Source organism: uncultured Polaribacter sp. (assembly GCF_947497125.1).
GTDB lineage: Bacteria > Bacteroidota > Bacteroidia > Flavobacteriales > Flavobacteriaceae > Polaribacter.
The window spans coordinates 1-49,928 of record NZ_CANMFI010000008.1; the positions used below are offsets into that span (position 1 = coordinate 1).

At 31.2% G+C, this 49,928-nt stretch carries 41 protein-coding genes and 1 tRNA gene; 6 read left to right on the top strand and 36 right to left on the bottom strand.

The window, feature by feature from the left end:
* Positions 1 to 325: 325 nt before the first annotated feature.
* The 35 genes from Q0678_RS11255 to Q0678_RS11425 form a co-directional block, all read right to left on the bottom strand.
* Positions 326 to 2,212 (bottom strand): SDR family NAD(P)-dependent oxidoreductase, encoded by a 1,887-nt coding sequence (locus Q0678_RS11255; RefSeq protein WP_299057922.1) that lies wholly within the window; start codon positions 2,210 to 2,212, stop codon positions 326 to 328.
* Between the two features lie 111 nt (positions 2,213 to 2,323).
* Positions 2,324 to 3,442, bottom strand: a complete 1,119-nt coding sequence (locus Q0678_RS11260; protein WP_299057924.1) for a DegT/DnrJ/EryC1/StrS family aminotransferase — start codon at positions 3,440 to 3,442, stop codon at positions 2,324 to 2,326.
* Positions 3,439 to 3,945 carry a sugar transferase gene (locus tag Q0678_RS11265; RefSeq protein ID WP_367181520.1) on the bottom strand — a complete coding sequence of 169 codons (507 nt, stop codon included), beginning with the start codon at positions 3,943 to 3,945 and terminating at the stop codon, positions 3,439 to 3,441. Before Q0678_RS11265 ends, Q0678_RS11260 begins: the two co-directional genes overlap by 4 nt.
* An 11-nt stretch (positions 3,946 to 3,956) precedes the next feature.
* Entirely contained in the window at positions 3,957 to 5,324 is a 1,368-nt protein-coding gene (locus Q0678_RS11270; RefSeq protein WP_299057926.1) for a sialidase family protein, read from the bottom strand.
* 110 nt (positions 5,325 to 5,434) lie between these two features.
* Entirely contained in the window at positions 5,435 to 6,058 is a 624-nt protein-coding gene (locus Q0678_RS11275) for a sugar transferase (RefSeq protein WP_299057929.1), read from the bottom strand.
* Between the two features lie 4 nt (positions 6,059 to 6,062).
* Positions 6,063 to 6,410: a DapH/DapD/GlmU-related protein gene (locus Q0678_RS11280; RefSeq protein ID WP_299057931.1), complete on the bottom strand. Its 348-nt coding sequence runs from the start codon at positions 6,408 to 6,410 to the stop codon at positions 6,063 to 6,065.
* A 68-nt stretch (positions 6,411 to 6,478) separates the two neighbouring features.
* The gene (locus tag Q0678_RS11285; protein ID WP_299057934.1) at positions 6,479 to 8,398 is read right to left on the bottom strand and encodes an NAD-dependent epimerase/dehydratase family protein; all 1,920 of its coding nucleotides are present in this window, start codon (positions 8,396 to 8,398) and stop codon (positions 6,479 to 6,481) included.
* Positions 8,399 to 8,402: 4 nt separating this feature from the next.
* Positions 8,403 to 9,785 (bottom strand): hypothetical protein, encoded by a 1,383-nt coding sequence (locus tag Q0678_RS11290; protein ID WP_299057936.1) that lies wholly within the window; start codon positions 9,783 to 9,785, stop codon positions 8,403 to 8,405.
* 1,122 nt (positions 9,786 to 10,907) lie between these two features.
* Complete coding sequence (locus Q0678_RS11295) at positions 10,908 to 12,350, bottom strand: oligosaccharide flippase family protein (protein WP_299057938.1); 1,443 nt, start codon at positions 12,348 to 12,350, stop codon at positions 10,908 to 10,910.
* Between the two features lie 124 nt (positions 12,351 to 12,474).
* Positions 12,475 to 13,005, bottom strand: a complete 531-nt coding sequence (locus tag Q0678_RS11300; protein ID WP_299057940.1) for a GNAT family protein — start codon at positions 13,003 to 13,005, stop codon at positions 12,475 to 12,477.
* Positions 13,002 to 14,069, bottom strand: a complete 1,068-nt coding sequence (locus Q0678_RS11305; protein WP_299057942.1) for an N-acetylneuraminate synthase family protein — start codon at positions 14,067 to 14,069, stop codon at positions 13,002 to 13,004. Before Q0678_RS11305 ends, Q0678_RS11300 begins: the two co-directional genes overlap by 4 nt.
* Positions 14,056 to 14,943: an SDR family oxidoreductase gene (locus Q0678_RS11310; RefSeq protein ID WP_299057944.1), complete on the bottom strand. Its 888-nt coding sequence runs from the start codon at positions 14,941 to 14,943 to the stop codon at positions 14,056 to 14,058. Before Q0678_RS11310 ends, Q0678_RS11305 begins: the two co-directional genes overlap by 14 nt.
* Positions 14,943 to 16,250, bottom strand: coding sequence for an aminotransferase class III-fold pyridoxal phosphate-dependent enzyme (locus Q0678_RS11315; RefSeq protein ID WP_299057946.1), 1,308 nt, complete (start codon positions 16,248 to 16,250; stop codon positions 14,943 to 14,945). Before Q0678_RS11315 ends, Q0678_RS11310 begins: the two co-directional genes overlap by 1 nt.
* 2 nt (positions 16,251 to 16,252) lie before the next feature.
* A complete protein-coding gene (locus Q0678_RS11320) occupies positions 16,253 to 16,996 on the bottom strand; it encodes a glycosyltransferase family protein (RefSeq protein WP_299057948.1) in 744 nt (247 codons plus the stop codon).
* Between the two features lies 1 nt (position 16,997).
* The gene (locus tag Q0678_RS11325) at positions 16,998 to 17,864 is read right to left on the bottom strand and encodes an aldo/keto reductase (RefSeq protein ID WP_299057950.1); all 867 of its coding nucleotides are present in this window, start codon (positions 17,862 to 17,864) and stop codon (positions 16,998 to 17,000) included.
* A 6-nt stretch (positions 17,865 to 17,870) separates the two neighbouring features.
* On the bottom strand, positions 17,871 to 18,899 hold the full coding sequence (pseB, locus tag Q0678_RS11330) for a UDP-N-acetylglucosamine 4,6-dehydratase (inverting) (RefSeq protein ID WP_299057952.1): 1,029 nt from the start codon (positions 18,897 to 18,899) through the stop codon (positions 17,871 to 17,873).
* A 105-nt stretch (positions 18,900 to 19,004) separates the two neighbouring features.
* Positions 19,005 to 20,117 (bottom strand): Wzz/FepE/Etk N-terminal domain-containing protein, encoded by a 1,113-nt coding sequence (locus Q0678_RS11335; protein WP_299057954.1) that lies wholly within the window; start codon positions 20,115 to 20,117, stop codon positions 19,005 to 19,007.
* Between the two features lie 37 nt (positions 20,118 to 20,154).
* Positions 20,155 to 22,569 carry an SLBB domain-containing protein gene (locus Q0678_RS11340; RefSeq protein ID WP_299057956.1) on the bottom strand — a complete coding sequence of 805 codons (2,415 nt, stop codon included), beginning with the start codon at positions 22,567 to 22,569 and terminating at the stop codon, positions 20,155 to 20,157.
* Between the two features lie 120 nt (positions 22,570 to 22,689).
* Entirely contained in the window at positions 22,690 to 24,012 is a 1,323-nt protein-coding gene (locus Q0678_RS11345) for a UDP-glucose/GDP-mannose dehydrogenase family protein (RefSeq protein ID WP_299057958.1), read from the bottom strand.
* Positions 24,013 to 24,068: 56 nt separating this feature from the next.
* Positions 24,069 to 25,157 (bottom strand): GDP-mannose 4,6-dehydratase, encoded by a 1,089-nt coding sequence (gene gmd, locus Q0678_RS11350; RefSeq protein ID WP_299057960.1) that lies wholly within the window; start codon positions 25,155 to 25,157, stop codon positions 24,069 to 24,071.
* Positions 25,158 to 25,425: 268 nt separating this feature from the next.
* Positions 25,426 to 26,388 (bottom strand): GDP-L-fucose synthase, encoded by a 963-nt coding sequence (locus tag Q0678_RS11355; RefSeq protein WP_299057962.1) that lies wholly within the window; start codon positions 26,386 to 26,388, stop codon positions 25,426 to 25,428.
* Between the two features lie 60 nt (positions 26,389 to 26,448).
* A complete protein-coding gene (locus Q0678_RS11360) occupies positions 26,449 to 26,877 on the bottom strand; it encodes an adenylyltransferase/cytidyltransferase family protein (protein WP_299057964.1) in 429 nt (142 codons plus the stop codon).
* Between the two features lie 23 nt (positions 26,878 to 26,900).
* A complete protein-coding gene (locus Q0678_RS11365; RefSeq protein WP_299057967.1) occupies positions 26,901 to 27,842 on the bottom strand; it encodes a Gfo/Idh/MocA family oxidoreductase in 942 nt (313 codons plus the stop codon).
* Between the two features lie 3 nt (positions 27,843 to 27,845).
* The gene (locus Q0678_RS11370) at positions 27,846 to 29,129 is read right to left on the bottom strand and encodes a nucleotide sugar dehydrogenase (protein WP_299057969.1); all 1,284 of its coding nucleotides are present in this window, start codon (positions 29,127 to 29,129) and stop codon (positions 27,846 to 27,848) included.
* A 66-nt stretch (positions 29,130 to 29,195) separates the two neighbouring features.
* The gene (locus Q0678_RS11375; protein WP_299057971.1) at positions 29,196 to 30,179 is read right to left on the bottom strand and encodes an SDR family oxidoreductase; all 984 of its coding nucleotides are present in this window, start codon (positions 30,177 to 30,179) and stop codon (positions 29,196 to 29,198) included.
* 209 nt (positions 30,180 to 30,388) lie between these two features.
* Entirely contained in the window at positions 30,389 to 30,643 is a 255-nt protein-coding gene (locus tag Q0678_RS11380) for a GIY-YIG nuclease family protein (protein ID WP_299057973.1), read from the bottom strand.
* 139 nt (positions 30,644 to 30,782) lie between these two features.
* Positions 30,783 to 31,040, bottom strand: coding sequence for a GIY-YIG nuclease family protein (locus Q0678_RS11385; RefSeq protein WP_299057975.1), 258 nt, complete (start codon positions 31,038 to 31,040; stop codon positions 30,783 to 30,785).
* 52 nt (positions 31,041 to 31,092) lie between these two features.
* Positions 31,093 to 31,170, bottom strand: a tRNA-Val gene (locus tag Q0678_RS11390).
* Between the two features lie 59 nt (positions 31,171 to 31,229).
* Positions 31,230 to 32,438 (bottom strand): folylpolyglutamate synthase/dihydrofolate synthase family protein, encoded by a 1,209-nt coding sequence (locus tag Q0678_RS11395; protein ID WP_299057977.1) that lies wholly within the window; start codon positions 32,436 to 32,438, stop codon positions 31,230 to 31,232.
* A gap of 59 nt (positions 32,439 to 32,497) precedes the next feature.
* Positions 32,498 to 33,346, bottom strand: coding sequence for an energy transducer TonB (locus Q0678_RS11400; protein WP_299057979.1), 849 nt, complete (start codon positions 33,344 to 33,346; stop codon positions 32,498 to 32,500).
* A gap of 25 nt (positions 33,347 to 33,371) precedes the next feature.
* Entirely contained in the window at positions 33,372 to 33,764 is a 393-nt protein-coding gene (locus Q0678_RS11405; RefSeq protein ID WP_299057982.1) for a biopolymer transporter ExbD, read from the bottom strand.
* Positions 33,765 to 33,797: 33 nt separating this feature from the next.
* Positions 33,798 to 34,487: a MotA/TolQ/ExbB proton channel family protein gene (locus Q0678_RS11410; protein WP_299057983.1), complete on the bottom strand. Its 690-nt coding sequence runs from the start codon at positions 34,485 to 34,487 to the stop codon at positions 33,798 to 33,800.
* Between the two features lie 141 nt (positions 34,488 to 34,628).
* A complete protein-coding gene (gene nhaD / locus Q0678_RS11415) occupies positions 34,629 to 36,032 on the bottom strand; it encodes a sodium:proton antiporter NhaD (protein WP_299057984.1) in 1,404 nt (467 codons plus the stop codon).
* A 16-nt stretch (positions 36,033 to 36,048) separates the two neighbouring features.
* Positions 36,049 to 37,275, bottom strand: coding sequence for a Glu/Leu/Phe/Val dehydrogenase dimerization domain-containing protein (locus tag Q0678_RS11420; RefSeq protein ID WP_299057986.1), 1,227 nt, complete (start codon positions 37,273 to 37,275; stop codon positions 36,049 to 36,051).
* A gap of 172 nt (positions 37,276 to 37,447) precedes the next feature.
* Positions 37,448 to 38,509, bottom strand: a complete 1,062-nt coding sequence (locus tag Q0678_RS11425; protein ID WP_299057988.1) for an anhydro-N-acetylmuramic acid kinase — start codon at positions 38,507 to 38,509, stop codon at positions 37,448 to 37,450.
* 91 nt (positions 38,510 to 38,600) lie between these two features.
* Between Q0678_RS11425 and Q0678_RS11430 the strand changes: the two genes are divergently transcribed.
* Positions 38,601 to 39,743, top strand: coding sequence for an acyl-CoA dehydrogenase (locus Q0678_RS11430; protein ID WP_299057990.1), 1,143 nt, complete (start codon positions 38,601 to 38,603; stop codon positions 39,741 to 39,743).
* A 151-nt stretch (positions 39,744 to 39,894) separates the two neighbouring features.
* Here Q0678_RS11430 and Q0678_RS11435 read toward each other — a convergent pair whose 3' ends face one another.
* Positions 39,895 to 40,686 (bottom strand): tRNA pseudouridine(38-40) synthase TruA, encoded by a 792-nt coding sequence (locus Q0678_RS11435; RefSeq protein WP_299057992.1) that lies wholly within the window; start codon positions 40,684 to 40,686, stop codon positions 39,895 to 39,897.
* 282 nt (positions 40,687 to 40,968) lie between these two features.
* Here Q0678_RS11435 and Q0678_RS11440 point away from each other — a divergent pair, with 282 nt between their 5' ends.
* The 5 genes from Q0678_RS11440 to Q0678_RS11460 all read left to right on the top strand — a co-directional run bounded on the left by Q0678_RS11440 (position 40,969) and on the right by Q0678_RS11460 (position 49,784).
* On the top strand, positions 40,969 to 41,952 hold the full coding sequence (locus Q0678_RS11440; RefSeq protein WP_299057994.1) for an outer membrane beta-barrel protein: 984 nt from the start codon (positions 40,969 to 40,971) through the stop codon (positions 41,950 to 41,952).
* Positions 41,953 to 42,020: 68 nt separating this feature from the next.
* A complete protein-coding gene (locus Q0678_RS11445) occupies positions 42,021 to 42,371 on the top strand; it encodes a P-II family nitrogen regulator (RefSeq protein ID WP_299057996.1) in 351 nt (116 codons plus the stop codon).
* 7 nt (positions 42,372 to 42,378) lie between these two features.
* Positions 42,379 to 43,590: an ammonium transporter gene (locus Q0678_RS11450; RefSeq protein ID WP_299057998.1), complete on the top strand. Its 1,212-nt coding sequence runs from the start codon at positions 42,379 to 42,381 to the stop codon at positions 43,588 to 43,590.
* A 214-nt stretch (positions 43,591 to 43,804) separates the two neighbouring features.
* Positions 43,805 to 48,316, top strand: a complete 4,512-nt coding sequence (gene gltB / locus Q0678_RS11455) for a glutamate synthase large subunit (protein WP_299058000.1) — start codon at positions 43,805 to 43,807, stop codon at positions 48,314 to 48,316.
* Positions 48,317 to 48,320: 4 nt separating this feature from the next.
* Positions 48,321 to 49,784 (top strand): glutamate synthase subunit beta, encoded by a 1,464-nt coding sequence (locus tag Q0678_RS11460; protein ID WP_299058002.1) that lies wholly within the window; start codon positions 48,321 to 48,323, stop codon positions 49,782 to 49,784.
* Positions 49,785 to 49,928: the final 144 nt, after the last annotated feature.

Below are 49,928 nucleotides of genomic sequence, written 5' to 3' on the forward strand. Positions count from 1 at the left end.
GGTGACATTTTAATATCAATATAGCACTGTCAGGTTGAGCACAGTCGAATCCTAATTATGAACCTCGTAATTTAAAATTAGGATTTTAGTAGAAATTAATTATGAAGTATAAACTAAAATTGAAAAAATAGCTAGCATATGTGATTTCTCCTTAAAAGTCGAAATGACATTCGTTTTCTGAAGGTAGATACAATCAGAAATTTAAATTAACTAAATGTCAGTTCGATCGCAGTCGAGAAAGAACTATACTTGTAAAGCTAAAAACATCCTCTAGACTCCGCTCGAGGTGACATTTTTAGCTTTAAAAAAGTGCTCTTAGATTCTTCTAATCTAATTTCTCAAACTCCGAATTCTGAGACTTATATTCTGGCACAAGTAACTTTAGTAGTGATACGCATTCAAAAGGGGTACTATTGGCTGTTTCATCTGAAAGCTTTAAAATAGTTTGAAAAACCAAATCTGTATCTACTGTTGCTGTATTAGCAATCATTATTTTTTGATGGTAAGTTGACTTTGTATTTTCTCCATCTGCCAACAATTCTTCATATAACTTTTCTCCGGGTCGTAAGCCTGTTATTTTAATATCTATATCATCAGGATATTTTAACCCAGATAAAGAAATCATTCTTTTTGCCATGTCAAAAATCTTAATAGATTTGCCCATATCAAAAATATAAACTTCGCCACCAACACCCATTGTTCCTGCTTCTAAAACCAAACTACAGGCTTCGGGTATGGTCATAAAATAACGTGTTATTTCTTTGTGTGTAATGGTTAATGGCCCACCATTATCTATCTGTTTTTTAAATAAAGGCACTACAGAGCCATTAGATCCTAATACATTTCCGAAACGAGTGATGGTAAATTTTGTTGTGTCAGTTGTTTCACTTAAGCTAGTTATGTACATTTCTGCAACTCGCTTTGTAGCTCCCATTACATTCGTCGGATTTACGGCCTTATCTGTAGAAACCATTACAAATCGCTCTGCATTGTATTTTAGAGATAAATCGGCAATGTTTTTAGTTCCTAAAACATTAGCTTTAACAGCCTCGTATGGGCGATCTTCCATTAAAGGAACATGTTTATAAGCCGCCGCATGAAACACTTTTTGAGGTGTATACTTCTTAAAAATAGTTTCCATTTGTTGCTCATTTCTCACATCAGCTACTAAAGTTTCAAAATTATTATTTCCTAACTGAAATAGCTCTTGCTGCAAATCGTATAAAGGAGATTCTGACTGATCAACTAAAACTAGTAATTTTAGATCATAATTCATCAATTGCCTACAAATTTCACTACCAATTGAACCTGCTGCTCCTGTTACCATAACAACATTATCTATTACCTCTTTTCTTACTACAGGATTTTTAATAGAGATCTTTGTTCTGCCTAATAAATCATCAATATTAATTTTTTTAATTTGATTTATTTTTAAATTTCCCTCTATCCATTGAGATAAAGGGGGTACAATCTTTACTTTTACCCCTAATTCTAATAACGAATCTGTAATATCTAAAAGTCTTGTTGGTTGAATGTTTTGGATAGAAATAATCACCTCTTTTATGTGATTGTCTTCAATAAAAGTTTTGTCAATTTTACTCGGATTGTAAATTTTTATTCTATCAATCTTCTTATTTATTTTATTTGTATCATCATCAATAAAACCATAAACGTCGTAATTTAATTTTTTTTCTCTATTTAAAGTTCCATATGTTATAATCCCAGAATCCCCAGCACCATAAATCATTACATTAGTAACAGATTTTAATTCTGTAGAGATAATATCAAAAAAAGACTTGAATATAAAACGACTAATTAATAATGTAAAAATGGAAACTAAATAATGAATTAAAATGATTGATTTAGGAATTGTAAAGTTTTTTTGAAAAAGAAAAAACTGGTTTAAAAGTACTATACAACTTAAAAAAAAAATAAAAATAGAAACTGCAAAAAAGACATTAAAAGCATCTTTTGGCCCCGTGTGTCTGATAACTCCTTTATAAGAACCCACCAAAAGAAAACTAAATAAAGCAACAATAGCAACCACTGGTAGTTGATTAATTAGATTGTAAATTTCGAAATTAAAACTAATATTAAAACGAATGATATAGGCTATAACAAAAGAAAGACAGACTAATATAATGTCTATTAATAAAACAACCCACTTAGAAGCGTACTTATTTAAAGTTTTTAAAAAGAATTTTTTAATCATTGTGTTACTAACATATTTTACAAATTTACAATAATTTATTTTTTTAATCTCAAAAAATTGATAATAGACAACTTTCTTTCTTTAAGTTTAAATAGCTCATGTTTTTTTGAATTAAATTGAATTAATAACTTTTAAAACTCTATTTAGATCTTTTTTTGTTAAATTAGACCCTGAAGGTAAACATAAGCCTATATCAAATAAAGTTTCAGAAACCTTATTCCCATAATAGGGATATTTCTCAAAAATTGGCTGTAAATGCATAGGCTTCCATAATGGGCGAGCTTCAATATTTTCTTTTTCTAATGCTAAACGTACATCTTCTCTATTAAAATTATTCGATTCGCTTACCAATACTGTTGACAGCCATCTATTTGCAAAATAACTGGCTGGTTCGTTTAAAAACGTGAACTTATTTTTATCTAAATTATTAAAATAGAAATCGTAATTGCCTCTGCGTTGTTTTACTCTTTGGTTTAACACTTCCATTTGACCTCTTCCTATACCTGCACAAATATTACTCATGCGGTAATTGTAGCCAATGTAAGAGTGTTCGTAGTGAGCAGCATCGTCTCTAGACTGCGTTGCATAAAATGCAGCCTTTTGCTTTGCTTCAAAGGTATTGCACACTAATGCACCACCACCAGATGTAGTAATTATTTTATTACCATTAAAACTAAATATACCAAAGTCACCAAACGTTCCACAAGCTCGTCCGTTTATGGTTGAGCCCAATGCCTCTGCGGCATCTTCAATTACTTTTATATTGTATTTATTTGCTATGTCAGCAATTTTATCCATTTGAGCTGGCATACCGTAAAGGTGAACCACTATAATCGCTTTTGGCTTTTTACCTAGCTTTATCCTGTCTATAATTGCTTCTTCTAAAGCAAGGGGGCACATATTCCATGTATCGAATTCACTATCTATAAAAACAGGAGTTGCTCCTTGGTATAATATTGGGTTAGCAGAAGCAGAGAAAGTAAAAGATTGGCATAGAACCTCATCACCTGCAATAACATTGCTCATTATAAGCGCCAAATGTATTGCTGATGTTCCTGAACTCAAAGCTGTTACTTTCTTGTTTTCACCGATATATGATTCTATATCAGACTCTAAACCATTTACGTTAGGACCTAAAGGGGCTACCCAATTAGTATCAAAAGCTTCATTTACAAATTTTTGTTCTGTACCTCCCATATGCGGTGAGGATAGCCATATTTTATGTGTCATTTATTAAAAATAGTTTTTATTATTATTTGAATATCTAAAAGTAAGTTTTTTTTATAATAATACTCCAAATTCATTTTCACCTTATCTGGAAAAATAATATAATCATTATATTCCTTTGGTTTTTTTTGTTGAGCTAATATACGCTCTTCGTTTTTGTATTTTAAAGCTGCTAGACTAGTTAAACCTGGTTTTAATTCTAATATTTTTCTATTTTCTCCTTCGAGAGTATCATAATAACCTGGGATATCTGGCCTAGGCCCAACAAATGACATTTCACCTTTTAGAATATTTATTAATTGCGGTAGTTCGTCTAATTTTGTTTTTCTTAAAAACTTACCTAATGGAGTTACAACTCCATTTTGCATAGTCTTGATTTTATAAATGGAAAAAGGTTTACCATATTGACCAATTCGAGTTTGCGTAAAAATAAAACATGATTTAAAGTAATATATTACTAATAGTAAAATAATTAAAATTAAAAAAAACATCAAAATAGGTACCATCAAATGTTTTATTAATTACATTTTACAACTTCAATATTTCTTATAAATATTGATTTTCTTAAATTATTGTTTTCATCTCTACTCCTAAAGTCAGAATAAACAATTAAAAAACTATTTTCTGAAGTAGCTAATAAATTGTTATAACCACAAGAAACTTGACCTTTTAAGTTTTTAAAACGCAGCATTTCTATTAGGTCTGACCAAACAAGGTTGTCTTCTTTTGTATCTAAAAATCGTACTTGTACACCTGGTCTTCCATAAGATAATACTAACATATCATTTTCTAACAATAATAACTGTGGCAAAACACCATTATTTGTTATTGCCTTAGGTTTTAACCAAGTTCTTCCTAAATCACTTGATACAGTCATGTACATAGGTGCTTCTTTATAAGTGGGGGAAGATCTTAATATACAGACAATTTTATTGTTTTTTAAAACTTGAAAAATAGGTTCTGTATAGCCCAAGTAAGTTCTATCAAGCTTAATTTCTTTATCGTATACCTCATTTACATAAAAAGTTATGTCACTAATTTGTTTCCAAGAACCTCCATTATCTTTTGACTCAAAAAAAGCGACACCAGATGAGTTAATTTTTTTATCACCATTATTTTTAAAGTAAGGATACTGGCAAGTAATTAATGTACAGTTATTAACTTTTGCCATTTTACCCCATAGTTGATTTGGAAAAACCCCTTTATAAGAATATTTTAAAGTATTAGGTAGATATTTTACTGGAGAACTTATCAAAACAATTGAATCTTTATATGATTTTACTTGATTAAAATTAGTGAATCTACTTTCTAAGGATTCAACCTTATAAAACTTAAAAAGAGCTTCTTTTTCTCTATTTGCTTGTGAAGTTTCTGTATTAAATGTATTAGAATTATACTCAATGGCAGTAGTGTTAAGCTCTGCTTCTTTGTATTTATTAGAATAGAGTTTTAACCTGCTATTATCTGATAATAAAACCCCTTTATCATATGGTGATTCCTTGTGCCTAAAAAACCATGTTTTACCAGCATTTTTAGAGTATTTCCACTTTTTTTTGGGTTTTGCCAAAATGTCATCTTCATTCATATTCCAAACCACCGCTAATTTCTCATCATCATTTTTAAACAACCTTGGAAATTGAACAAAGCCCCAACCTCTTGTTTTTTTAGCTTGATATACTAATGTTGGTTCATCTAATTCTATATAAAATTTATTTACTTTATTTACCCTGTAATTTATTCTCATAGAGTTATTAAATACTCCAACACCTCTTTTAACGCCAGTAGTATAAACTTTGTTTAAGTGCTGATTCCAAACAATTGTTTTTATTGAATCTTTTTTAGCAGAAAAAACCTGAGAAAAAAGAACGTTTGTATTATGAAGCATAAAAAAGATACTAATTATTAATAACCGTTTATAAAATAACATCATCCTAATTTTATATTGAAGGTATTTGTTCTGTATTTCTTTTACAAAACTAGGGAAATTATAATACTCTAAGACTCATTTTTTTGTTCTTTATGCGTGCCAATAAACGTTTCCATTGTGGCGTCAGTATCTGAACTAATACCAGATTTATTTAACACTTTTTTAATTGTTAAGAATATTATTTTTAAATCTAATAAAAAACTTAAATTATCAACATACCAAACATCTAATTCAAACTTTCTTTTCCAAGAAATTTGATTTCTACCATTTACTTGTGCCCAACCTGTTACACCTGGCCTTACCTCATGTCTTCTTTTTTGCCCTGGCGTATATCTTTCTAAATACTTAACCAATAAAGGTCTTGGCCCAATTAAAGACATGTCTCCTTTTACAACATTTATTAGTTGTGGTATTTCATCTAAAGAGGTAGATCTAACAAATTTTCCGATTTTTGTAATTCTCTTATCATCTGGCAGTAACTCTCCTTTAGCATCACGCTCATCTGTCATTGTTTTTAACTTAATAATATTAAAAATTTCACCATTTTTACCTGGTCTTTTTTGCACAAAAAACACACCGCCTTGTTTTATTTTTAAAATAATAAAAACAACCAGTAATAGCGGTGCTAAAATTGCCAACCCTGTAAAAGATAAAATAAAATCTATTATTCTTTTAAAAAAATGTTTATACATTGATTTAGTTAATTAGTTGTCCTTTGTTATTTAGCTTAATATCTTTTTTAATTACCCTTGCAGGATTACCAACAACAATACAATTACTTTCAATGTTTTTAGTAACAATTGCTCCTGCCCCAACTACAACGTGATTGCCAATTGTAACTCCAGGCATAATAATAGAATCTACCCCTATAACACAATTGTGACCTATGCGTGTGTCTAGTTTTAACCCCCTTAGATGGTCATGAGTCAAAATTAAACTATTTGCCAAAACCCAAGTATTGTTTCCGATATAAATTCCTTTTGGGTTTATACTTTTGTCTAACCTAGCTTTATAAGAAATTATAACATTATTGTCAATATTCATTTTATATCTTTTTCTTAATATAAAGGGATAAACTTTTGACAAAAGATTCCAAAGTAATTTTCTCATTATTAGTTATTATTTTTAATAATAGCTCTAATTATATCTTTTAGCGAATTTTTAGGTTTCCAACCTAGACTCAATATTTTATCTGCATTTATCATCGAGCTAGATTTTACAGAGGTATCATCACCGTAAAGTATAACATTATTATTTTGTGGAAGGTGGTTTTTCACTACTTCACAAAACTCTTTCATACTAACATCTTGCCCACCAACATTAAGTGTTGAGTTATCAAGATTAGTTTCTAAAGTATAAGCAATTGCACTACAGACATCTGTAATATCTATTAAATTTGTATTGTTATTTGGGTTGCCTATTGTTGTTTCTTTACCATTAATATAATTACTAATTATGACTCCAAAAAAACCTAATTGCTCTATATTATTGGTATTCAATATTCTAGAAAAACGCAAGTTAATTACTTTTGTTAAAACACTATGCTGATTTATAGAGGTGAAAAAATCTTCAATAATAAGTTTTTGAAAAGCATAACTTGTTTTACTTACCGTGTTAAATTCTTCCGTTTTAGAAATATTCTCATTTTGATCATACACAGATTGTGATGATATATTAATTATTTTTGGGATTTTTGCTTTGGCAATTTTAGGAATCATTTTATATATATACCTTATTGCATCATACTTTAATTCATCATCATGAAATGCAAGTGCACTTACAAAATTTAATAAAACATCACTTTGTGTGAAACAGGCTGTAAGTTTATTATCTGTATCTGCAACTATTTCAAACTTAGCGTCTTTAAATAGTGTGGTATATTTTTTTATTGAGGTTACTCTTGCAATAAGATAAATCTTTGAGTATTGGTTAAGGTTTAGTGTGTTTATAAAATGTTGCCCCACAGAACTTCCTGCCCCTAAAATAGTTGCTATTTTTTTATCAGTTGTACTTTTTATTTTTGGTATTGATGTACAAGCAACTTGCCTTACACCTACTTTATTAATAGCATACCCTTCTATAGATGCTGGTTTATCTAAAAAATTTCTAACTAAATAGTCTACTTCGTTAAAACCTAATAATGCTCTATTGCCTGTTATACCTGTAAATCGCATATTCATTTCAAAAAAGAATAAACCATTTGGTGTAATTCTACCTTGTATGTTTACAGGCCCTTTTACTTTTTTCTCTTCTAAAAACGGTACAAACTTTAAAATTTCGTCTAAATACTCAAAAGTAGTTGGGTTTATTGGATCTACAAAGACAGGAACTCCATTTTTTAGTGTATTCTTAGAGATAAAAGTAGCTGTATGCTTAGAATCTTTATTCATTAAAATTTGGATAGAAATTTCTGATTTCTGAATAAAATCTCCATTTTTAACCGCTTTTTTTATTGCATCAAAATTTGGATCACTCTCTTGCGGAAATAAATAGGGTTGAATTATATCTTCTTCTTTTAAACCTTTTAAATCTTCTATTGTGTTTACAATACTAATCCCTTGGGAAGCAGAACCACCACTTGGTTTTACTATAGCAGGAAAAATACTAGTATCTATATTTAAATTAAATTCTTTTACAGAAAGTGTTGGTACAATTTTACAACCTCTTGAAGCAAAATAGGTATACCAATCTTGTTTATCTCTACTTATTTCTGTAATAGTTGGCTCAGAAACTAAAACTTTTATACCATTACTTTCAAATTCGGTTAAATTTTTAGCAAACAATGTTAACTCATGATCATGACCTGGTATAACAATATCTATATTATTTATTTTACAAATTTTTATAAGTTCGCCTATATATCCCTCTGCATATAAACTCCTTACTGTGTAAAATTTATCACAAAAACTATTTGCATAAACATTTCTGTTGCCATCACAACCAATAATTTTATAATCTCTTTTTAAGTTTAACGAATCTATAATAGATTGCCCAACACCTGAACCTACGCAGGTAACTAATACTCTTATCATTATTTTATTTTAGAAGATTGTTAAATTTACACACATCAAAAGTATCATATATTCCATTTAAATATTTGCTTTTCACTAAACTATTTGAAATAAAACATGAAAAATCCGCTACTTCAAATAAGTATTGAATAGTTTCAATGTTATTGTCTAAAATGTTTTTGGATTTCAAACCATTAAACATAATTTTAGCAACAGGCTTTGCTAAACTTATTGCTTCATACAACACAGATGAATTTTCACCAATAATGAATTGACATTTTAATATTGAAAATAATGAGTCTTGAATATTATCATCTATTATAATATTTATATAATTTTCAAGTTCCTTTATTTGAGTAGAATCAAGTTTCTCTTGAGGATGTAATCTCAAAATAAAATTATAATTTTTAAATTCTGTTGCTAATTCTATAGTGGATTTTAATATTCTTGATGTGATAGATGGAGAGGAAACTACTAAAACACTTTTAGGAATTAAACCAACATTAATTCTACTTAACAACCAGTCTTTATAAGCCCAACCAATTACAACTTGCTTTTCTTTAGAAATTGAAAATTGATTTCCTACCCAAATAGAGCCAAAGTTTAAGAAATAATCTGGATCAATTTCATATTGATACTCCCCCATATATAAATCAGTTTCAGAATGTGTGATACCATGTTGTAACTCTAAAACTTTAATATTATTTTTCTTTGCAACTGCTATAAAAGGAAGAAATACAACCCTATTAACCAAAATAACTTTGTTTATTCTTAAAAATTTTAATGTTATATATGCAAACAAACATTTATTTAAAAAAACACCCATTCTAAGAGCAATGATAAAACTGAACTTTGATGAAAGATTAAAATACTCTTTTGCCTTTTTATTGAGGTTATTGATTTTATTGAAAAAAAATAAATATAAGAAAGGAGAAATTAAGAGTCCTAAAATATTAGATGTGTAATCTATAAAATCTGAACTTGCATATTCTGCGCCTGAATTGTATCTTGGACTAAATTGATTACCACTTAAATTCCTTTGTAACACAATAGATCTGTTTTTGAGATTGCTTTTCTCTATCAACGGATCAGTATACTTATCCATATACTCTTCATTGTACTTAACTAAACGAGGGAAAGCTAGGATTAAAAAATTATACTTTTTATTACTAATTAAAATACTTAGAAATCTAATAAAAGAAGTAAAGTAGCTAGCTATTAAACTAAAAAAATTAAATTTAGTAGTAGAAGTTCTGTTGATATAATTTATCTCTTGTTTTAATTTACCAACCCTAACAGAGAAACGAACCAATCTCCAAACTGAAATACCTAAAAATTTAAAGTCATACAAATTTAGTGCTTTTTCATTATGGTCAATTTCTAATAAAATTTGATTTTCGGTTTTCATATCATAAACAACTTTTTAATTTATTTATTTTTTGAATATGGGATTTGGAATCAAAAAAAGCAATCATGATAAATAAAACCAAAATATAATCAAATAAAGTTAAAAATAACACACTATCTGTATAACTCCTCAAAAGAACAGATAATAATAATCCACTAAAAACAACATTAATTTTGATGAGTTTAAAAAGGGTTATAAATAATATTGGAATAATTAAAAAAAATGCAAAACCTGAAAAATAATGTAATCTAAGATACGAATTATGAGGATTAAGACCATAATGTATAAACCAAATATTATTCTCATAGTTATACCCTGTAAAAAAAGTTATAGAATTCATGCTTGAAAGGTAAGCATTCTTTAAAATGTCTCTAGATGGAGAATCTATTCCTCCCTTGGTAAATTTTTCAAAAAGTTCAATATTATTGAACGTTAAATAAACTAGATCCCACTTGTAAATTAGTAGAAAAATAATTGGCATTAAAAACATTAATACTGAAATTATTTTTTTGAACTTAGAAAAAAACTTCCATTTAAACCATACAACTATTAATAGAATTAATAGGGTACAAATAATACCCGATCTTCCTATTGCCAAGACTGATAAAATTAAACCTAATAAAGAGGGTAATATTGGAATTTTTTCATTTTGTCTAATTTTAACTACGTACAAAGTAACTAGGTTCATTATTAATATTATAGATAAATAATTCTCACTGACACTATTCAAAATTCCAAATAAACCTTTATTGATAATAAAATAATACGTAGTGTAAAAAGAAAAAATATAAAATGGAATTGATAAAATTTTTGTATTAAATTTATTTGAGTAAATAAAATAAGCTATAATTGGGGATGTTAAATAATAAATAACAAATGGAGTTAATGTATTATTTACTAATTGAACAAAAAAAGTGAAGCAAAATATAACAAATACAATAGCATAAAGTGATTTCGGGACTTTTAGAATGAAAAAACCATTTTTAATCTTTACTCCAAAATAAATAGAAATAAAAAACGTTATTATAAAAATTAATGCACGTATAGGTAAGTTGAAAATATAATATATACTTGATAAAAAAATATAAATTGATAATATTATTGAGTTTTTTCTTACCATAACTAGACATCTAAAACTTTAGAATTTGCAAATATGTTTCTTGCCATCTTAAAAGAGTTAATAAGGCCTTTAGTATTTAAAATGAAAAATAAAATTACTGGTATTAAATAAAAGATGATATAATTATCATACAAAAATGTAATAAACATACTTGATAAAAATGGAATCATCCATTTTAATGGAAAAACATCGAGAAAGGTAGCTTTAAAATTGTTTCTATTGTAAATGATATTTCTTCCATAAAAAGAAACTATAAAAATGTAAATAAAATAAGTTATCATAGTTGCTAACATGACATACTCATATTGAAATTTAAAAAAATTAATAAAAATATAATTTAAAATTAAATTTAAAATTAAAGCGAAAACGGTAATAAAGCTTATCGTTTTCTCTTTTTCTCTAGCAATCATCAAACCCTGATAACCAAATAAATTGGTTGTTATTACTACTGTTAAAGCAGTAAAAACAAATACTTTTCCTGTTGATATAAATTCAGGAAAAAACAATAAACAAAAGGGGTAAAATAAAATAACCACATGCATTGATAAGTGTGAAATTGAAACATAAGAATCTCTTAATGAATCAAGTAACACCACTACGTTTAAATTATCTTTCTGAGAAAATCTATTTAATAATTTGGGAAATATTAAAAACGACATAGATTCAAAAATTAACAAAACAGCTGAAGCTAAAGTAAATGCAAAGGTAAAATATCCAAACTCTTCAATTGTAAAATAATCACTAACAAAAGTTCTAGTAACAATAATAATTAAATAAAAACAGGCATTGTAAATGAATAAATAAAAAGCTTTTGATAAAACTTTCTTAGCTAAATCTCGATTTATAATAGGTTTAAATGAAACTGGGGAGGTGAATAAATAAAACATTATAGAAAGAACAGACGATAGTAAATAAACCCTAATTAATACTATTAACAGTTCCTTGCCTTCAAAAAAAAATATTGATAAAAAAGTTAAAACTGGTAATATTGTTTGATTAAAAGTTATAGCCGATAATTTTCCATATACTCTGAAGATATTAGAAAAAAATAAATTAAAATGGCTTAAAATGGCTATTGCAATAATATAAACTAGATACTGTTCAAATGAATATTTAGTTCCAAAATCTATAGAAAAAAAATAAAGAAAAGAGAAAAAAAATAAAATTAAAGCAGAAAGTATAAATAATAATGTAACACCAATACCAATGACTTGTGAAACATAACTTGAATTATTTTTATTTATAGAAACAATAGCGTTAATTGAATTTGAGATTCCAAAATTCATTCTCAATAAATATTGTAAAACCAACATAACAAAACCCCAAATCCCAAGGTAAAAAACACCTAGAAACCGAGCTATTAATAGAGAATTTAGAAAATGCAAGCCATAAGTTAAATAGCGACTTGATGTATAAATAAAGATTTTGTTTTTAAATAAATTCATAAAATTAAACTATTAACTAACTAGAATTCTGGAAATTTTTACTGACTTAGCATTCATTTTTTTTTAAAATATTTTGAATTTATAAATCATAAAGGGCAGAGTTTTTTTTTAATAATTAATGAGACTACAATTTACCATTCAACAAACTAATAATGTATGAATTCCAATATTTACCATCTTCAAAACAGTTATCTCTTAAAAGGCCATCCTGTATAAAATTAAAATCATTGATAAAAAAATTTAATTTTTGATTATCAAATTCATAAAGTTCCATCCAAATTTTATGAAGATTTAAGTTTTTAAATCCATAATCTATTAATAATTCTGCTGCCTCATTTGCTTTACCGTCGTCACCTATATACATTTCATTTTCTCCAATATAAAAAGAGAAGTCTCCAGATCTATTTATCCAATTAACATACAATAAACCGGCAGCTCCAATGGGTTTTTGAGTATCTAAATCAACAATAGTAAACATAAAGTTAATATGTTTGGTCTTTTGAAGGTGATCAAACCAAGCTTCTTGGTCAGTTAAAGATAGTTCTCTAACCTCTCTAAAATTCTTTCTGAATTCAACAATATTTCTCCAATCTCTTAGAAATGGTAAATCTTGTTTTTCAACAGCTCTTAGGCCAACTTTTTTTCCTTTGATCATAACTTCACTATTTTTTTGGTTAAGTGTTCACCGGCTTCAATATCCATTAATAATTCCTTGCCGATAAGGCTTGTTTTCTCAAAAGGTTCAAAACCTCCCTTAGAAATTGGTCGCAATGAAATTAAATCAGATTCTAAAAGTGTATGCCCTTTTTTTAAATTAGTTTTGACTCTAATACACCTTCTTTGAACTAATTTTGATTGTTCTTCATTTTTTTCAACAATCTTAACACCATCACCTAAAGAAACTAATAATTCATATGATCTATCTACCATATCTCTCCAAGATTTTGGATTCATAGCAAACCCATGGTCAGGGCCTTCTTGATTATTGTTATCAGTAAAATGCTTTTCTATCACTCTTGCTCCTAATGCAATAGCTCCTAGAGTAGTAGCATGACCAGCAGTATGATCTGATAAACCTAAAACAGTATTTGGGTAATCAATAGAAAATTGTTTTAACACATTTAAGTTACAGTAATTATAGTTTTCGATGGACCCAGTGTAATTAGTGTTACACTGCATTAATACTAAATCTTGAGTCTTTTTAAGTGCCATTTTCATAACTCTTGAAACATCTTCATTAGTTGATGCTCCCGTAGCTATCAAAACAGGTTTATTTTTATCAATTATATAATCAATAATATCTAACCAAGTAATATCACCAGAACCAATTTTATAAATATCAACATATGGATCAACTAAATCAACAGATTCAAAATCATAAGCACTTGTGAAATAATCAATTCCTACCTTGTCACATTCATCTTTAAGAATTTTAGTCCAATCCTTAGAGATACTAGCATCCGCATACACTTCAAATACTGATTTTTTCCATTTTGATTGATGTGAAAGTTTCCCTTTCATTTTATCAAAGCCTGTTTTACTTACGATCTTATCTGCTTGAAAATTTTGGAACTTTGCTGCATCAGCTCCCGCCTCTTTAGCTAAATGAATTAATTCAATAGCTTTTTCAAGAGAGCCATTGTGGTTAGCACCTATATCAGCAATAAAATATAACGAATTATCATCTATAATTTTATTACCTAATTTAATTGTATTCATAATGTTCTTTTAATTTTAAAATAGTTTGATCTAAACTTATTAATTCTCTTTGATATTTTTGACTATAATAACTAGAATCTAGAGACTGATCATTTGACCTTTTAGCCCTATCCTTGTATGAGGATATTAGGGTCTTAGAGAGTGTTTTAGTCGGAATATTAAGTTTATCCAACAATTTACATCCAAATTCATATTTAGTACATAATTCACCTGCTACATGGAGAGATTCTGAATTAATATTATCAGTTTTTATTAAAAACTCAATCTCATTTGCTAAATCCCATATTGAAATTGGAGTAAATAAAACATCAGTAAACAATCCTAATTCTTTGCGATCTTTTGCAGTATTAATTATCCATTCTGCAAACCCTACTTTATTGGTATTTAAATTTAAACCAAATATAGTTGTTCTAATAATTGTATAACTTCGGTTGTTTGATGTTTTTAAAAAAAATTCACCTAATTCTTTTGACTTCCCATAAACGTTTTCAGGAAAAACACAGTCTAATTCTTTTGCTAAATGCAGAGATGATGGAAATACAGCATCTGATGAAATATAAATTATCTTAACATCATTATTTGTTGCATTGAGTAACTTTTGAACAGAAATACCATTAATATTAAATGCATCAATAGGATGTTTTTCACAAAAATTCCCATTAGTTAAAGCAGCACTGTGAATAATAATATCAGGATTAGCCCATTGTATTAATTCTAGATAACAATCAGATTTAAGATCAAATTTCATAAACTGGCTATGTTGTTCCTTGAAAAAGGAATTACCCGTTGCATAAACGTTAAATTGATTTTTTAAATCATTAACTAATGATGCCCCTAACATACCTGATGCTCCTGTAATTAGTATGTTTTTCATCAGTTCAACCTTTTAAACCCTGAATGACAAACTGGACCATCTAAAAGAGTGTTTATATTTAATTTCTCCGATTCGCATTTAGAAATAGTTTTATATATTTTATCGAGTTCATCAAAGTAATTACTTAGATGTTCATCTGTATGTTCTGTACAAGCATAAAAAATTGTACTTGCTAAAAAACCTTTTTTCAACATTTCTTGAGTTATAAAAGTCTTGTATTCTAGAGCATTCCTACTATTGAAACTATAAGATGTCATAGCGGGTATACCTGACACTGTAATGTCTAAATTATTTTTTTTTGCGAGTGCTAACCAGCCTTCTTGCATATTTTTACCGGTACAAGTAATTTTATTCCATGATTGCTCTCTTTCCATAACTTTAAGAGTGGCCAATGCTGCTGTAGGTCCAATACGCTCAGTCCAAAAAGTACTACTTATAAATGTTGACTGTGCAGCTTCCATTACTGATTTTCTTCCAACAACAGCTGTTAGTGAATAACCGTTCCCGATTGTTTTACCAAACATTACCATATCTGGTTCAACATTATATTTTTGAAAAATACCACCAAAAGTTTCTCTGAAACCAGATGAACACTCATCAAAAATTAAAACAATATTTTTCTTTGTGGCTAAATCCCGAACTCTTTTTAGAAAACCATCTTTGGGTTCAAAATTCCTTATGACTTCCATTTTTATTACGCCGATATCATTTTTTTCAACTATATCCAAAAGTTCTTCGTAATTATTATAATTAAAAGGAAAAACAGAGTTTTTTAAATTTCTAGGAACACCTTTAGGGCTCAAACCCGCTATTAAATGGCTCGATAAGTCATCACCTCCATTATGATTAGCTGAAAGGTACCAATCATGCCATCCATGATACCCGCAAACTGCAATATTATCTTTTCCCGAAGCTGCCCTGGCAATTCTAACTGCTATGGCATTAGCTTCTCCTCCACTTCTTGCAAATCGAACCATATCTGCCCATGGATTCATCTCAATTAATTTTTCAGCTAAATAAACCTCCTCTGGACAATTTAGTGAACTCATGTTTCCCTTTCGGACAGCATTAAAAACTGCAGAATCAACTTCATTATTTCCATATCCTAAGCTATTTGTGCCAATACCCATTATTGACATATCAATTAGTTCAGTACCATCTAGATCCCAAACTTTACATCCCCTAGCCTCAGAAAAGTATGATGGCCAATTTTCTGGCAAAAACATTTCTGGTCTTTTAGATAAAAGCATGGTTCCTCCTGGAATTATACTTTTTGCTTTTTTATATAAATCTTGACCTTTTCTCATAATTAGTTAATTAAATCATTTTTAATAGATTTTATGTAGCCTTCATTTCTTATTATAGAATTGTTAGTATTACTAATCGATTTATCATTCAAATATAAGTTTGTGTAATTTTCCCATTTTTCATTTAAACCTAACTTGTCAACCAACTTTTTTATTACAACAAAATCGGTAGGTTCATCAACAGTCATTCTAACCTTATTGAATTTCATATTATTTGAATGTATATTTAATACTTTAAAGTTTTTTTTCATATAAGGTGTAACGTGCTCTCTATCGGATAATAAAACTGAATCCTCCCATGCTTTTTTTAGCGAATTAAAACTAAAAACTTCAACGTCTTGTCCATCAGGGTATGATTCAATCAACGTATTTGAGCAGTAATCAACATTTGAATTTACAGTAGCTTCAATAATCATATCAATTAATGAGGAATCAATTAGCGGACAGTCAGATGTTAATCTAACAACAAAATCAGGATTATAAGGCTTTGCTGCTTGGTAGAATCTATCTAAAACATCTTCCTCATTACCACGATAACATGATACATTTAACTTATTAGATTCGAGCTCAATAATATCATCTTTTTTTTTGTTGGTGGTTGCAATAATTATTGAATCTATCTTTTTAGATTGCTTTATTCTATTAATATGAATACTTAGAAGAGTTTCATCCTCAATTTTATTCATAATTTTATCAGGAAATCGCGTAGATCCAGTTCTTGCCTGAGTTATAGCTATAATTTTCATTTTACCAATTAGCAGGGTTTAACAAATTTTCTTCTTTAACGTTAATAGAATCAATATTTTCTATAATATTCTTAAATTTATAATCGCTGATACAACTGAGATTATTTTGCAATTGACTAACTGTGTCAACACCTAATAAAACACCATCAATGTTTGCATTTGAGCAGACATAATTAAGTGCCAAACTATTAATTTCATTTTTATTTACTAATCTTTTTAATTCGAATAAGTATTTTTTTAAAACATCTAGCTTACCATGTATTGTATTTAAATCTTTAAAGAATAAACCTTGTAAAAAAGTAGATCTTGTATGAATTTCAACTCCTTTTTCTTTTGCTTTTAAAAATATCTTTTCTCTTTTAGATTTATTATCTAATAGATTGTAAGGCAGTTGAATTAAATCTATTTCTTTATTTTCAAGAACATCATTAATATTATGATTACTATGAAGTGAAACTCCTATTTTTTTAACAATACCTTTATTTTTTAATTCTAATAATTCTAATTTAAATAAATTAAAGTAGTTCTTAAAATCATCATAGTTGTGAAACATGTAACAATAAAGATTATTAACATTCAATATTTTTAAATGATGATTGATTCTATCTGAAATATTTTTTGGTAAGTCAAGTCTAGCAGAACAGTATTTAGAAATAACGTGAAATTTATTACCAGAAGCTTCGTGATAGTTCCCAATTATTTCATGAGAATTACCATAAGCCTCTGCAGTATCTAAAAAGTTAATATTATTGTTATAAGCATAATCAAAAATAGATTTAACTTCATTAAAATTTGGCTTTCCTTTATTATTATTTATTCCATAATTTAGACCAAATTGGACAGTACCTAAAATAAGTTTACTTTTCAAAATAATCTAAACTTTAAAATTAGAATCTACATGCTCAATTACTAACTCTCTCAGAGTTTCTATAGTTTCCCATTCAGTATTATTTCCTGAGTCATAAGAAAACCCTTCAGGTACATCAACGCCATTAAATGCTTTTTTATACTCCTCTTTAGTATATTTAGAGTAAGGTGAATTTTGAGGTAAAATAGCATAATACCTACCTAAATCAACGGTATTGTATGAATCTGAAGAGGTAATCATTTCTTCGTGTAATTTTTCTCCAGGGCGAACACCAACCACTCTTTGCTCTAACTCAGGTGCTATTGCGCTTGCTACATCTGGTATTTTATATGATGGTATTTTTGGCACAAAAACTTCACCTCCCCATGCTTTTTCAATCGCATAGAAAACCATTTCACATCCATCCTCTAATGAAATATTAAAACGGGTCATTTTATTATCTGTAATTGGTAAAAAAGCTTCTCCATTCTTTTTCTTTTTAAGAAAAAAAGGCATTACTGAACCATTAGAACCCATAACATTTCCATATCGTACTACAGAAAACTTGACATCTCTTTTACCTTTTATATTATTTGCTGCAATAAATAACTTATCCGAAGCTAATTTTGTTGCGCCATACAAGTTTATCGGTGCTGCTGCTTTATCTGTAGACAACGCAACTACATCTTTAACACCAGACTTAAGCGCAGCATTAATAACATTTTCCGCACCATTTATATTCGTTTTAATACATTCCATAGGATTGTATTCTGCTAAGTGAACATGTTTCATCGCCGCAGCATGAATTACAATATCAATATCTTCAAAAGCTGTTTCTAATCGCTTCTCGTCTCTAACATCTCCAATAAAATATCTAATTTGTGGAAACTCACTTTCAGGAAACTCTTGTGCCATTTGAAAATGCTTTTGTTCATCTCTGGATAATATAACTAAACGCTTTACATTTGGACTTCTTTCTAAAATTAATTTTGTAAACATTTTACCAAAAGAACCTGTTCCACCAGTAATTAATATTGATTTATTATTTAAATCCATTTTTCTTATATTTTTTTTTTAATAACAATATATACATTTTCATTTTTGAAAAAATTGCTATCAAGTTAAATTTGCAACTTGATTTTTCATATAAAAAAATCAAGTTTATCTTAATAACCATTGTTTTCTAAATATTTTTAAATATTTTTTCACCAATAAATATCCAATACTAGACACTAACCCTAAAAACACATAAATAATAAGAATAAGAGACCTTTTTGGTGCAGATTTCTTATTTGGCACTGATACAGGTTTTAATACTGTAAACAAGGGAGTATCTTTTTTTACCTGTAATCGCTGTGTTTCTAATTGTTTTGCTAATTCAGAATAGACAGAAAAAGCCAAATCATATTCAGATTGCAACTGTAATAATTTCGATTTACCTAAAGCAGTATTTATACTTGTATTTCTATCTTGAAAACGAGCCAAGGAAATTTTCACCTTATTAAATTCATTTTGCTTTTCGACATAGCGCTCCTTTATATACTGTAATTGCTCTTTTGATTTCTGAGTCTTAAAATAAAGAGCAAAGTCTTGCAATAATTGTTGTGCCTTTAGAGCAAGTTGAGCAGATGCTTTAGCTTCTGGAAAGGTAACCTCAAGAGATACAAAGCCTTCATTAACATTGACATTTAAATTTATTTGAGAAGAGATTAGTTCTATCAATTCATTCTCTCTATCAGAAATGGTAATAATTTCTTGATTATCTTGAGTAATATTCTGTCCAACTGAAGCTGATTTTGAGCGAAATAGCTTAACAACAACTAATGGCAATCCAAGTGTGTATTTTTTTATATTAGCTAACAATCCAGCACTATAAACATTCTCGTAAAACTCTTTATAAGTAACATCGTTTTCAAGATTCTGAATAGTTAGATTAGTCTCTAGAAGGGCTAATTGAAAAGGAATACTCGCTACTATTTGAGGATATAACTCTGGAGAAATCTCTGTATTATTTACACCTCCACCTAGACTTATGCCTGCCAAAGAAGCCAAGCTCCCTAAACCACTGGCTGAGGTCTTCCCTTGCACCAAAGGCACAAAGGTTGTGCTAGCTGTATACTCGTTCTTAGAAAAGATAGCCACAAAAAGCCCCAAGAAGGAAAAAACCAACGTGATTTTTAATATTAACTTACGTGCTTGCCAAAAACCTTTTAAAAGTGCAATGATATCGATCGTATCTTCTGGCTCTATGTATGTGTTTTTATTTTCTTGCATTTTTTTATTAATAAGACAAATGTGTCGGCGAATCTTTTTATTTTACGAGTGTCTGAATTAAAATTCCTAAAGTGGCTAAAGAAGAGGTAATTCCTACTATTTCTGTGGTAGACATACGATCTTTATTTTCACTTTTTTCAGGAACAAAAATAGTTGCTCCAGCATTAATTTTAGGATAGACTTTAAAAAAGAAAAAACTACGAACTGTTTTAATATCTCCGTTTGCATAAGAAACATAAACTTTATTTCTCTTTGCTTTTTGTGCAAAACCACCAGACTTAGCAATGTACTTTCTAAGATTTTGTTTCTTTGTAAAAGGCACTAAAGAAGGTTGTAAAACCATACCTGAAACGCGAACGGTTTGTTGTTTTGTAGGGATTTTTAAGACATCCCCTTCTTCTAAAAATAAATCTACTGCAGACCCTTTATTGTACATGATTTTTTCTAAATTAATTGCTACAGAAAATGATGACTTCTGTTCTAATACCTCTTCGGCTTCAAAATCATCTAAACTTTTCTCAAGTGTTTCTTCTAATTGTTTTACAGAGGTATCATCAACTTCTCTAATTAAAGTAGCTCCATTTAAATAAGCAAAAGGTGTAAAACCACCCGCTCTGAGTATTAAATCTGAAATACGCTCATTTTTTTTACGCAAAACATAACTCCCTTCATAGTTTACTTCTCCTTCGATAGTTACATTTTTTTGAGCCACATAGCCTTTTGCATTTCTAACCTCTACAATATCAAAAGGTTCTAAATAAAAGGGACTGCCGTTATTAATTGCCAAGTTTTTATCCGAAGAGACCGCAAACACATCACTTAAAGTAACAAAACTACCATCCTTTAAACGCCTAGAGACACTTATCTTTTCTGGATCTGCTCCATCAGACAAACCTCCAGATATAGCAATCAAATCTTCTATTTGTAAATTACCTACAAAATCAATAGTACCAGGTTTATTAACCGCTCCGCCAATAGTAAGAGTTCTTTTTTCTCTTAATTCTTCTTTGTTAAAGATTTTTACTGAGTCTTTAGCTTGCATAGCTATGACTTCCTTATCTTGTAAAATAGCATTTACAGAAAAAGGAATATTTTCTTTCTGGGTATCGTCATGTGATCTTACCAACAAACCTCTCTCTAAAAAAGCTTCTGGTGTAATACCTTCCGCTTTTAGAAGCAAATCTTTTAAAGTCATCCCCTCAATTAACTCAAAACTTCCTGGCCTATACACCTCTCCTTCTAGAGAAACTCTATTTTGATAACGATCTAGCACTTCTTGCACCACAAACTCATCGCCTGATTTCATTAAAAACTGAGCAGCTTGGTTTAAAGAAACTTCTTTTACTTCTTTTTGAGAACCGTTGAAACGCTCTATTAACAATAGTTTTGTATAAGCGTTGGATGCAAAACCACCAAAATACTGAATTAAATCGTACAATGACTCTCCTTCTTTTAACTCATACATACCAGGCCTTTTTACTGCCCCTTCAACTGTTACCAAACTCTTATATGGTGTTACTAATAAAACGTCTTGATCTTGTAGTGTTACATTTCCTTTTTGAGTACCAAACAACATGTATTGATAAATATCTAATGTAGCTACCTGTTTATTATTTCTTATTAATTGTACTTCTCTAAAGGTACCCATTTCAGTTGGACCACCAGCAACATACAATGCATTTAAAACAGATGACAATGAATTTAATGCATACGTTCCAGGCGCTTTTACTTCTCCTATAATATTTACTTGTACAGTTCTAATTTTAGAAACCGTAACATTGGTGTAAATTTTAGCATAACTATTTTTTGAAGCGGTAATGCCTGAATGCTTACTTTTTAATTTTGAAAGAATTTTATTGGTCGCATTTTCTAATGTAAATCCATTCACATAAATAAAACCTACACCATTAATCTTGATGCTACCATTGTTGTTTACCGTTGCTACATAAGTAACTTCTGCAGCACCCCACAAGTCAATCATAAGTTCGTCTCCTGGACCAATTTGATAATTTTCTGGAACGGCAATATTTACATTAGGAGCAAAAGAAACTTTAGAATTGGTGAAAAAATCATAGCCAAAAAGCAAGGATTTTTCTTTAAGGATATTTAAAGGTTTTTTTTCCGTAAGACCAAAACTCTCTGTTTCTTTTTCTTTCTGACTTCCTGATTCATTTCTAGAAACCCTTTCTTTTGAATCAAAATTATTTAAAGCCGAAACTCTTCGTTTAAAGGATGCTATTTTAAGAGGAGAAATACCTTGTGCCTCACCTAAAACTGTTAACTGATCTAAGGTATATCCTTTTTCAGTCATTTTAGACCAATAAGCACTTATTTGTGCATCGGACAATGAGTTAACATCTACATTCTTAAGACTCGAAACATCTTGTGAGTACAAAGATACCGAGAAAAAAAAGATCATAATAATCCCAAGGGACAGAAGATTCTTATTCATTTTTACTTTTTTTTACAAAAATACTAATTTTAAGGTCTTAATAAAACTAAATCGAATCTTATTTAAATAAAAGTGATCTTAATCTTATTGAAACAAAGCTAACAAGAGATTTTGATTTTATTATTTCCCTATTTGATGATACTCAAAGCCTTTATCATCTAGATTAAAGGCATTGTATTGATTTCTCCCATCAAAAATAACAGGTTTCTTTAGTTGATTTTTTATCTCTGAAAAATCTGGAGAACGAAACTCTTTCCATTCTGTTAACAATATTAAAGCATCTGAGTTTTTTAAAACCTCATATTTTGCCTCTACATATTCAACGTTTTGAACCTCTTTTAAATAGTGTTCTTTTGCTTCATTTATAGCTTTAGGGTCATATGCATTTATTTTAGCACCTCTTTTGACTAATTCTTTGATCACATAAATTGCAGGAGCCTCTCTCATATCATCTGTGCCTGGTTTAAATGCTAAACCCCATATTCCAAAACAAAACCCGGTTAAATCATCTCCAAAACGACGAACTATTTTTTTAACAATTACTAATTTTTGCGCATCGTTTACTTTTTCAACAGCATTAATTAAACGTGCATTATAACCATGTTCTTCTGCTATTTTAGATAACGCTTTTACATCCTTAGGAAAACAAGATCCTCCATAACCAACTCCTGGATATATAAAACTGTAGCCTATCCTATTATCAGAACCGATTCCTAAACGAACCATATTTGCATCTGCACCCACTTTTTCGCAAATATTAGCAATCTCATTCATAAATGATATTTTAGTTGCAAGCATAGCATTTGCTGCATACTTTGTCATTTCTGCAGAACGAACATCCATTGACACAAAACGGTTATGTGTCCTAAAAAAAGGAGCGTATAATTCTTTAATTTTTTTTGTAACCTTTTCAGAATCTGAACCAATTACAATTCTATCTGGCTTCATGAAATCTTCTATTGCTGTTCCTTCCTTCAAAAATTCCGGATTTGAAACTACATCGAAATTCAAGTTTATTTTTCTTTTATTTAATGCACTCTGAACTCTGAACCTCACCTTATCTGCTGTACCTAATGGTACTGTAGATTTATTTACAATAATTATTTTACTTTCTAAAACACCCCCAATTGAATCTGCAACAGACAAAACATGTTTTAAATCAGCACTTCCGTCTTCGCCCATTGGAGTACCAACCGCTATAAAAACAATTTCAGATTTATAAATAGCCTCAGAAAAACTAGTCGTAAATCTCAAACTTTTATTTTCTAAATTTTTTGAAACTAATTGAGAAAGCCCTGGCTCAAAAATAGGAACCTCACCTTTATTTAATTTGTTTATTTTAGAAGCATCTATATCTACTAAAACAACAGTATTTCCCATTTCTGCAAAACAACCCCCCGTAACCAAGCCGACATAACCACAACCAATAACTGTAATTTTCATATAATTTCTTTCTCTTAAAGTAACATTTATTTAAGAACAATATTTGCTGCCAAAAACTAAACCTGTTCTTTTTTCATTAAATGAACATCGCTATTCACCATATCTTTTACCAATGTTTCTAGGCTATATTCTGCAACCCAACCTAATTTTTCTTTTGCTTTTGTAGGGTCTCCGATCAACAAATCTACTTCTGTTGGACGAAAATAAGAAGGGTCTACAGAAAGGACTTCTTTACCTATTGCTACTTGAAAGTCTTTATGACTACAAGCCTTAACAATAGCCTTCTCATCTATTCCTTCACCTATAAACTCAAGTTCAATTCCAACCTCTTCAAAAGCCAAACGAACAAAATCTCTTACTTTTGTGGTTTTTCCTGTTGCAATAACCCAGTCTTCTGGTTTTTCTGCTTGTAGAATCATCCACATCATGCGAACATAATCTTTAGCATGCCCCCAATCTCGCTGCGCATCTAAATTTCCTAAATATAATTTATCTTGTAATCCTAAGGCTATTTTTGCAACTGCTCTGGTTATTTTTCTGGTTACAAAGGTTTCTCCTCTTCTTGGCGACTCATGATTGAATAAAATCCCATTACATGCAAACATATTATAAGCTTCACGGTAGTTTTTAGTTATCCAAAAGCCATAAATTTTTGCAACACCATAAGGAGAACGAGGATAAAAAGGTGACTTTTCATCGTAAAATCCTTTTTCATTTTTATTTTCCGGCATTCCGCCATACAATTCTGATGTTGATGCTTGATAAATTTTTGTTTTCTTTTCTAATCCTAAAATACGTACCGCTTCTAAAATTCGCAAAGTACCCAAACCGTCTACATTACCAACATATTCTGGTGTATCAAATGAAACAGCAACGTGGCTCATAGCCCCTAAATTATAAATCTCGTCTGGTTGTGTTTCTTGAATAATACGGGTTAAATTCATCGCATCTGTTAAATCACCATAATGCAATTTAATTCTTAAATCTGGATCGTGAGGATCTTGATATAAATGATCTATTCTATCTGTATTAAAAGATGATGATCTTCTTTTAATACCATGCACAAAATAACCTTTTTCTAATAATAATTCGGCTAAATAAGAACCATCTTGACCCGTAATTCCTGTAATTAATGCAACTTTCATTTTTTTATTTTAAAAAACTTAAACAATGTCTTAGTTTTATTTTAGTTTTAGTCTTAGTTTTAGTCTTAGTCTTAGTCTTAGTCTTAGTCTTAGTCTTAGTCTTTATCACAAACCTTTTTAAACTTTGACAATGACGATGACTAGATTCGTTATATCCATTTAATTCTGATAGTCATAATAATTTCCAGTCTTGGTCTTTGTCTTTGTCTTTGTCTTAGTTTTATTTTAGTCTTCGTTTTAGTCTAAGTCTTATACACCTAACTTCTACCTAAATTAACTTCACTTCTTTAATACTATCTATATGCTCTAAAAACCAAGCATACGTTTTTTCTACACCCTCTTCTAGCGCTGTTTTATACTGCCAACCTAATCTTTGCATCTTAGATACATCCATCAATTTTCTTGGTGTTCCATCTGGTTTTGATGCATCCCAAATAATATTACCTTTATGGCCGACTACTTTTTGAATCGTTTGTGCCAATTCTTTTATGGTAACATCTGTACCAGAGCCAACATTGTACAGGTGCTCTGGTAATTTATTTTCTAGTGCAAAAACTACAGCTTCTGCCAAATCATCTACAAACAAAAATTCGCGCATTGGCGAACCACTTCCCCATAAAACTACTGCTGCATGATTGTTTATTTTTGCCTCATGAAACTTACGCAACATTGCAGGTAAAACATGCGACGTTTGCAAATCAAAATTATCAAAATATCCATATAAGTTAGTAGGCATTAAACTTACATAGTCTTTTTTAAATTGGTTTCTAATTGCTTCACAAGCTTTAACACCAGAAATTTTTGCAATCGCATACCATTCATTTGTTGGCTCTAATGAATCAGTTAACAAACAAGTTTCTTTTAATGGTTGTGGTGCATACTTAGGATAGATACAAGAACTTCCTAAAAATATAAATTTTTCAACACCCAGTTTTAATGCACCATCTATTAAATTATTTTGAATCTGCATATTTTCCATCAAAAATTGATACGGAAAATTATTATTCGCTAAAATACCTCCAACTTTTGCTGCAGCATCAATAACTACATCGGGTTTTTCTTGTTTATAAAACTCAAAAACTTGTTGCTGATTTCTTAAATCTAAATCTGCACTTGTTTTTCCTATTAAATTGGTATACCCTTTACTTTCTAAACTTCGCCAAACCGCAGAGCCAACCATACCTCTATGCCCAGCAATGTAAATTTTCAACTTCTTTTTTTGTAAACTCATTATATCAATTGATAAACCATGGTACTATTCATCCCTAAAAGGGAAAAATAAATATTGATGCTACTTATCATTTTTTAAATTCTCTTTCTCTTGTACTTCTCTTCGTAAGCCACTGCTAGAAAAACGGTGTTCTCGTTTATTAAAATACAAATCGATTCCTTTTTCTTCACAATACTTTCTGCCTGTAAACTGCTTACTTGCATACTCATCTCCTATAATACGAACGTCTATTTTAAAAGAACGCAACACATCTTCTAAATCTTGCTCTGTGGCATAAGGAATAATTTCATCTACATACCTACACCCTTTTAACTGAATATACCTTTCTACTACTGATTGAACAGGCCTGTTTTTTTCTGGTCTATCTAGTGTGGGGTCCGTTTGTAAGGCACAGATTAAATAATCGCATTGGCGTTTTGCTTCTTCTAACATTTTTACATGACCTGCATGAAACAAATCAAATGCACTAAAAGTAATTCCTACTTTCATCTCGTTTTTTTTACAAATATAATTTATTTAATGTGGCTTAAAAAAGCGTGTTTTTCACCATTTTTAGAAATAGCTAAATTTCTGATATCATGAACTATTTGAATTGATTTTTCAGAATCTTTCAATCCAAATCCGTTGCCTTTTAAGATTTCTTGATAACTAGTTGTATGCAAGTCGGTAAAACCATCACTAAACTCTAATTCTTGTTGATCTACGGTTATCGATCGAAACGTTTTCTGCTGTTTCTCTTTGATATATATAGGTAAATCATTTTCATCAATAGACAAAAACCAACGAACTCTGGCGTTTTTAAACTCTAAATATCCTGCCGATTTACTTTTTTCTCGTAAATGAACTTTATTTTCTTGCACCTCACCAAAAATCCAAGAAAGCATGTCGTAAAAATGCACACCAATGTTGGTTGCAATTCCGCCAGATTTACTTTCATCTCCTTTCCAAGAAATATCGTACCATTTCCCTCTAGAGGTAATATAAGTTAAATCTACATCGTACTTTTCATTTTTATTCGCCAACGCTACTTTACTTTTTAGAGCAATAATACTAGGGTGTAATCGTAACTGCAGAATGGTATTTATTTTTTGTCCCGATTCTTTTTCAATTCCCATTAAAGCCTCTATGTTCCATGGATTTAATACCAACGGTTTTTCGCAAATTGCATCTGCACCTCTTCGTAAGGCCATTCTAATATGAGAATCATGTAAATAATTAGGGGTACAAATACTCACATAATCAATATGAGTGCCAGCTCTTTTTAGTTTTTCTATATGACGATCGAACCTTTCAAATTCTACAAAGAAATCAGCATTCGGAAAATAACGATCCATAATACCTACACTATCAAATTTGTCTAATGCAGCTATTAATTGGTTATTTGTTTGCTGAATTGCTTTTAAATGTCTGGGCGCAATGTAACCTGCTGCACCAATTAATGCGAAATTTTTCATTATTTATAGGGACTTATCTATCTGTTTAGAATCTAAAAAATTCTTAACATCGTATACTATTGATTTTTCTTTTTTTATCTCTTCAAAATTTAAATCTAGAAACTCTTTATGTGCAACTGCTAATACAATGGCATCATATTGTTTTTTTGGTATCTCGGAAAAAGAAGTGATTTTATAGGTGTTTTTTACTTCTTCTGAATTAGCATGCGGATCAAAAACAACCACATTAGCTCCATATTCTTGTAACTCATAAATTAAATCTACCGTTTTTGTATTTCTAATATCTGGACAATTTTCTTTAAAAGTGATTCCTAAAACTAATATACCTGCGCCTTTTACCTCTTGATCTTTCTGAATCATCAATTTAGCAACCTCTGATGCTATGTATTTACCCATGCTATCATTCACTCTTCTACCTGCTAAAATTATCTCTGGATGATACCCAAACTCTTGAGCCTTTTGAGCCAAGTAATAAGGATCTACACCGATGCAATGCCCTCCAACCAAGCCTGGCTTAAATGGTAAAAAATTCCATTTTGTACCTGCAGCAGCCAAAACATCTTGGGTATTTATATCCATTAAACCAAAAATTTTAGCCAATTCATTAACAAAAGCAATATTAATATCTCTTTGAGAATTCTCGATTACTTTTGCAGCCTCTGCTACCTTAATAGACGGCGCTAAATGGGTGCCAGCAGTAATCACAGAAGCATACAGTTGGCTTACTTTTTCACCAATTTCCGGGGTAGAACCAGAGGTAATTTTTAATATTTTATCTACAGTATGCAACTTATCTCCGGGATTAATTCTCTCAGGAGAATATCCAACGAAAAAATCGGTGTTATATTTTAAACCAGATACCTTTTCTAAAATAGGCACACAATCTTCTTCTGTAGCTCCAGGATAAACGGTAGACTCATATACAACAATATCGTTCTTTTTTAAAACGCTTCCTACCGTTTCACTCGCCTTAATTAAAGGAGTTAAAACTGGTCTATTATTTTTATCCACAGGCGTAGGAACGGTAACAATAAAGTAAGTACACTCTTTTAATTCGTTTAAATTTGATGAAAAAAACAGTCCTAAATCTTCATTATTTGTTGATTTTGCTACTGCTTTTAACAACGATGCTTCAACCTCCATTGTAACATCTTCATACGCTTTTAGTTGATCTACTCTAGTTGTGTTTATATCAAACCCAACCACACTATATTGGGTTGCAAAAAGGCGTGCCAAAGGCAAACCAACATAACCCAAACCAATAATTCCTATTTTTATTTTACTCATTTATTCTTTTCATTATTGCAATTATCTTTTCTAGTTTTTTGTAATCCAAAAAACCACCCTAAAAAATTACTTTAAATGCAACCAATACCATTCTATCGATTTTTTTAACCCTTCTTTTAAAGAAAAAAGAGGCGTATAGCCTAGTAATTTTCTCGCTTTTGAAATATCTGCATGCGAATGCGGAATATCACCAACTCTTTTTGAACCATAAATAATTGACACCTCTTTTATTTTTGTATCAAAATCAGCTAAAATATCCTTAAGATAGTGTGTTAATTTTTTTAAGGTGTTTCTTTCTCCGAAGGCAATATTATATACCTCATTTACACTTTCTTTACCTGATGTTAAGCTTAATAAATTTGCCTGAATCACGTTCTCTATATATGTAAAATCTCTAGAAAAACTTCCATCTCCATTAATAACTGGGGACTCTAAACGCATAAATTGCTCTATAAATTTCGGAATTACTGCTGCATATGCTCCATTGGAATCTTGCTTAGCACCAAAAACATTAAAATACCTTAAACCTATTGTTTCTAAACCGTATGTTTTATAAAAAACATCTGCATATAATTCATTTACATACTTGGTAACCGCATACGGAGATAATGGTTTTCCTATCACCTCTTCTACCTTTGGTAATGTTTCAGAATCTCCATAAGTTGAAGAACTTGCAGCGTACACCATTCTTTGTACCTTATTATCTCTTGCAGCAACTAACATATTTAAAAAGCCAGAAATGTTAACCTCATTTGTGGTTACTGGATCTTTTATAGAGCGAGGCACAGAACCCAATGCTGCCTGATGCAAAATAAAATCTACGTTTTTAGACGCAAACTGACAATCTGCAAGGTTGCGAATATCTCCTTCAATTAAAGTAAAATTTGAGTTTTTGATGAAGTCTTGAATGTTTTCTCTTTTTCCTGTAGAAAAATTATCTAAACAAACGACTGTGTTATTCGTTTTAAGCAATGCTTCACATAGATTAGAACCTATAAAACCTGCACCACCAGTAACTAGTATTTTTTTTCCAGTCAAAACAACCTCCATCTTTCCTTTTTATTAAGCTTTTAAGAAACAAATGTAGCAAAAAAGAATCACTTAATTTTCACACAATAAAGGGAAGTAAACAAAAAATCCTTCACAAGATTGTGAAGGATTTTTACTTTGGTGGGCAATAGCTTGTTCCGATCTTTTTTCGGAAAGGGATTCGAACCCCCGACCTCTCCCGATAAAAAATCGGGATGCTCTAGATTTCACTAATTATCATTTTCCAAAATCAATCTCAAAATCATTTTTCTTGATTTCCATGATTTTATCTGTTTTTCTCGAGCGTAAGCTGCTTCTTTACTCTGAAAAGTTTCTTGATAAACCACAACCCAATCTTTTGAACGTGCTGTAAAACCTCGATGATTTGATAAATGACTTACCAATCGTTTCTGAATATTTTGTGTTGCACCAACATAATATTTATCTAGTTTTTTTGAATATAAAATGTACAGGTAAAAAGTCATAAAAAGCTATAAAACAAAAAATCCTTCACAAGATTGTGAAGGATTTTACTTTGGTGGGCAATAGCCTGTTCCGAACTTTTTTCGGAAAGGGATTCGAACACCCGACTTCTCCCGATAAAAAATCGGGATGCTATAGATTTTACTTATTATCATTTTCTAAAATTAATTTCAAAATCATTTTTCTTGATTTCCATGATTTTATCTGTTTTTCTCGAGCGTAAGCTGCTTCTTTACTCTGAAAAGTTTCTTGATAAACCACAACCCAATCTTTTGCACGTGCTGTAAAACCTTGATGATTTGATAAATGACTTACCAATCGTTTCTGAATATTTTGTGTTGCACCAACATAATATTTATCTAGTTTTTTTGAATATAAAATGTACAGGTAAAAAGTCATAAAAATCTATAAAACAAAAAATCCTTCACATGATTGTGAAGGATTTTTATTTTGGTGGGCAATGAGGGATTCGAACCCCCGACCCCCTCGGTGTAAACGAGGTGCTCTGAACCAACTGAGCTAATTGCCCTAAGCGGATGCAAATATAACATTGATTTTTAATCTACCAAATAAAAAAAGAACTTTTATTTAAATTATTTCAGCCACCACAAAAGTACTTCCACCAACATAAATCATATCTTGTTGATTTGCATTAGCTAAGGCACTTTTTAATGCTTTTTGCACCGATGAATATTTTTTTCCTTGCAAGCCAAATAAAACTGCCTTTTCTTGTAATTCTATCTCAGAAAGCCCTCTTGGTATGTTCGGTTTGCAAAAATAATAAGTAGCCTCTTTTGGAAACATCGGCAAAACATTCTCTAATTTTTTATCTGAAACGACCCCTATAACAATATGTAAATTCTTATAAATTTCTTTTTTTAGCTGATTGACAACAATCTCTAAACCTTCTTTATTATGTGCGGTATCGCAAATTACTTTTGGTGAATCTTGTAAAATTTGCCAACGACCTTTTAAGTTGGTGTTCTGTACAACATTTAACAAGCCTTGTTTAATATTTTCTTCTGAAACCACAAATCCATTTAATTTTTTAACTGCGGCAACAGCTGTTTTAGTGTTTTTTTGCTGATAAACACCTAATAAATCTGTTTGATAATTAACCATATCGGAAGAAGCAAAATGCAACGTCGTATTTCTATGCATCGCCTTTTCTACAAAAACCTGTTTTACCTCATCTTGCTCTTCTCCGATTACAACTGCAACTTTCTCTTTAATAATACCCGCTTTTTCTGAAGCAATTTCTGGTAAAGAATCTCCTAATAAATCGGTATGATCTAATCCTATATTAGTAATTACAGAAACCTCTGGAGTAATAATATTAGTAGAATCTAACCGACCACCTAAACCTACCTCAACAATCGCTATATCTACATTTTCTGACGCAAAATAATCAAACGCCAAACCAACAGTCATCTCAAAAAATGAAAGCTGCTGTTGTTGTAAAAACACTTTATGGGCTGCTATAAATGAAGTTACTTTTTGCTTAGAAATTTCTTTTCCGTTAATACGAATTCTCTCTGTAAAATTTTTTAAGTGTGGCGAGGTGTACAAACCAACCTTATAACCTGCTTCTTGCAATATAGATGCAATCATGTGACTGGTAGAACCTTTACCATTTGTACCACCAACATGAATAGATTTAAACTTTTGTGACGGAAAATCTAATTCTTTTGAAAAAGCCAAAGTATTTGCTAAATCTTTTTTAAAAGCTACTTTACCCTCTCTTTGATACATGGGTAACTGTGCAAACATCCAATCTAATGTTTCTTTGTATGTCATATTCTATATCCTAACTACTTTAAGCTTACTATTTATGAAAGCTACTTACAAAAATACCATTATTTAGACAAAGAAAACTTATAAATTATGGTTCCTATTTGTATTTTTGAAGCACTAGAACTTGCACTCCATTTTGTTTTTAATGCAGCTTCTTTAGCTGGTTTTAACAAACAAGCAGCAGAATTTGTAGTTCCTTTTTCTCCTGCAAACGCACGAATAACATTGCCTTTTCTATCAACCTCTACACTAACTACTACCGTACCTTCTTCTTGACAATCGGGTTGTTGTTTTGGCTTAAACAACGCATTTCTGCCCAGTAAACTATAATTACTATCTGCTATGCCTTTTGTGTTTGAATAATATTTATCGCTATTATCTACACCGGTTTTGCTTCCTTTATTCGTTAATGAGCTATTTTGCTGATCAGAGGTGTTTTTGACACTCTTATTTTCTGATGATGTATTTTCTTTTGATGAAGCTGCGTTTAATAAATTATTTAAAGCATCTTGAATTTCTTTGGATGGTTTAGGCTTAACTACTTCTTTTTTTATAACTTCTTTTGAATTATTTTCTTCTGATACCTTCTCTTTTTTTTCTATTAAAAAATCGTCAGCGTTTTCATTTGTAATTATCGGCTCAATCTCTTTTGCATTTGCACTCTCATCTGGTAAAACTTCTTTTGTTGCAACATCTTGTACTACTTCATTTGAAATTGTTTTTTTACTCGATAACGCATCCGCTGATTGACTATCATTTTCTGTAAATCCAAAAGCTACAGCAACACCATATTCTTCTGGCGGATCTGTATATTGTAATCCAAAAGTAAAAACAACCAACATTAAAAGCACTACAAGTAATGTTGTAATTAGTGCTGACTTCCGTTTATGAATAGTATTTAATAGAGGCATTTATATAGGGGTTATTCTAAATTAATCAATTTCCTTTAACTGCTAAAATCATTTTCAATTTATTTTTATTTGCAATATCTATAACATGCATTACATTCTTATACGAAACCTCTTTGTCTGCTCTAATTACAATGGTCTTTTTAACATCTAAACCTACTTTTTTAATCAATTCACTTTCTAAATTAAGCATCGACACTTTTACTTTATCAATATAAAAAACTTCATTTTTTGTCACAGTTACAGCTATTGCAGTATTATTTTCTGTTTTTCCGCCTGCCTTTGGCAACAGAACATCTATAGCGTTAACGGTAACTAAAGTAGAAGTTAACATAAAAAATATCAATAATAAGAAAACGATATCTGTCATTGAAGACATGTTAAAAGTTGCGTTTACTTTATTTCTTCCGCGTAAATTCATTTAAAATAGTATTACTGTTTATATTTTTTAGATTTACGCTGGATCGTTTAACAAATCTAAAAACTCTACCGATTTAGCCTCCATTTGATACACAACCTTATCTGTTCTTACCACTAAATGATTGTAAGTTATGTAAGCAATAATACCAACAATTAAACCAGCAACAGTGGTTGTCATTGCGGTATACAACCCGTCAGACAATAATTTTATATCTATTTGCCCACCTGCATTAGCTATTTCATGTATGGCAACAATCATACCTATTACAGTACCTAAAAAACCAATCATAGGCGCAGCACCGGCAATTGTTGCCAAAACACTTACATTTTTTTCTAATTGATACACCTCTAACTTACCTGCTGTTTCTATGGCTGTATTAATATCATCTAAAGGCTTGCCAATTCTAGAAATACCTTTACCAATTAACCTAGCTGTTGGTGTATTTTTACTTTTACAAAGTGCGTTTGCAGCTGCTAAATTACCATCAGAAACATCACTTTTTATTTGATTCATAAAATTTTCGTCAATTTTAGAGGCCGCTAAAATGGCAAAAAAACGTTCGAAGTAGATATACAAAGCTACTATTAACAAAATAAACAGCAACGCAATAATTAACTGCCCACCAACACCACCATCTGCGATTAACGAATAAATAGAGAGTGTTTTTTTACTAGAAACTGCCTCGTTTAAAAGCGGTGTATTTTCTTGAATAAATAATATCATTAAAAAGTTATTTAAATTTATAAATGAATAACGGAGATTCCTTTTTAAAATTGCTTTAAAAAAAGCAATTAACTATGTATCAAAAAAAATGCCATTCTGTAGTTACACAAAATGACATTTTTACTTTTTTATCTTATCAAATTAAAATAATGTTCTTGTTACCATAAAAGCTGCAGAACCAACCACAAAACCAATTAAAGCCAACCAAGATATTTTTTTAAAATACCAAAAGAAATCTATTTTTTCCATTCCCATTGCTACAACACCTGCAGCAGAACCAATGATTAACATTGAACCTCCTGTACCTGCAGAAAAAGCTATAAAGTGCCATAACTCATTATCTAAAGGCTCAGAAAACATTCCTAAACTTGCAGCCACCAAAGGTACATTGTCAATAATAGCAGAACCAACACCTAACAACATAACCACCAAATCAGAAACACCTGTTACACCAGTTGTGTGCATTTCTGTACCCATCATTGGTATTGAATCTTGAAGCGTTGATGCAAAATTAAAAAGAATTCCTAAAGACTCTAAAGCAGCAACTGCCATCAATATACCTAAGAAAAATAAGATACTAGGCATTTCTATTTTTGATAATGAATGGTGCACAGGACTATGATGTGCATTTTCATCTGATTCTCCTGAATTAAAATCTGTCATCGAAAATTTAGAACGACTGTAGATTTCAGCAAAAGTAGCCACTACTGCTAAAGACAACATCATACCTACATAAGGTGGCAAATGAGTTACTGTTTTAAAAACAGGCACAAACAAAATAGCTCCTAAACCTAAATATAACATTCTTGCACTGTGCATGCTTTTTGGCTTTTCAACTTCATTTTCATCAAAATCGATGTCTCCTTTAAAAGCAGGTAAAAATGAAGCTATAAAAGTAGGAACTGCCATACATAATAAAGAAGGCAATAATAAATACTCTATTAACTTTAACGTAGTTACTTTTTTACCAATCCAAAGCATTGTTGTGGTAACATCTCCGATAGGAGACCAAGCACCACCTGCATTAGCTGCAATAATAATTAAACCTGTAAACCAGATTCTTTCATCTCTATTTTTAACAATTTTCTGTAAAATTGAAATCAATACAATAGTCGCTGTAAGGTTGTCAATTATTGCCGATAATATAAAAGCTAAAATAGCAAACATCCACAAAAGCTTCTTTTTACTTTTAAAATTTACATAGCCTTTTATCGTAGAAAAACCATCGAAATAATCAATAATTTCTACAATAGTCATGGCACCTAAAAGAAATACTAAAATTTCTGCAGTTTTACCTAAATGGTGTAATAGTGTTTCTTCTACCAAATGCAACTTATCTGCATGAATCATAGAAGCAAATCCGTCTACTAAACCATGTTTACTAGAATCGAACCAGTTTGTAAAATTATCTACACCTAACGCCACCAATGCCCAACAGACTGCCATCATAATTAAGGCAGGTATTAGTTTATCTAACTTTATGTTGTGCTCTAAAGTAATGGCTAAATACCCCATTACAAATACAATAATAATTACTGATTCCATTTTTTTTATTTTTAATTTATATCAATTCTTTTAGCGCTATTTCAAACGCTGTTTCACTTATTTTAGTTTTTGATGCACTTCTTGCAAAGGTTCTTTGCAGTGCCTTTTTAATAACACTCGAGGTATCTTCAAAAATAGCCTCATCGGTCATTGCTACTCTTCTCTCCATAAAATAGGCAAATACTCTTGCCATACCGCAATTAGAGATAAAATCTGGAATTAAACTAACTTTTTTATCAGTATCTTCCATAATAGATCCAAAGAAAATTTCTTTATCTGCAAATGGCACATTTGCACCACAAGAAATTACCTCTAAACCACTTGCAATCATTTTATTTACTTGATCTTGTTGCACCAATCTTGAGGCCGCACAAGGAGCAAATATTTCACATGGAAGCTCCCATATTCTCTGATTAATCTCTTGAAAAGGAATCATATTTTGTGCCACCAAAGTATTCCCTTCTTTTTGTAAAAATAAGGTTTTTATTTCTTCAAAAGAAAATCCGCTTTCATTAATTAACCCTCCGTCTCTATCAATAATTCCTACAACTTTGGCACCCATTTGCGCCAAGTAATATGCTGCTGCAGAACCTACGTTACCAAAGCCTTGCACAACAGCTCGTTTACCTACAACAGAACCGCCATAAATATCATAATAATGTTTTACTGCTTCGGCAACACCAAAACCAGTAATCATGTCTGCTACCGTAAATTTCTTTAACACGTTAGGTGAGTAATTTTTACTTTCTAACACCTTAATTACACCATGCCTTAACTGGCCAATTCTGTTTATTTTATCCGCTTCTGTCGGCTTAAAGTGACCATTAAAAACTCCTTCTTGCGGATGCCAAACACCCACATCTTCTGTCATCGGTATCACTTCATGTATTTCATCTACATTTAAATCGCCACCGGTACCATAATAATTTTTTAACAATGGCGAAACAGCCTTGTACCAACGCTCTAAAACACCTTTTTTACGAGGATCTTGCGGATTAAAATTAATTCCTGATTTTGCTCCTCCGATTGCGGGTCCAGAAACCGTAAACTTTACTTCCATTGTTTTTGCAAGAGACAGTACTTCATTCATATCTAAACCCTCTCGCATTCTTGTTCCGCCACCTGCAGCACCACCTCTTAGAGAGTTAATAACTGTCCATCCTTCTGCCTCTGTTTCAGAATCTTTCCAGTTAAAAACAATTTCTGGCTGTTTATTCTCATATATTTTTAATAATTCTTTCATTCTAAAATTTTAAATAAATTAACTTTCTTTTTTGTTCGTTTAAACAATTTTAATCTTTCATTAAAAACCCCTTCTGGGGCAAAGCTAAAGTTGATTCATTTTATGATCTTTAAAATTAAATTTTAGGAGGAAACTATACAAACTTACAGTAAAAAAATGAGTGCTCAAATTTTTAATTAGGATAAAAAATTTCTCCTGACGAATGATTTTTACGAGCACCAGTAACAGATTTTAAACAATTTACTTGATTATCAACTCTTAACAAGCCTAAAAAGGCAAAAATAAGTGCTTCTTTAAAATTGATCAATGTAACTTCTGGCAATATTAAATTAACTTTTTTATAACGTTTTATTTCGGCTATCAAAAAAGTATTAAAAGCGCCACCACCAGTTACCAAAACAGTAGCTTCTTTTGGCAATTCATTTGCTATAGCCCAAGCAATATGATCTGTAAATGTTCTTAAAATATCTGTAGGATTTGCATCACTTGCTACTAACTTTGGAAAAACATGTTCTTGCACCCACTCTAACCCTAATGATTTTGGCGCTTCTTTTTGATAATAAGACAATGCTTTTAACTCTTTTGATACAGAGGTTAAGATGGAACCCGAGGCAGCTATTTGCCCACCATCATCAAAATCAAAACCTAATTCTTTAGCGTATTTATTAAGAACAATGTTTACCGCACAAATATCATATGCAATCCTTTTGCCATTTGTATGATAAGAAATGTTTGAAAAACCGCCAAGGTTTAAACAATAGTCGTAATCAGCAAAAAGCAACTCATCGCCAATAGGCACCAGTGGCGCTCCCTGACCACCCAATTGCACGTCTTGCGTTCTAAAATCACAAACTACTTTTTGATTGGTTTTATTTGCTATTACCTGCCCATTTCCCACTTGCAGAGTTCGGCCTTTTTTAGGCTCATGTAATACAGTATGACCGTGAGACGCAATAAAGTCGATTTTAGCAATTTTATAATTCGCTACAAACTTATTGACAGTAGCCCCTAAAAGATCACCATAATTAAGATCTAACTCTAATAACTTATCCGAAGAAAAATGAATAGCCTCTTGCAAAGTAAACTTCCATTCTTTATTATAAGATACAGTCTCTGAATGCAAAATGCTAAAATTTTGAAAGTTATTGTTATCAAATTCTACATACACTAAATCAATACCATCTAAAGAAGTGCCAGACATAATGCCTATAGCAAATACAGGTTTTTTAATCATATCTGTAAAATTAATAAATTCTAATGAAAATATGTTACGAAATCGATATCTTTGACACTTAAAGTTACGAATAACATAAAAATACACATACATGGATTTTAGTTTAACCGAAGAACACATCATGATACGTGATGCCGCAAGAGATTTTGCACAAACAGAATTATTACCAGGCGTTATCGAAAGAGACAACAAACAAGAATTTCCGAATTCATTGGTAAAAAAAATGGGCGATTTAGGATTCATGGGGATTATGGTAGACCCTAAATATGGCGGAAGTGGTATGGATACTATTTCTTACATATTGATTATGGAAGAACTTTCTAAAATAGACGCATCTGCCTCTGTTATTGTCTCTGTAAACAACTCTTTAGTTTGTTACGGACTAGAAAGCTACGCTTCTGAAGCACAAAAACAAAAATACTTAACCAAATTAGCTACCGGAGAGTTTGTAGGCGCCTTTTGCTTAAGTGAACCCGAAGCTGGTTCTGATGCTACATCGCAAACAACTACTGCAGAAGATAAAGGTGATCATTATATTATTAACGGTACAAAAAACTGGATAACAAGTGGCGGTAGAGCCGATGTATACCTAGTTATTGCACAAACCGATAGAGAAAAAGGACACCGAGGTATTAATGCTTTTATTGTAGAAAAAGGCACAGAAGGTTTTCATATCGGACCTAAAGAAGACAAGTTAGGTATTCGTGGTTCAGACACACACACCTTACAATTTAACGATGTAAAAGTACCCAAAGAAAATAGAATTGGCGAAGATGGTTTCGGATTTAAATTCGCCATGAAAACCCTTTCTGGAGGTAGAATTGGTATTGCCGCTCAAGCACTTGGCATTGCTGCCGGAGCGTATGAATTAGCTTTAAAATACTCGAAAGAACGCAAAGCTTTTGGTACAGAAATATGCAATCATCAAGCAATTGCCTTTAAATTAGCAGATATGTATACCGAAATAGAAGCTGCTAGAATGCTAGTTACCAAGGCGGCTTGGGACAAAGACCAGGGCAATAATTACGACATGTCTAGCGCAATGGCTAAACTATACGCATCTAAAGTTGCTATGGAACAAACAGTAGAAGCGGTACAAATTCATGGTGGTAACGGCTTTGTTAAAGATTACCATGTAGAACGTTTAATGCGCGATGCAAAAATTACTCAAATCTATGAAGGAACTTCAGAAATTCAGAAAATTGTAATTTCTCGCGGAGTTATTAAAGGATAAAAAAACAGTTCCTAGTTTAAAACACAAATCCACCTTTCTATATAAGGTGGATTTTTTTTATGGCGCAACCTTTCAGGTCAGGCTTTTCGCACTCGCTTCCCGATAAAAATCGGGAGAGCTCAAACAATCGCTTCAATCCTTTGCGCAAAAGCTAATCGAATGAATCATAAAACTGAACATCAAACAGCTGTAACCCAGAAGAAGGTGCATTGTGCCTCATAAATAACCTATCGTTATCTTCTTGTAACGAAGCCTCTATAAAATTAAAATCGCAGTTTCCTTTACCCAATTCAAACAACGTTGCCATTATCAATCTAATTTGATAACGCAAAAAACCTTTTCCCTTTACCTTTAATATATATGATTTTTCTGGAAAAAAATTTGCAGTCAATATCGTATTCTCTACAATTTCACAAACATCAATAACTCTTTTAAAAATAGTATTTTCTGAAGGTCTAGTACAATATTTATGAAAATAATGTTCCCCTTCAAAAAGTTTCGCAGCAGTCATCATCGCATCAATATCTAATATTTGATCAATATTTACCATAAAAGGTGCCGCAAACGGATGATTTTTTTGTCCAAATGAAAAATAATAATGATACTCTTTAACCTTTGGCGCGTTAATAACATTAAAACTATGAGGTACTTTTTTAAAAGAAACAGCTCTAAAATCTGGAGAGAAATTAGAATTCAAAGAAGATAAAAACAACTTTTCCTCTAACTCTATGTCTACAAACAACTGAATATAGTAGGTATTTGCAGAAACCTTTGCATCGGTCCTACCAACTCCTATAGTCTTAAAAACAACTTCTTTAAAAACATAAGACAAACTTTTATCTACCATTTCATGCAGTGTTTTTGCGTTTGTTTGCTTTTGCCAACCCGAAAAACGGAAACCAAGAAATTGAATACCAACAAGGTAAGAATATGAATATTTCATACCTACAAAAGTACAATAATTACATTTTTTTTACAAAACAGGCATTTTTATGAATATCTTAAAATCATATACTGTTTTTTTGACAACTTCATATTTTAAACCACTCAATAATAAAAAAATAAACTTATCACAATATAACCCCCCTTTTTTTGAGGGGTTGTTTTTAAAAAACATACTTTTTAAAAAACAACCCCTTGCAGATGTAAAATAAATATTTACTTTTGGCATAACAAAACAAACAACACAACTTAAAACAAACAACAAAATTTAAAAACAAAAATTATGAAAAAAATTATTTTTACACTATTACTAACAAGCAGCTTAGTTATAAGCGCTCAAGAAAAAGAAGAAAAAGGAACTTTTACATTAAGCGGTTCAGTAGATGTATACCACAGTAGCAATCTTAAAAGTGGTTCTCTAGGTTCTGTAGGCATCTTATCTGATGTACCCGCAAATGGCTTTGGTTTAGGTATGGTAAATACCATTTTTGCTTACGAAAAAGGAAAAGCCGGAGTTGTTGCTGATTTGGCTTATGGCCCAAGAGCAAATGCAGCAAATGCTTATGATGGTGCTATCAACCAATTATATGCCTATTACAATGCAACAGATAAATTAAAGATAACTTTAGGGCAATTTAACACGTTTTACGGTTATGAAGTAATTTCTCCTGCGAGTAACTTTAATTATTCTGTATCTTATTTATTTAATGCAGGTCCTTTTTCGCACACCGGTTTAAGATTAGATTATGCTAGCTCAGAAGATTTATCTTTTATGTTGGCAATTACAAATCCACACGGAATCACTTCAGGAGCAAACACTCAAGGAAATGATTATCAATTAGGTGGTCAAGTAGGTTACAAAGGCCAGTACTTTAATGTAGCTTATGGCGCTGATGGTTTTGGGTTTAAAGATGTATTATACCTAGACTATACAGGTGGTTTCGATGTATCAGAATCTTTCTTTTTAGGAATAAATGCAGCTTACGCTAACTCTAGCGATGCAGATGCAGGATACCAAGGTGTAGCTTTATATTTACAAAACACTTTCTCTGATACTTTTTCTTTAGGTTTAAGACCAGAGTTTTTTACTACTACTTCTGGATCAGGAGATGCTAGTCAATCTGCATACACACTTACAGCTAACAAATCATTAACTTCTAGCCTAAATATAATTGCAGAAGTAAGATATGACACTTCTGATGACGTTACTTTCTTTGGAAAAGAGAACGTTACAGGTGCAACATTAGCAGCAGTTTATTCTTTCTAAAACTAATAAATATGAAGCCTATAAAGCATGCTTTATAGGCTTTAAAAAATTAACTAAATCAATTAATAATGAAAAAAATCGAAGCAATTATAAGAAAATCTAAATTCAGCGCGGTAAAAGAGGCGCTACATCAAGTAGATGTAAACTTCTTCTCTTATTGGGATGTAACAGGTTTAGGTAACGAAAAAGAAGCACATGTATACAGAGGCGTTAGCTACAGCACAGGTGATATTCAAAGAAGATATTTATCAATTGTAGTAAATGACGATTTCGAAAAAATTACCATCAATGCTCTTTTAAAATCTGCAGCTACCGGTGAAGTTGGAGATGGTAAAATATTTGTATCAGATATTTCTGAAGCTTACAGAATTAGAACAGGCGAAAAAGGAGGAGAAACTTTAAAGAAAACATCAAAATAAAAATAACATGGAATTATTAACAACAAACAACGTATGGATGATGATCTGTACAGCACTAGTTTTCTTTATGCATACAGGTTTTGCATTTTTAGAAATTGGTTTAACAAGACAAAAAAACACAATTAATATTTTATTTAAAAACATCTTCATTATTACCGTTGGTCTACTATTATACTATATTGGCGGATTTAACTTAATGTATCCAGGAGACTTTAACGGATTTATAGGTTTTGCTGGCTTTGGACTAGATACTGTAGCTGGAGCTAACTTAGCTTACAATGCAGGTTATACTTACTGGACAGACTTCTTGTTTCAAGGGATGTTTGCTGCAACTGCTGCAACCATTGTTTCTGGTGCCGTAGCAGAACGCATGAAAATAGGTCCATTTATGATCTTCACAATTTTATACGTAGGTTTCGTTTACCCAATTGCAGGTTCTTGGAAATGGGGTGGCGGATTTTTAGACCAATTAGGTTTTTATGACTTTGCTGGTTCTACCCTAGTTCACTCTGTAGGAGGTTGGGCTGCACTAGTAGCTGTTTGGTTACTAGGCCCACGTATTGGGAAATTTAAAGACGGTAAACCACAAGCAATACCAGGACATAATATACCTTTAGCTACTGCAGGTGTTTTAATTCTTTGGTTAGGTTGGTTTGGTTTTAATGGTGGTTCAGTTTTATCTGCAGACCCAGAATTAACTTCATTAACTTTAGTAACAACTTGTTTGGCAGCGGCAGCTGGTGGTGTTGTTGCAGCACTTGTATCATTCATAAAATATAAAAATTTAGATTTAACGATGTTTTTAAATGGTATTTTAGGTGGTTTAGTTGGTATTACAGCTGGCGCTGATGTTATGACGCCAGGTAGCGCAATAATCATTGGTGGTATAGCGGGTGCTATTATAGTGTTTGCCGTAGCCTTAGTTGACGCTATTAAATTAGACGATCCTGTAGGTGCAATTGCTGTGCATTTAATATGTGGTATCTGGGGTACTTTAGCGGTAGGTATTTTCTCTACAAACCCAGAACATACTTTCTTAATACAATTAACAGGGGTTGCTTGTTATGCTGCTTTTTGTTTGATAACATCTTTCTTAATAATCTTTACCTTAAAGAAAACAGTAGGTATTAGAGTCTCTGAAAAAGAAGAATTAGAAGGCCTTGATACTCATGAGCATGGTATGGATGCATATCCAGACTTTCGTTTAAACGACAACTAATAGGAATAACTTATAGATTTAGGAACCTGCAAATTTTACAATTTGCAGGATTTCCTGCTTATTATCATTTTCTCAAAATAAATTACTTTAATTATTATTAGTGAATAATTTATAGCTGAATTTTATTTTCATCATAAAAATAACATTAAAACACCTTAAACACTGCGTTTTTCTCAATAAAAAACATAAATTAGCAAATATAATTTATTATAACATGGAGAAACAAGGCTTATATTTACCAGAATTTGAACACGAAAACTGTGGTGCAGGATTTATCTGTAATTTAAACGGAGAAAAAACAAATCAAATCATACATGATGCATTAGAAATACTTGTTAAACTAGAACATCGAGGTGGTGTAAGTGCTGATGGAAAAACAGGAGACGGTGCTGGTTTACTGATAGACATACCTCATGTTTATTTTGAGCGTGTTTGTAATTTTCCTATACCTAAACAAAGAGAGTATGCTGTAGGTATGGTGTTTCTTCCAAAGAATAAAAATCAATACAATTTTTGTAAATCTACTTTCGAAAACAATATAAAAGCACAAGGACTTACAATATTGGGTTGGAGAGTAGTACCCGTAGATTCTTCGCAGTTAGGAGAAATAGCCTTGGCTTCAGAACCAAACATCGAACAAATTTTTGTTGGTAAATCTGAAGATATTGATGAAGCTACTTTTAAAGCAAAATTATATGCTGCACGAAAAATTGCAGAACATACAATCAGAAAATCAAAAATTTCTGAAGCTAATTATTTTTACATTCCTAGTTTATCTATAACAACCATTATCTACAAGGGTATTATTATGCCAGAAGATATTGGTCCTTATTATAAAGATCTTCAAGAAAAAGATTTAGTAACAAAATTAGCCTTGGTACACCAACGTTTTTCTACCAATACAATGCCAACTTGGGAACTTGCGCAACCTTTTAGGCACATGTGTCAAAATGGTGAAATTAACACCCTACGTGGTAACGTAAGTAGAATGCGTGTACGAGAAGAAATTATGAAAAGTGATGTATTTGGACCACAAATAGATGAGCTTTTTCCAATAATTTTACCTGGTAAATCAGATTCTGCTTCTATGGATATGGTGGTAGAATTATTAACTCATACAGGACGTTCATTACCAGAAATTATGATGATGATGATACCAGAAGCTTGGGAAAAACATGCAACAATGTCTAAAGAGCGTAAAGCTTTTTACGAATACAATGGGTGTATTATGGAACCTTGGGATGGGCCGGCCTCTGTACCTTTTACAGACGGAGACTATATTGGTGCATTGTTAGATAGAAATGGTTTAAGACCTTCTAGATATACTATTACAAAAAGCGGTAGCTTAATTATGTCATCAGAAATTGGTGTGGTAGATGTTGCGCCAGAAGATGTTAAAGAACATGGTCGTTTAGAACCCGGAAAAATGTTTTTGGTAGACATGAATGAAGGGCGAATTATTGAAGATGAAGAAATAAAAAGTAAAATAGCTTTAGAAAGACCTTACCAAGAATGGTTAGATAAAACACGTTTGCACTTAAAAGATGTGCCTTATACAGGAGATACGTGTCCTATAGAAACTATAGACGTTAAAACTAGACAGCGTTTATTTAATTATACGTTTGAAGACATTCAAGAAGTAATAACACCAATGGCGCAAGTAGGTAAAGAAGCTTTGGGTTCTATGGGGATTGATACTCCTTTAGCTGTTTTATCTGACAGACCACAATTAATTTCTAATTATTTTAAGCAATTATTTGCCCAAGTAACCAATCCGCCATTAGATGGAATTAGAGAAGAAATTGTAACAGATATTAGTCTAAATTTAGGAAAAGACAGAAACATCTTTAGTATTACAGATAGACAATGTAGAAAGTTACGCATACAAAACCCTGTAATTTCTAATGCAGATTTAGAAAAAATTAGAAACATTGATATCGAAAGTTTCAAAGCAGAAACAATTCAAATTTTATACCCTAAAAAAGAAGGGTTAAACGGATTGGAAGATGCTCTTGATGCAATTGTAATTAAAGTAGAAAAAGCATTAGAGAAAAAGAACAATATCATCATTCTTTCAGACAGAGGTGTCAATCAAGAATTTGCACCAATCCCTGCTTTATTAGCTTGTTCATTTGTAAATCATCAATTAAACAGGTTAAGAAAACGTTCTTATTTTGATATTATTATAGAATCTGCAGAACCTAGAGAACCACATCATTTTGCTACTTTATTTGGATATGGCGCAAGTGCCATTAATCCATACATGGTAAACGAAATTATTAGAACTCAGGTAAAAGATGGTTTTATTACCGATATGAATGAGCAACAAGCAGTTGATAATTTTAATAAAGCTATCGGAAAAGGACTTTTAAAAGTGATGAACAAAATAGGAATTTCTACATTACATTCTTATAGAGGTTCACAAATTTTTGAAATTGTTGGTTTCAACTCTCAATTTGTAGAAAAATATTTCCCGTATACTGCTTCTAGAATAGAAGGTATCGGGTTGTATGAAATCGAAAAAGAGATAGATCAACGCTACAAACAAGCATATCCAGACAATCAGATTGATAAAAATTTAGGCTTAAATGTTGGGGGTGATTATAGATGGAGAAGAAATGGCGAGCGTCATTTATTCAACCCAACAACAGTTTCTAAATTACAGCAAGCGGTTCGTTTAAGCGACCAAACAAGCTACGATGTATATGCTAAAGCGATTAATGAACAAGCAGAGAATTTAATGACCATTCGTGGGTTGTTTCAGTTTGATAATTTAGATCCAATTCCTTTAGAGGAAGTAGAACCTTGGACAGAAATTGTAAAACGTTTTAAAACTGGTGCCATGTCTTATGGATCAATTTCTAGAGAGGCGCACGAAAATTTAGCGATTGCAATGAACCGAATCGGAGGTAAATCTAATTCTGGTGAAGGTGGAGAAGATAGAAAACGTTTTGAAAAAGATAGCAACGGAGATAGTAGAAACTCTGCCATAAAACAAGTTGCTTCTGGTCGTTTTGGGGTAACATCTCATTATTTATCCAACGCAAAAGAAATTCAAATTAAAATGGCGCAAGGTGCAAAACCTGGCGAAGGTGGTCAATTACCAGGATATAAAGTATTGCCTTGGATTGCAAATGCAAGAAATTCTACTCCTTTTGTAGGGTTGATTTCTCCGCCACCACACCACGATATTTATTCTATTGAAGATTTAGCACAGTTAATTTATGATTTAAAAAATGCTAACAGAGAGGCTAGAATTAATGTAAAATTAGTTTCAGAAGTTGGGGTAGGTACCATTGCAGCAGGTGTTGCAAAAGCAAAAGCAGATGTTGTTTTAATTTCTGGTTATGATGGTGGTACAGGTGCATCTCCTTTAACATCATTAAAACATGCAGGTTTACCTTGGGAACTAGGTTTGGCAGAAGCACAACAAACATTGGTAATGAACAGTCTACGTAGTAGAATTGTAGTAGAATGCGATGGCCAACTAAAAACAGGTAGAGATGTTGCAATTGCAGCTCTTTTAGGTGCTGAAGAATTCGGATTTGCAACGGCTCCTTTAGTAGCTTCTGGATGTATTATGATGCGTAAATGTCATTTAAACACTTGTCCTGTAGGTATTGCTACACAAGACAAAGAATTACGTAAGAACTTTAAAGGAACACCAGAACATGTAATTAACTTCTTCTATTATATTGCAGAAGAATTAAGAGCTATTATGGCACAACTAGGTTTTAGAACTTTAGATGAAATGGTTGGGCAAACTCATAAAATAAACGCTAACAAAGCAATTAAACATTACAAAGCCAAAGGTCTTGATTTATCTAGCATACTACACAGACCAACAGGTTATAGAGATCTTACTGTTAAGAATACAGAAAAACAAGATCATAATATAGACAATGTATTAGACTTTACAATTTTAAAAGATTCGCACAGAGCTTTATATCGTAAAGAACAGATGAATTTAAACTATACTATTAAAAACACCAATAGAACAGTTGGTGCAATAATTAGTAATGAAATATCTAAAATATATGGTCATTTAGGCTTACCTGAAGACACCTTAAACATGAATTTTACGGGTTCTGCCGGACAAAGTTTTGGTGCTTTTGGTGCACACGGATTAACTTTTACACTAGAAGGTGGTACTAATGACTATTTAGGAAAAGGATTATCTGGTGCCAAATTAATTATAAAAAAACCTGCAAAGGCAGACTTTATAGCTGAAAATAATATTATAGTTGGTAATGTTTGTCTGTTTGGTGCAGTTGCTGGGCAAGCGTACATCAATGGAATTGCAGGAGAACGTTTTGCGGTTCGTAACTCTGGTGCTACTGCAGTTGTAGAAGGTGTAGGTGATCATTGTTGTGAATACATGACAGGTGGTAAAGTAATTGTACTAGGTAAAACAGGTAGAAACTTTGCAGCTGGTATGAGTGGTGGTATTGCTTATGTGTATGATACAGAAAATAAATTTGTAAATGGACTGTGTAATACAGAAACAATCGAATTTGAAGAAATTACTGATGCAGACGCTGCCGCTTTAAAAGCAGACATCGAAAAACATGTTTTATACACAAACAGTAAAAAAGGTGCAGCTATATTAAGTGATTGGGAAACAAGTTTAAAAAACTTTGTTAGAATAATGCCAACTGAATATAAAAAAGCATTGAAACGTATAGAAACAGAAGAACCAATGTTCGAAGAACTAACAATAGCATAATGTCATGGGAAAAATAACAGGATTTAAAGAATTTGAAAGACAAGATGAAACGTACACCTCTGTAAAAGATCGTGTAAAAAATTACAAAGAATTTACGGTTCCTCTATCAGAAAAAGAAATTACAAAACAAGGATCTCGTTGTATGGACTGTGGTATTCCTTTTTGCCATAGTGGATGTCCGTTAGGAAATTTAATTCCAGACTTTAACCACATGGTTCATCAAGGAGAATGGAAAAAAGCTTCTTGGATACTTCATTCTACAAATAACTTCCCAGAGTTTACAGGTAGATTATGTCCTGCACCATGTGAACAAGCATGTGTACTAGGTATTATTGAAGACCCAGTTTCTATTGAAAATATTGAAAAAAATATAGTAGAACGTGCTTTTAAAGAAGGTTGGATAAAACCACAACCACCAAAAACTAGAACAGGCAAAACAATAGCAATAATTGGATCTGGACCAGCCGGATTGGCTGCTGCTCAACAACTAAATAGAGCCGGACATATAGTAACTGTTTTTGAAAGAGATGATGCAATCGGTGGATTATTAAGATATGGAATTCCGAACTTTAAAATGGAAAAAGGCATTATCGATCGAAGAATTGCCATCCTAAAAGCAGAAGGTATCATTTTTAAGACCAATGTAAATGTTGGTGTTAATTATGATGTTGAAGAATTAAAAGCATTTGACAGCATTGTGCTTTGTGGAGGTTCTACAGAGAGAAGAAGTTTACCAACACCAGGTATAGAGGCAAATGGCGTAGTACAAGCCATGGATTTTTTAACTCAACAAACAAAAGTATTATCGGGTCAGAAAATTGAAGATCAAATAATGGCAACTGATAAAGATGTTATTGTAATTGGTGGTGGTGATACTGGATCTGACTGTATTGGAACGTCAAACAGACATGGTGCAAAGTCTGTTGTTAACTTTGAAATTATGCCAAAGCCGCCAGGAGAAAGATCATCATCTACACCTTGGCCATTTTGGCCTTTAAAACTAAAAACATCATCATCTCATCAAGAAGGTGCAGAGAGAAATTGGTTAATCAATACAAAGGAATTTGTAAAGGATGAAGCTGGAAACTTAATTGCTTTAAAAACAGTTAATGTAGAATGGAAAATAGTACCAGGTCAAAGACCAGAGTTGATAGAAGTAGCAGGAACAGAAAAAACATGGCCTTGTAATTTAGCTTTGTTAGCACTAGGGTTTACAGGTCCAGAAAGTACATTAGCAGACAAACTAGGTTTAGAAAAGGACAATCAATCTAACTATAAAGCTGAATATGGAAAGTATCAAACAAATGTTCCAAATATATTTACTGCAGGTGATATGCGTAGAGGGCAATCTTTAATTGTCTGGGCTATCTCTGAAGGAAGAGAAGCAGCTAGACAAGTAGATTTATATTTAATGGGTAAATCAGAATTACCATCAAAAGATATTACTGGAGATTTAGTTGCTATGTAAAATTAGGTCTATAAAAAAAACAAGCCATTAGTATATGTTACTAATGGCTTATTTTTTGACCTATATCTATCTATCTATCTATCTATCTATCTATCTATCTATCTATCTATCTATCTATCTATCTATCTATCTATCTATCTATCT

Coding starts and splice junctions, on each gene's coding strand:
- Q0678_RS11255 (WP_299057922.1), bottom strand. CDS start 2,212: ATGATTAAAAAATTCTTTTTAAAAACTTTAAATAAGTACGCTTCTAAG.
- Q0678_RS11260 (WP_299057924.1), bottom strand. CDS start 3,442: ATGACACATAAAATATGGCTATCCTCACCGCATATGGGAGGTACAGAA.
- Q0678_RS11265 (WP_367181520.1), bottom strand. CDS start 3,945: ATGGTACCTATTTTGATGTTTTTTTTAATTTTAATTATTTTACTATTA.
- Q0678_RS11270 (WP_299057926.1), bottom strand. CDS start 5,324: ATGCTTCATAATACAAACGTTCTTTTTTCTCAGGTTTTTTCTGCTAAA.
- Q0678_RS11275 (WP_299057929.1), bottom strand. CDS start 6,058: ATGTATAAACATTTTTTTAAAAGAATAATAGATTTTATTTTATCTTTT.
- Q0678_RS11280 (WP_299057931.1), bottom strand. CDS start 6,410: ATGAATATTGACAATAATGTTATAATTTCTTATAAAGCTAGGTTAGAC.
- Q0678_RS11285 (WP_299057934.1), bottom strand. CDS start 8,398: ATGATAAGAGTATTAGTTACCTGCGTAGGTTCAGGTGTTGGGCAATCT.
- Q0678_RS11290 (WP_299057936.1), bottom strand. CDS start 9,785: ATGAAAACCGAAAATCAAATTTTATTAGAAATTGACCATAATGAAAAA.
- Q0678_RS11295 (WP_299057938.1), bottom strand. CDS start 12,350: ATGAATTTATTTAAAAACAAAATCTTTATTTATACATCAAGTCGCTAT.
- Q0678_RS11300 (WP_299057940.1), bottom strand. CDS start 13,005: ATGATCAAAGGAAAAAAAGTTGGCCTAAGAGCTGTTGAAAAACAAGAT.
- Q0678_RS11305 (WP_299057942.1), bottom strand. CDS start 14,069: ATGAATACAATTAAATTAGGTAATAAAATTATAGATGATAATTCGTTA.
- Q0678_RS11310 (WP_299057944.1), bottom strand. CDS start 14,943: ATGAAAAACATACTAATTACAGGAGCATCAGGTATGTTAGGGGCATCA.
- Q0678_RS11315 (WP_299057946.1), bottom strand. CDS start 16,250: ATGAGAAAAGGTCAAGATTTATATAAAAAAGCAAAAAGTATAATTCCA.
- Q0678_RS11320 (WP_299057948.1), bottom strand. CDS start 16,996: ATGAAAATTATAGCTATAACTCAGGCAAGAACTGGATCTACGCGATTT.
- pseB (WP_299057952.1), bottom strand. CDS start 18,899: ATGGATTTAAATAATAAATCAATATTAATTACTGGTGGAACAGGTTCT.
- Q0678_RS11335 (WP_299057954.1), bottom strand. CDS start 20,117: ATGCAAGAAAATAAAAACACATACATAGAGCCAGAAGATACGATCGAT.
- Q0678_RS11340 (WP_299057956.1), bottom strand. CDS start 22,569: ATGAATAAGAATCTTCTGTCCCTTGGGATTATTATGATCTTTTTTTTC.
- Q0678_RS11345 (WP_299057958.1), bottom strand. CDS start 24,012: ATGAAAATTACAGTTATTGGTTGTGGTTATGTCGGCTTGGTTACGGGG.
- gmd (WP_299057960.1), bottom strand. CDS start 25,157: ATGAAAGTTGCATTAATTACAGGAATTACGGGTCAAGATGGTTCTTAT.
- Q0678_RS11355 (WP_299057962.1), bottom strand. CDS start 26,388: ATGAGTTTACAAAAAAAGAAGTTGAAAATTTACATTGCTGGGCATAGA.
- Q0678_RS11360 (WP_299057964.1), bottom strand. CDS start 26,877: ATGAAAGTAGGAATTACTTTTAGTGCATTTGATTTGTTTCATGCAGGT.
- Q0678_RS11365 (WP_299057967.1), bottom strand. CDS start 27,842: ATGAAAAATTTCGCATTAATTGGTGCAGCAGGTTACATTGCGCCCAGA.
- Q0678_RS11370 (WP_299057969.1), bottom strand. CDS start 29,129: ATGAGTAAAATAAAAATAGGAATTATTGGTTTGGGTTATGTTGGTTTG.
- Q0678_RS11375 (WP_299057971.1), bottom strand. CDS start 30,179: ATGGAGGTTGTTTTGACTGGAAAAAAAATACTAGTTACTGGTGGTGCA.
- Q0678_RS11380 (WP_299057973.1), bottom strand. CDS start 30,643: ATGACTTTTTACCTGTACATTTTATATTCAAAAAAACTAGATAAATAT.
- Q0678_RS11385 (WP_299057975.1), bottom strand. CDS start 31,040: ATGACTTTTTACCTGTACATTTTATATTCAAAAAAACTAGATAAATAT.
- Q0678_RS11395 (WP_299057977.1), bottom strand. CDS start 32,438: ATGACATACAAAGAAACATTAGATTGGATGTTTGCACAGTTACCCATG.
- Q0678_RS11400 (WP_299057979.1), bottom strand. CDS start 33,346: ATGCCTCTATTAAATACTATTCATAAACGGAAGTCAGCACTAATTACA.
- Q0678_RS11405 (WP_299057982.1), bottom strand. CDS start 33,764: ATGAATTTACGCGGAAGAAATAAAGTAAACGCAACTTTTAACATGTCT.
- Q0678_RS11410 (WP_299057983.1), bottom strand. CDS start 34,487: ATGATATTATTTATTCAAGAAAATACACCGCTTTTAAACGAGGCAGTT.
- nhaD (WP_299057984.1), bottom strand. CDS start 36,032: ATGGAATCAGTAATTATTATTGTATTTGTAATGGGGTATTTAGCCATT.
- Q0678_RS11420 (WP_299057986.1), bottom strand. CDS start 37,275: ATGAAAGAATTATTAAAAATATATGAGAATAAACAGCCAGAAATTGTT.
- Q0678_RS11425 (WP_299057988.1), bottom strand. CDS start 38,509: ATGATTAAAAAACCTGTATTTGCTATAGGCATTATGTCTGGCACTTCT.
- Q0678_RS11430 (WP_299057990.1), top strand. CDS start 38,601: ATGGATTTTAGTTTAACCGAAGAACACATCATGATACGTGATGCCGCA.
- Q0678_RS11435 (WP_299057992.1), bottom strand. CDS start 40,686: ATGAAATATTCATATTCTTACCTTGTTGGTATTCAATTTCTTGGTTTC.
- Q0678_RS11440 (WP_299057994.1), top strand. CDS start 40,969: ATGAAAAAAATTATTTTTACACTATTACTAACAAGCAGCTTAGTTATA.
- Q0678_RS11445 (WP_299057996.1), top strand. CDS start 42,021: ATGAAAAAAATCGAAGCAATTATAAGAAAATCTAAATTCAGCGCGGTA.
- Q0678_RS11450 (WP_299057998.1), top strand. CDS start 42,379: ATGGAATTATTAACAACAAACAACGTATGGATGATGATCTGTACAGCA.
- gltB (WP_299058000.1), top strand. CDS start 43,805: ATGGAGAAACAAGGCTTATATTTACCAGAATTTGAACACGAAAACTGT.
- Q0678_RS11460 (WP_299058002.1), top strand. CDS start 48,321: ATGGGAAAAATAACAGGATTTAAAGAATTTGAAAGACAAGATGAAACG.